Source organism: Paraburkholderia sp. (assembly GCF_035656215.1).
Taxonomy (GTDB): Bacteria; Pseudomonadota; Gammaproteobacteria; order Burkholderiales; family Burkholderiaceae; genus Paraburkholderia.
In genome coordinates this window covers 1-50206 of sequence record NZ_DASRSY010000390.1, presented here as the reverse complement: position 1 = coordinate 50206, position 50206 = coordinate 1, and the positions used below count along the sequence as shown (strand labels likewise).

At 61.1% G+C, this 50206-nt stretch carries 45 protein-coding genes; 24 read left to right on the top strand and 21 right to left on the bottom strand.

Features of this window, described 5'->3' with window-relative positions:
* Nucleotides 1-85: 85 nt before the first annotated feature.
* Nucleotides 86-406 carry a hypothetical protein gene (locus VFE81_RS22800; protein ID WP_325046758.1) on the bottom strand — a complete coding sequence of 107 codons (321 nt, stop codon included), beginning with the start codon at nucleotides 404-406 and terminating at the stop codon, nucleotides 86-88.
* Nucleotides 407-655: 249 nt separating this feature from the next.
* Here VFE81_RS22800 and VFE81_RS22795 point away from each other — a divergent pair, with 249 nt between their 5' ends.
* The 3 genes from VFE81_RS22795 to ltaE all read left to right on the top strand — a co-directional run bounded on the left by VFE81_RS22795 (nucleotide 656) and on the right by ltaE (nucleotide 2953).
* Nucleotides 656-967: a cupin domain-containing protein gene (locus VFE81_RS22795; protein ID WP_325046757.1), complete on the top strand. Its 312-nt coding sequence runs from the start codon at nucleotides 656-658 to the stop codon at nucleotides 965-967.
* Between the two features lie 144 nt (nucleotides 968-1111).
* A complete protein-coding gene (locus VFE81_RS22790) occupies nucleotides 1112-1885 on the top strand; it encodes a peptidoglycan DD-metalloendopeptidase family protein (RefSeq protein ID WP_325046756.1) in 774 nt (257 codons plus the stop codon).
* A gap of 60 nt (nucleotides 1886-1945) precedes the next feature.
* Nucleotides 1946-2953 carry a low-specificity L-threonine aldolase gene (gene ltaE / locus VFE81_RS22785; RefSeq protein WP_325046755.1) on the top strand — a complete coding sequence of 336 codons (1008 nt, stop codon included), beginning with the start codon at nucleotides 1946-1948 and terminating at the stop codon, nucleotides 2951-2953.
* A gap of 30 nt (nucleotides 2954-2983) precedes the next feature.
* Here the strand turns inward: ltaE and VFE81_RS22780 are convergent, their stop codons facing one another.
* Nucleotides 2984-4351, bottom strand: a complete 1368-nt coding sequence (locus VFE81_RS22780; RefSeq protein ID WP_325046763.1) for an MFS transporter — start codon at nucleotides 4349-4351, stop codon at nucleotides 2984-2986.
* 737 nt (nucleotides 4352-5088) lie between these two features.
* Here VFE81_RS22780 and VFE81_RS22775 point away from each other — a divergent pair.
* Entirely contained in the window at nucleotides 5089-7542 is a 2454-nt protein-coding gene (locus VFE81_RS22775; protein WP_325046754.1) for a glycogen/starch/alpha-glucan phosphorylase, read from the top strand.
* A 108-nt stretch (nucleotides 7543-7650) separates the two neighbouring features.
* On the opposite strand, the gene VFE81_RS22770 is transcribed toward VFE81_RS22775, so the two are convergent.
* From VFE81_RS22770 to VFE81_RS22755, 4 genes are all read right to left on the bottom strand, one after another.
* Nucleotides 7651-8742, bottom strand: a complete 1092-nt coding sequence (locus VFE81_RS22770; protein WP_325046753.1) for a hypothetical protein — start codon at nucleotides 8740-8742, stop codon at nucleotides 7651-7653.
* Between the two features lie 264 nt (nucleotides 8743-9006).
* A complete protein-coding gene (locus VFE81_RS22765; protein ID WP_325046752.1) occupies nucleotides 9007-9351 on the bottom strand; it encodes a hypothetical protein in 345 nt (114 codons plus the stop codon).
* Nucleotides 9352-9497: 146 nt separating this feature from the next.
* Entirely contained in the window at nucleotides 9498-9887 is a 390-nt protein-coding gene (locus VFE81_RS22760) for a DUF6232 family protein (protein WP_325046751.1), read from the bottom strand.
* A 206-nt stretch (nucleotides 9888-10093) separates the two neighbouring features.
* Nucleotides 10094-11257 (bottom strand): porin, encoded by a 1164-nt coding sequence (locus VFE81_RS22755; protein ID WP_325046750.1) that lies wholly within the window; start codon nucleotides 11255-11257, stop codon nucleotides 10094-10096.
* Between the two features lie 298 nt (nucleotides 11258-11555).
* Between VFE81_RS22755 and VFE81_RS22750 the strand changes: the two genes are divergently transcribed.
* Nucleotides 11556-12362: a MetQ/NlpA family lipoprotein gene (locus VFE81_RS22750; RefSeq protein WP_325046749.1), complete on the top strand. Its 807-nt coding sequence runs from the start codon at nucleotides 11556-11558 to the stop codon at nucleotides 12360-12362.
* A 14-nt stretch (nucleotides 12363-12376) separates the two neighbouring features.
* On the opposite strand, the gene VFE81_RS22745 is transcribed toward VFE81_RS22750, so the two are convergent.
* Nucleotides 12377-13492, bottom strand: coding sequence for a succinylglutamate desuccinylase/aspartoacylase family protein (locus VFE81_RS22745; protein ID WP_325046748.1), 1116 nt, complete (start codon nucleotides 13490-13492; stop codon nucleotides 12377-12379).
* A 312-nt stretch (nucleotides 13493-13804) separates the two neighbouring features.
* Nucleotides 13805-14587, bottom strand: coding sequence for an ABC transporter substrate-binding protein (locus tag VFE81_RS22740; protein WP_325046747.1), 783 nt, complete (start codon nucleotides 14585-14587; stop codon nucleotides 13805-13807).
* 702 nt (nucleotides 14588-15289) lie between these two features.
* Here VFE81_RS22740 and VFE81_RS22735 point away from each other — a divergent pair.
* Both VFE81_RS22735 and VFE81_RS22730 read left to right on the top strand, forming a co-directional pair.
* Nucleotides 15290-16438 (top strand): ABC transporter substrate-binding protein, encoded by a 1149-nt coding sequence (locus VFE81_RS22735; RefSeq protein WP_325046746.1) that lies wholly within the window; start codon nucleotides 15290-15292, stop codon nucleotides 16436-16438.
* A complete protein-coding gene (locus VFE81_RS22730) occupies nucleotides 16438-18255 on the top strand; it encodes a GGDEF domain-containing protein (RefSeq protein WP_325046745.1) in 1818 nt (605 codons plus the stop codon). The genes VFE81_RS22735 and VFE81_RS22730 overlap by 1 nt, the downstream gene beginning before the upstream one ends.
* Before the next feature lie 129 nt (nucleotides 18256-18384).
* Here the strand turns inward: VFE81_RS22730 and VFE81_RS22725 are convergent, their stop codons facing one another.
* Nucleotides 18385-18675, bottom strand: coding sequence for a glycosyltransferase (locus VFE81_RS22725; protein ID WP_325046744.1), 291 nt, complete (start codon nucleotides 18673-18675; stop codon nucleotides 18385-18387).
* Nucleotides 18676-18772: 97 nt separating this feature from the next.
* On the opposite strand from VFE81_RS22725, the gene VFE81_RS22720 reads away from it, so the two are divergent.
* Nucleotides 18773-19063 (top strand): hypothetical protein, encoded by a 291-nt coding sequence (locus VFE81_RS22720; protein ID WP_325046743.1) that lies wholly within the window; start codon nucleotides 18773-18775, stop codon nucleotides 19061-19063.
* 9 nt (nucleotides 19064-19072) lie between these two features.
* Here the strand turns inward: VFE81_RS22720 and VFE81_RS22715 are convergent, their stop codons facing one another.
* From VFE81_RS22715 to phnG, 7 genes are all read right to left on the bottom strand, one after another.
* Complete coding sequence (locus tag VFE81_RS22715; RefSeq protein WP_325046742.1) at nucleotides 19073-20206, bottom strand: alpha-D-ribose 1-methylphosphonate 5-triphosphate diphosphatase; 1134 nt, start codon at nucleotides 20204-20206, stop codon at nucleotides 19073-19075.
* A 94-nt stretch (nucleotides 20207-20300) separates the two neighbouring features.
* A complete protein-coding gene (phnL, locus tag VFE81_RS22710; protein WP_325046741.1) occupies nucleotides 20301-21068 on the bottom strand; it encodes a phosphonate C-P lyase system protein PhnL in 768 nt (255 codons plus the stop codon).
* Between the two features lie 8 nt (nucleotides 21069-21076).
* Nucleotides 21077-21847 carry a phosphonate C-P lyase system protein PhnK gene (gene phnK / locus VFE81_RS22705; protein ID WP_325046740.1) on the bottom strand — a complete coding sequence of 257 codons (771 nt, stop codon included), beginning with the start codon at nucleotides 21845-21847 and terminating at the stop codon, nucleotides 21077-21079.
* Nucleotides 21844-22767 (bottom strand): alpha-D-ribose 1-methylphosphonate 5-phosphate C-P-lyase PhnJ, encoded by a 924-nt coding sequence (locus VFE81_RS22700; protein WP_325046739.1) that lies wholly within the window; start codon nucleotides 22765-22767, stop codon nucleotides 21844-21846. Before VFE81_RS22700 ends, phnK begins: the two co-directional genes overlap by 4 nt.
* Nucleotides 22764-23921: a carbon-phosphorus lyase complex subunit PhnI gene (locus VFE81_RS22695; protein WP_325046738.1), complete on the bottom strand. Its 1158-nt coding sequence runs from the start codon at nucleotides 23919-23921 to the stop codon at nucleotides 22764-22766. Before VFE81_RS22695 ends, VFE81_RS22700 begins: the two co-directional genes overlap by 4 nt.
* Nucleotides 23921-24532, bottom strand: coding sequence for a phosphonate C-P lyase system protein PhnH (phnH, locus tag VFE81_RS22690; RefSeq protein WP_325046737.1), 612 nt, complete (start codon nucleotides 24530-24532; stop codon nucleotides 23921-23923). Before phnH ends, VFE81_RS22695 begins: the two co-directional genes overlap by 1 nt.
* Entirely contained in the window at nucleotides 24532-25017 is a 486-nt protein-coding gene (gene phnG / locus VFE81_RS22685; protein ID WP_325046736.1) for a phosphonate C-P lyase system protein PhnG, read from the bottom strand. The genes phnH and phnG overlap by 1 nt, the downstream gene beginning before the upstream one ends.
* 181 nt (nucleotides 25018-25198) lie before the next feature.
* Between phnG and phnF the strand changes: the two genes are divergently transcribed.
* From phnF to VFE81_RS22665, 4 genes are all read left to right on the top strand, one after another.
* The gene (gene phnF / locus VFE81_RS22680) at nucleotides 25199-25957 is read left to right on the top strand and encodes a phosphonate metabolism transcriptional regulator PhnF (protein WP_325046735.1); all 759 of its coding nucleotides are present in this window, start codon (nucleotides 25199-25201) and stop codon (nucleotides 25955-25957) included.
* Entirely contained in the window at nucleotides 25954-26670 is a 717-nt protein-coding gene (locus VFE81_RS22675; protein WP_325046734.1) for a DUF1045 domain-containing protein, read from the top strand. Before phnF ends, VFE81_RS22675 begins: the two co-directional genes overlap by 4 nt.
* A gap of 7 nt (nucleotides 26671-26677) precedes the next feature.
* Complete coding sequence (gene phnN, locus VFE81_RS22670; RefSeq protein ID WP_325046733.1) at nucleotides 26678-27232, top strand: phosphonate metabolism protein/1,5-bisphosphokinase (PRPP-forming) PhnN; 555 nt, start codon at nucleotides 26678-26680, stop codon at nucleotides 27230-27232.
* A 124-nt stretch (nucleotides 27233-27356) separates the two neighbouring features.
* Nucleotides 27357-28547, top strand: coding sequence for a M20 aminoacylase family protein (locus tag VFE81_RS22665; RefSeq protein WP_325046732.1), 1191 nt, complete (start codon nucleotides 27357-27359; stop codon nucleotides 28545-28547).
* 127 nt (nucleotides 28548-28674) lie between these two features.
* On the opposite strand, the gene VFE81_RS22660 is transcribed toward VFE81_RS22665, so the two are convergent.
* Nucleotides 28675-29499: an IclR family transcriptional regulator gene (locus VFE81_RS22660; RefSeq protein ID WP_325046731.1), complete on the bottom strand. Its 825-nt coding sequence runs from the start codon at nucleotides 29497-29499 to the stop codon at nucleotides 28675-28677.
* A gap of 468 nt (nucleotides 29500-29967) precedes the next feature.
* Here VFE81_RS22660 and speB point away from each other — a divergent pair, with 468 nt between their 5' ends.
* Nucleotides 29968-30945 carry an agmatinase gene (gene speB / locus VFE81_RS22655; protein ID WP_325046730.1) on the top strand — a complete coding sequence of 326 codons (978 nt, stop codon included), beginning with the start codon at nucleotides 29968-29970 and terminating at the stop codon, nucleotides 30943-30945.
* 68 nt (nucleotides 30946-31013) lie between these two features.
* Here speB and VFE81_RS22650 read toward each other — a convergent pair whose 3' ends face one another.
* Entirely contained in the window at nucleotides 31014-31937 is a 924-nt protein-coding gene (locus VFE81_RS22650; RefSeq protein ID WP_325046729.1) for a LysR family transcriptional regulator, read from the bottom strand.
* Nucleotides 31938-32162: 225 nt separating this feature from the next.
* On the opposite strand from VFE81_RS22650, the gene VFE81_RS22645 reads away from it, so the two are divergent.
* Entirely contained in the window at nucleotides 32163-33305 is a 1143-nt protein-coding gene (locus VFE81_RS22645) for a branched-chain amino acid ABC transporter substrate-binding protein (protein WP_325046762.1), read from the top strand.
* Here VFE81_RS22645 and VFE81_RS22640 read toward each other — a convergent pair.
* The gene (locus tag VFE81_RS22640; protein WP_325046728.1) at nucleotides 33302-34234 is read right to left on the bottom strand and encodes a LysR family transcriptional regulator; all 933 of its coding nucleotides are present in this window, start codon (nucleotides 34232-34234) and stop codon (nucleotides 33302-33304) included. The genes VFE81_RS22645 and VFE81_RS22640 overlap by 4 nt on opposite strands.
* A 280-nt stretch (nucleotides 34235-34514) precedes the next feature.
* Between VFE81_RS22640 and VFE81_RS22635 the strand changes: the two genes are divergently transcribed.
* The 3 genes from VFE81_RS22635 (at nucleotide 34515) to betA (ending at nucleotide 39414) form a co-directional block, all read left to right on the top strand.
* Nucleotides 34515-36023: an aldehyde dehydrogenase family protein gene (locus VFE81_RS22635; protein ID WP_325046761.1), complete on the top strand. Its 1509-nt coding sequence runs from the start codon at nucleotides 34515-34517 to the stop codon at nucleotides 36021-36023.
* A 129-nt stretch (nucleotides 36024-36152) separates the two neighbouring features.
* Nucleotides 36153-37679, top strand: coding sequence for a purine-cytosine permease family protein (locus VFE81_RS22630; protein WP_325046760.1), 1527 nt, complete (start codon nucleotides 36153-36155; stop codon nucleotides 37677-37679).
* 43 nt (nucleotides 37680-37722) lie between these two features.
* Nucleotides 37723-39414, top strand: a complete 1692-nt coding sequence (gene betA / locus VFE81_RS22625) for a choline dehydrogenase (protein ID WP_325046727.1) — start codon at nucleotides 37723-37725, stop codon at nucleotides 39412-39414.
* Between the two features lie 197 nt (nucleotides 39415-39611).
* On the opposite strand, the gene VFE81_RS22620 is transcribed toward betA, so the two are convergent.
* Both VFE81_RS22620 and VFE81_RS22615 read right to left on the bottom strand, forming a co-directional pair.
* Nucleotides 39612-40394 carry a substrate-binding domain-containing protein gene (locus VFE81_RS22620; RefSeq protein WP_325046726.1) on the bottom strand — a complete coding sequence of 261 codons (783 nt, stop codon included), beginning with the start codon at nucleotides 40392-40394 and terminating at the stop codon, nucleotides 39612-39614.
* 56 nt (nucleotides 40395-40450) lie between these two features.
* Nucleotides 40451-42577 carry a TonB-dependent siderophore receptor gene (locus tag VFE81_RS22615; RefSeq protein ID WP_325046725.1) on the bottom strand — a complete coding sequence of 709 codons (2127 nt, stop codon included), beginning with the start codon at nucleotides 42575-42577 and terminating at the stop codon, nucleotides 40451-40453.
* A gap of 431 nt (nucleotides 42578-43008) precedes the next feature.
* On the opposite strand from VFE81_RS22615, the gene VFE81_RS22610 reads away from it, so the two are divergent.
* The 7 genes from VFE81_RS22610 to pcaF form a co-directional block, all read left to right on the top strand.
* Nucleotides 43009-43713 carry a FadR/GntR family transcriptional regulator gene (locus VFE81_RS22610; protein WP_325046723.1) on the top strand — a complete coding sequence of 235 codons (705 nt, stop codon included), beginning with the start codon at nucleotides 43009-43011 and terminating at the stop codon, nucleotides 43711-43713.
* Between the two features lie 10 nt (nucleotides 43714-43723).
* Complete coding sequence (gene ltnD / locus VFE81_RS22605; protein WP_325046759.1) at nucleotides 43724-44677, top strand: L-threonate dehydrogenase; 954 nt, start codon at nucleotides 43724-43726, stop codon at nucleotides 44675-44677.
* A gap of 14 nt (nucleotides 44678-44691) precedes the next feature.
* The gene (otnK, locus tag VFE81_RS22600) at nucleotides 44692-46002 is read left to right on the top strand and encodes a 3-oxo-tetronate kinase (RefSeq protein WP_325046722.1); all 1311 of its coding nucleotides are present in this window, start codon (nucleotides 44692-44694) and stop codon (nucleotides 46000-46002) included.
* Entirely contained in the window at nucleotides 45999-46661 is a 663-nt protein-coding gene (locus VFE81_RS22595) for an aldolase (RefSeq protein WP_325046721.1), read from the top strand. Before otnK ends, VFE81_RS22595 begins: the two co-directional genes overlap by 4 nt.
* Before the next feature lie 198 nt (nucleotides 46662-46859).
* On the top strand, nucleotides 46860-47648 hold the full coding sequence (gene otnI, locus VFE81_RS22590) for a 2-oxo-tetronate isomerase (RefSeq protein WP_325046720.1): 789 nt from the start codon (nucleotides 46860-46862) through the stop codon (nucleotides 47646-47648).
* Between the two features lie 35 nt (nucleotides 47649-47683).
* Nucleotides 47684-48664, top strand: a complete 981-nt coding sequence (gene denD, locus VFE81_RS22585) for a D-erythronate dehydrogenase (protein ID WP_325046719.1) — start codon at nucleotides 47684-47686, stop codon at nucleotides 48662-48664.
* Between the two features lie 461 nt (nucleotides 48665-49125).
* On the top strand, nucleotides 49126-50206 hold a 1081-nt coding region (pcaF, locus tag VFE81_RS22580; protein WP_325046718.1), incomplete at its 3' end, for a 3-oxoadipyl-CoA thiolase.

The following is a 50206-nucleotide window of genomic DNA, read 5'->3' as shown; positions in this document are numbered from 1 at the left end:
GTGAGCGAAAAGTGGCGGACCGGCGGCGCTTGTCGATGAACGCCGAGGGTGCGCAGCAGTGCGAATGTAATCCGCGAGCGCGGCTTTAATGCAGGGTGCGGTGCCGGCGGCCTATTTCATCGAACAGCGCGCGGCTTGGTTCCAGGGCAAGCAACCAGGATTCGTCGTAGCCGCTGAGATTGTCGAGCGCCTCGCGTAGCCGTTCGATCGCCAGAGCTGGAATCTCGACGCTGGCTTCGACGCCACTCGCCAATCCCGCGATGCTGGCCAACTGGACCAGCGCGTCGGCGGCTTCGGCAACGTCTGCCGCGAAAACCAGGTGCGTGTTCAGCAATTCAACCAGACCGGGCGACGCCGCTACATCATCGACGTTGAGTTGCACGGCCAGAAACGTGGCTTTGTTCATCCCCAACTCCTCGCAGGATCCAGGCGTTTTGCGTACGGTGCGTTCCGGCAGCATGACTGAGTATAGGCGAGGGTTGAAAGGATTCAATAGTCACACGAATCTGCTCGAGCGATCTCGTGCCGGCGGTCGTGGTTGCCGCAACACCTATAATGGGGCCAGTCGAAACGCGTGATCCTACCGGGCCGGGTGGCTCGGTATGCGGTACGGATAACGCGGCGGCAGCGTCTGCTTCTCAACCTGTTATTCACCATGAAGATCATTCGCAGCAAGAGTTTCACCGCGACGCGTCCGTGGGGCGCGCTCGATATCGCCAACATGCGCGGCATCACGACACGCCTGCATTGGACCGATCAGCCGTACAAGTGGCATGTCAACGACGGCGAGGAAGTGTTCGCCGTGCTCGACGGCCGCGTGGAGATGCGATATCGCGAAGACGGCGTGGAACAGTCGGCTATTCTGGAAACGGGCGATGTGTTCTACGCGTCGGTGGGCACCGAGCATGTCGCGCATCCGATCGGTGTGGCGCGCATTCTGGTGATCGAGGCTGAGGGCAGTGTCTGACGATTCTCCGTCCGATGCCGTGTCGAACCATTGTCGTTGCACACGGCGGCATAATGGATAGGCGCCGCAGCGAGCGCGCCGAGCGGCACGGCAAATGCTTCGGGCTGGTTGAATCAGATTGAATCAAATGTCGAGGAAAATCACATGACAAGACAATGGCAATTCACGACGAGCCGGTTGCTGATCGCAGCGACATTCGGCGTGATGATCAGCGGCTGTACGTCGATGCCGTGGGACAGCACGCCGTTCTACAGCAGCGCGCCGTCGCACCCGACTACCCTTGGCACGGTCCCTGTGCCGGCCGGCTACTATCGCGCCAATCCGGGTGACACGCTGGCGGGCATCGCGTCGGCGTACGGCCGTAGGCCGCAGGAGATTGCGGGATGGAACGGCCTTGCGTCGAATTCGGCGGTCAATCCGGGGCAGGTGCTGCGGGTGGCGCCGCCGATGGCGTCCGGTAGTGTGGTGACACCCCCGGTCAGTGTTGCCGGTCAGAATGGTTCGGCCACGACGCCTGGCGCGCCCGGTGCCGCTGGTGTTCCGCAACAAGGCGTGCTGCTGTGGCCGTTGCGTGGTCCCGTGCTGAAAACTTTTGCGCCAGGCAAGTCGAACGGCATCGTGATTGGCGGCCACCCGGGCGATCCGGTCAAGGCCGCCGCGACCGGCCGCGTGGTTTACGCGGGCACCGGTATCGAGGCGTACGGTCCGCTCATCATCATCAAGCACGACGACTCGCTGATTACCGCCTACGGGCAGAACAGTACGCTGCTGGTCAAGGAAGGCGACGCCGTCGCGCAAGGGCAAACGATCGGCGAAGTCGGTGTGGATAGCCGGGGCGTGGCGTCGATCCAGTTCGAAGTTCGCCAGAACGGCCAGCCGGTCGATCCGCTTGCGTGGCTGCCGAAGTCAGGTGGGTAAACCGGGCCGCATGAATTCCATACGTAGCGTAGACAAACAGAGACACACAAGGCTTTCATCATGATCGATTTGCGCAGCGACACCGTAACCCGTCCGACCCCGGCCATGCTCGCGGCGATGTCGGCCGCCGAAGTAGGCGACGACGTCTGGGGCGACGACCCAACCGTGCTGCGTCTGCAGGCAACGGTCGCGGAACGTGCCGGCAAGGAAGCGGGTCTGTTCTTCCCGAGCGGCACGCAAAGCAATCTGGCAGCGTTGATGGCGCATTGCGCGCGCGGCGACGAATACATCGTCGGCCAGTTGGCGCACACCTATAAGTACGAAGGTGGCGGTGCGGCGGTACTCGGCAGCATCCAGCCGCAGCCGCTCGAGAATGCCGCCGACGGTTCGATCCCGCTCGAGAAGATCGCCTCCGCGATCAAGCCGATCGACAACCACTTCGCGCGCACGCGGCTGCTGGCGCTGGAAAACACCATCGGCGGCAAGGTGCTGCCGGCGGGTTACGTCGACGAGGCGGTGCAGTTGGCGCGTCAGCGCGGCTTGTCGGTTCACCTTGACGGCGCGCGGGTCTACAACGCGGCGGTTGCATCGGGCAAGCCGGTCGCGGCGCTGTGCGGACCGTTCGACTCGGTCTCGATCTGTTTTTCGAAGGGTTTGGGCGCGCCGGTCGGCTCGGTCCTGGTCGGTAGCCAGGCGCTGATCGAGGTGGCGCATCGCTGGCGCAAGGTGCTGGGCGGCGGCATGCGCCAGGCCGGCGTGCTGGCGGCGGCTTGCCTGTACGCGCTGGATCATAACGTCGAGCGTCTCGCCGACGATCACGCGAACGCCGCGCATCTGGCCGCCGGTCTGGAATCGATCGATCAGGTCAAGGTGCAGTCAATCGCGACCAACATGGTGTTCGCGCAGTTTCCGCAGCAGGATTGCGTGCCGCTCGAAGCGTGGCTCAAGGAGCGCGGCATCCTTACGCAGATGCTGTACGCGTCGCGATTCGTCACGCATAAAGATGTGTCGCGTGCGGATATCGATACGTTTATCGCAGCAGTGAAGGGGTATTTCGCTGCGCGTTGATCGATCGGGACAGCAGTGCGCCTGCTTTGTTTATTCCGCCGACGCTTTCGCGTGCACGCCCGCGCGATGCGACGGCGCGAACAGCCGCAGTCCGCTCGCGAGGCTCGCCGCGCCGGCGAAGAAAGCGCCGGCGCTGAGCGCGAGTGTTGGGCCATGCCGGCCGGCGATACCGAAGCTCAGCGCGACGAGCGCAGCGCCGGTGGTCTGTCCGAGCAGCCGCGCAGTCGCGACGATGCCGCTGGCGCCGCCACTGCGCTCGGGCGGCGCGCTCGCCATCAATGCCTTCAGGTTGGGCGACTGGAAGAAGCCAAAGCCCGCGCCGCAAATCGCCATGCGGATGCCGATGTCGAGCACATCCGGATGCGCCGGCAGCAACGCCAGCGACGCCATGCCCGCCGACATCACCGCAAGGCCGATCGCGCCGAGCAGGCCCGGCGGATAGCGGTCGGACAGACTGCCCGCCAGCGGCGCGGCCAACGCGACCACCACCGGCCACGGCGTCATCAGAAAGCCGGTCTCGACCTGGCTGCGATGCAGCACATCTTCGAAGTAGAACGGTAGCGACACGAACGCCAGCCCTTGCGCGGCGAACGAGCACACCGCGGTTACCGCCGACAACGCAAACACCGGCCGCTTGAACAGATCGACGGGCAGCATCGGCGCGGGATGACCGGCTTCACGGCGAATCAGCAATACGCCGAACACAACGGCGATCGCGGCGGCGCTCAGCACCAGTTGCGTCGAGGCGCGCTGGGCCGCCTCGCCGAGCGCGAAGATCAGTGCGGCGAACGTGATTACGTTGAGGAGCGCCGCAATCGGGTCGAAGTTGTGTTTGCCGCGCTCGGTGTACGGCAGCGCGGGCCACGCGAAGCCTAGCGCCAGCAGACCAAGCGGCACGTTGACCGCGAACAGCCACGGCCATGCGGCAACGGACAGAATCAGCGATGCCACCGTCGGCCCGACGGCGAACGACACGCCGACGATCAGCGCATTAGTGCCGAGGCCCCGTCCGAGCCGATGCGGCGGATACAGATAGCGGATCAGCGCCGTATTGACGCTCATGATCGCGCTCGCGCCGAGGCCTTGCAGCACGCGTGCGGCGGCCAGCATCGGCAGCGTCGAAGCGAGTGAGCACGCCAGCGACGCCAGCGTGAAGAGCGCAATGCCGCCAATATAAATCCTGCGATGCCCGACGATGTCGCCGAGCGCGGCAAGTGGCAGCAGTGTTGCGACCATCGCAAGCTGATACGCGTTGATGATCCACACCGACGCGGCAGGCGCCGCGTGCAGATCCGCGGCGATGGCGGGCAGGGCGGTATTAGCGATCGCGGTATCGAGCGTGGCGAGCGCGACCGCGAGCATGATCGCGGCCATCGCGCGGCGGTTGGCGGCGGACATCGGGCCGTCCACTGGGAAGGTCTGGTCGAGCGTGGCACCACGGGTGGCGCTGGGTTTGTCGGACAAGGCGTGGCTCGTCGGGTTATGCATGCCGAAGCGCCGGATATGTCGGAGGGACAGCACGGCGCGCCAGCGGCAGGGTTGCGTGGGGTGAAGCGCGCGCGGCCTGAGTCCGGCAGTCAGGGCGGCTCGCGCGGGGATTGGAGCAATTGTTACAGAGTCGTGGAAATCGTGCTGGGAGGTCGGCGGGGCGGGGCGCTTTATCGGGCGCTCACAACGCAACTAACGGTCAAGCCCGTGCTGCGTCTTCGAATCCGTACCGTGCCGGGTTGTCATAAGCCACTTCGGCATAACAGTTCGGCAGACGAGACCCGTCGATTTGACCACGCATCGAACCGGTCAGCGCATTTCATCGGCAAGTCACACGTCGAAAAAATAATCGTGCTGTCTCTCTTATGAAAGCGCCTTTCGTCGCGCGCCATCGTTTGCCTGTTTTGTGGGCCGATGCACGTGCGCAGTGCCGCGCACAGGCCGCCTGCACCGCGTACGTGCGCAAAACCCGTGAAGTACGGCGTCTCGACGGGCATGGCATGTGCGTGAGCCCCGCTCGTGCTCGCCGGTGTCCGTGGGCCGTAAAATGTCGTACTCTGTTCGTTAACCCGCCTGACCGACACGCGCCTCCCGTCCGTCATTTATGCGGTTCGCGTATGTCGCGTCGTTTTTTCCCGGAGGCTTCGATGACAGCCGTCGATCTGGAATTCGACCAGCTCAACAGTACCGTCGATGCGCTACGGCGCTCAATTTCCAATCGCATGATGTACGGCGTCGGCAAGGACGCCGTCACCGCTCACCCGCATGACTGGCTGCACGCCGCGGCGCTCGCCGTGCGCGACCGGCTGGTCGCGCGCTGGATGAAGACCACGCGCCTGCAGTACGAACAGGACGTCAAACGCGTCTACTACCTGTCGATGGAATTCCTGATCGGCCGCACGTTTACGAACGCATTGCTCGCGCTCGGCATCCACGATCAGATGAAGGAAGCGCTCGCGAGTCTCGGCGTCGATATGGACATGCTGGTCAATATCGAGCCGGACGCGGCGCTCGGCAACGGTGGTCTCGGGCGGCTCGCCGCCTGTTTTCTCGATTCGATGGCGACGCTCGGCATTCCGGGCTTCGGCTACGGTATTCGTTACGAATACGGCATGTTCCGCCAGGAGATCGTCGACGGCGAGCAGGTCGAAGCGCCGGACTACTGGCTGCGCGCGGGCAATCCGTGGGAGTTTCCGCGGCCCGAGATCAAGTACATGGTGCATTTCGGCGGGCGTACCGTGCAGCGTGGCGAGCATGTCGAGTGGATCGACACCGAGCATGTGAACGCCATGGCCTACGACACGGTGATTCCGGGTTACGCGACCAGTGCGACGAACACGCTGCGCCTGTGGTCCGCGCGCGCGAGCGAAGAACTCGACCTGGGCGCGTTCAACCGCGGCGACTACCGCAACGCGGTCGACACCAAGAACATGTCTGAGAACGTGTCGCGGCTGCTCTATCCGGATGATTCGACGCCGGCCGGCCGCGAATTGCGGCTGCGTCAGGAGTACTTCTTTGTTTCAGCGACGATGCAGGATCTGATTCGCCGCTATCAGCGCACGCACAGCACGTTCGGGCGTTTCTCCGAAAAAGTAGCGGTGCATCTGAACGATACGCACCCCGTGCTGGCGATTCCGGAGCTGATGCGTTTGCTGGTGGATGTTCATCATCAGCCGTGGGACAAGGCATGGCAGCACGTCACGAAGATCTTCTCGTACACGAACCATACCTTGATGCCCGAAGCGCTCGAAACGTGGGATGTCGAGATGCTCGCGCGCCTTTTGCCGCGGCATCTGGAGATCATCTTCGAGATCAATGCGGGTTTTCTCAAGCATGTCAGCGAACAATCCGGACATGACGGCGAGATGATCCGCCGCATTTCGCTGGTCGACGAATATGGCCAGCGGCGTGTGAGGATGGCGTATCTGGCGATCGTCGCAAGTCACAAGGTGAATGGGGTATCGAAGCTGCATTCGCAACTGATGACGCGCGATATCTTCGCCGACTTCGCGCGGATTTATCCCGACCGTTTCACCAACGTGACCAACGGCATCACGCCGCGGCGCTGGCTGGCGCAGGCGAGTCCGTCGCTGTCGTCGCTGATCGATCAGCAGATCGGCAAGCATTGGCGCAGCGATCTGTTCGAGCTGGAACAACTGCGCAATCTGCGCAACGACAGCGCCTTCATCGACGCTTTCCGTGAAGCGAAGCGGCAGAACAAACTGCGCCTCGTGCAGCGGCTCGCGCATCACACCAAACTGCACTTCGATCCCGATGCGTTGTTCGACCTGCAGGTCAAGCGGATTCACGAATACAAGCGGCAGTTGCTGAACGTGCTGCATGTGATCGTGCGCTACAACCAGATTCGCGCGAATCCGGAGCGCGATTGGGTGCCGCGCGTGGTGATGTTCGCCGGCAAGGCTGCGTCCGCGTATCGCATGGCGAAGACGATCATCAAACTGATCGGCGACGTCAGCGAGAAGGTCAATCACGATCCATTGATCGGCGATCGGCTCAAGGTGGTGTTCGTACCGAACTACGGCGTAAGCGTGGCCGAGTTGATCATTCCCGCAGCCGATCTGTCCGAGCAGATTTCAATGGCCGGCACCGAGGCGTCAGGCACCGGCAACATGAAGCTCGCGTTGAACGGTGCGTTGACGATCGGCACGATGGACGGCGCCAACATCGAGATCTGCGACGCAGTAGGGCGCGAGAATATCTTCATTTTCGGCCACACCGCTGACGAAGTGGACAGCGTGCGCGCTACCGGCTACCGGCCGCGGCAAGTCTACGAGGAGAATCCGGATTTGCGCATGGCCCTCGACCAGATTCGCTCAGGCTACTTCTCGCAGGACGATCCGCGACGCTTCTCGGATATTTTCCACACGCTGGTGGATTGGGGTGATCACTACATGGTGCTCGCCGATTTTGCCGCGTTTTCGAAAGCGCAAGACGAAGTGGATGCGCGTTTCGTCGATAAGCGCGGATGGGCCGAGAGTGCGATCGAAAATGTCGCGGGCATGGGGCAGTTTTCGTCGGACCGCACGATAGGCGAATATGCGCGCAATATCTGGCACGTGAATCCACTCAGTATGGAGTGACGCGGGCGGGTTTGTGTTTGTGTTTTTTAAGGCGCTCACTCAAATGAAAAAAGGCCGTGCGAAAAATTCCGCACGGCCTTTTTTATCGATCTTATCGATCGATGAATATCACGGAGCGAATCGTTCGCTCTCGTTCGCTGCATGCAAACCGAACTGTGCACGCTGGAAATCGAATAGCACGTCGATGTTCTGCATGGCCATCAACCCGACCACGATGCGGTTAGCGTCCGGCTTCGCCTTGACGATCGTGACTTGCGCCTTCTCGTAACGGTGCACCCATGGACCGGTGCCGATTGCCGTTTCATAGTTGCCCTGCTCGAGCACATTACCGACGTCGCCGTCACCGGTCCAGTTGGGCGCTGTGTCCGTTTCGATGCGGATCATGCCGGTGCTGCCGGTTGCGAACACTAGCGGCGCGCAGAAGGTCATCTTGTTACCCACATTCACGCAGCCCCGCGGCCATTGTGCGTTGCCGTCTTTCGACACTGTCATCGGCACCATCGTGTAGTCCTTCGTAATGGCGCTCGAAGGGCTCAACACCATGTACGGCTTTGCGAAGTTCGAGTGCACCAGATAACGTTGACCGATGTTGCCGGGCAGCGCGCGCAGCGGTTGCGTGTAGCTGTTGTCGTCCGGCTGGGCGGCGCCGACGCCGACGATGCCGGAAAACGCCCAGCCGAATTCACCGGTGTAGCCGTCCATCCCGACACAGTGCCGCGCGTTCGGCAGGCAGCGCACGACGTCCACCGCTTGCGCGGCGATCGGCGTTGGCGTGGTGCCGGCGAGGCTGAACGGCACCTTGACGCCCGAGCCGAGAATCTCCACGCCGTTCGCGAATGACAGCGACGTCACGCTGCCGGAGCTTGAATAGTTCGAACCCGGCAGCACCGACTTCAACACCCGCGCGCCTTGCGTCCCCGTGTCGAGCGCCATGTACACCGACTTGCCGTCAAGCTGGACCGGCAGGCCGAGGCGTGCATGATCTTCGTCGGCCCGTTCCACGTGCAGCTGAATCAGCAGGCCGTCGTTGCCGCCGTTGATCAGCGCGGCACTTGCTGCTGGCGGCGTGGGCGTAGGGAAGGTGGTGGAGCAGCCGGTCAACGCGGCGAGCGCGCCGGTTGCGACCAGGGCCGCTACCGCTGAACGAAAAAGATGATGACCAACATGCCGGCGCGCGGCATCGAGAGACGACAGGAACATAGGATCACGCTTTGCAAAAAGGCGGATCCCTGGCGAAGGCGATGCATCGTGAGCTGCGAGTTGGACAGCCTGGACAGCACTGGCGGCAATCTCATTGGATTGCCGCGGCGTGGACGGGGAAACCGGGACGCTTGCGGGGGCCTGCGGGAGGGAACACGCGATAACAGGAGCGGCGACTCTACATGGCCACCCGCGGGCATTTGCAAAAATGTGTAAAGGTTTGGGGTGCGGCTAGCCAGTTGCCCGTGCAAGCATTGATCTATGTCAATAGTCACGCGGACGGCGAATCACGGTGGCTTGCGCGCGACCGAGCGTGGCGCGGTCGAGGGCGGTTGTCAGCAGACCGATCACGTCCTCGAGCGAGCGCGAGGTCACTTCGACGCGAAAGGTCACGCGCTCGAGTTTTTTGTCGATGGTAACGACGTAGAGACGCAGATCGCCGCCGAGAGCGGTATGCAGCGCGCGCCGTCCATGTGCCGGCGAAGTGCCGGGCACGGTGACGTCGATGATGACAAGCGGAACGACGATATGCGTGCGGCGGGGAATGCGTGATTCGCGCGGTGCGCGCTGGACGGAGACTTCAGACGTTGCTACGGACGTGAGCATCATGATTGCGCCGACCCGGCATGGCGGCGCGCGTTGTTGACACCCAACCACTCTAGCGGCGCGCGTCTCAACGACGCGCAAAAGCTGCCGCGTCGCGAATCAATTTTGTGTTAACGCGCAATGCCCGGCGTTTTACGGATGGCGAACACTCAAGCCTTCGGCGCCGGAGCGGCTGCCTTCGCCTCGTGCACGGCCGCGGCAACGCGCTCGACGAACTCGCGGTCGGTGCTCATGAGCGCCTCACGCAGACCATTCGCGGTCTGCACCATCAGACGATGCGTGACGTCCTGTGTCGCCCACGTAAGCCAGCCGACCACCACCAGCATCGTGCCGCACACCATGCCGAGTGGGGAGCCGAATATCCCGCCGACAATAGCGCCGACGAGTCCAAGTAGCGAGATTGCGCGCGGCAGGACCTTATTCTTCTGCACGGTGACGACCTGCACGTCCACGATGTCGCGCAGCGGAAAGACCTGACCGGCCGACGAGAGTGCGTTGCGCGTGACCGACACGCCGCGATCGTTGAAAGGGGTTTCCATCGAGTCCAATGCAAGCGGTAGCAAAGGGCGCAGCGTACCAGATGCGGCGCCCCCGCCGGAAGTGGCCGGCCGCCGCAAGACATCTTTACATCAGCGCAGGCACCTGAAAAACCGATCGCCTAAAAGAAAAACGCCCCGCAGGGCGTTTTCCGTCACCTCGGGACGGCAAGGAACTGACGCTCCTCGCCGGCAAAGGCAAGACTCGCTTAGAACTTGTGACGGATACCGACGCGGAATGCCAGTTGGTTGTCCGCGCCCGTGCCCGACGTGCTGAAGTAGCTCGTGCTCGAACCGATCTGCGCTTGCAGATCCTGCGTGCCGTTGCGACCCGCTGCGATCTGGTAGATACCCAGTGCATACACGTCCGTACGCTTGCTCAGCGCGTAGTCGAGGCTCAGATCGGCCTGGTTCCAGTGGCCGCGATTCGCATTGCTCAGGTGCATGTACGTGTAGCCTGCGCCTGCCGTCAGTGCCGGCGTGAACGCGTACTTTGCGCCCGCTTCGTATGCAGCGAACGTGGTCGAACCGCCCGTGATCGGCTCGAAGCGCGTGTTCGTGTACAACGCCCACAGCGTCGCTGCGCCGATCGAGTAACGGCCGCCGACACCGAACGTGCGCAGATCGCGGACGTTGCCCGTCGAAACGTTGGCGATGCTGGTCGAGAACGCCGGGGTCGCCTGGCTCGGGTAACGGATGTCCGTGTACGCTGCGCCGACGCCGAACGGGCCGTTCGCGTAGTTCACGCCGAAGCTGTACGCACGCGAAGAACCCGCCACCGGTGCTGCGGTCGTGCCGCTAGCCGGCGAGCCGGCAAATGCGCCAGCCTGGTTCGAGAAACCGTACATCGCGCCGAACGTCAGACCCGCGAAATTCGCGCTGCTGAACTTGACCGCGTTGTTGATGCGGCTCGACGTCAACTGGTCGACGTCATTGATGTGGTAAGCGTAGTTACCCGCGACGGTTTGGCCACCCGTCGAGTAGTTGCCGCCCAGATAATCCGTCGAAAACGAATACTGACGACCGAACGTCAGCGAACCGACGCCGTTCTGCGACAGACCGACATACGCTTGACGGCCGAACATTGCGCCACCCTGGCCGAGCGTGCCGTTGCCGCTGTTAAAACCGTTTTCCAACACGAATAGCGCCTTCAGGCCGCCACCGAGGTCTTCGGTACCGCGCAGGCCCCAACGGCTGCCTTGAGCAACGCCGTCGTCGTACTTGAAGAGGTTGCCGTGGCCGGTGGCGGTCTTCGAGTTGTTCACATAGCTGATACCGGCATCAATCAAGCCATACAGCGTGACGCTGCTTTGCGCGTGGGCGGCACTGGCGAAGACGGCGAGAGTAGCGGCGGTCAATACTTTCTTGTTCAAGACTTTCTCCGATTAAAAATTAAGCGATCGCGACGCCGTGCTCTTTGGTAAGGTCGTGCGATGGCCCGAAATTTAAGGGAACGCAGAGTAAGGTATGTGACAGCTTTGCTTATTTTTGAAATCTGTCGCGCCGGCGCGACACTCACATAGCTTCGCTAGTTGAAATCAAGCAAGGCACGCGGCTCATAAGCTTCTTCTGGATCGTGCATATAAGCGTGTGAAAAACGATTGGTTTTCGGGTGTATCGGCAGCATGCGACGATCCGCGCCTATCAATCAAAACCGTTCGAGGGGCACGCATGCAACGCCGCAAAATCATTCAGAATCTGCTCGCTATCGCCGCCGTTTCGCTCACGGCAACGTTTGCGCATGCTGACGACAAACAACTCAAGATCGGCACGATGAGCGGCCCGGATGCGCAGATCTGGTCGGTTGTGACCAAGGTCGCGGCGCGCGAGGGGCTGAATGTGAAGGTCATCGAATTCAACGACTACGTGCAGCCGAACGCGGCGCTCGACTCTGGCGACCTCGACGCCAACGGTTTCCAGCATCAGCCGTTTCTCGATAGCCAGATCAAGCAACGCGGCTACAAGATCGTCAACGTCGGCCTGACCTACGTTTCGCCAATGGGCTTCTATTCGAAGAAGCTCAAGTCGCTGAAGGACTTGCCGGAAGGCGCGAAGGTCGGTATCCAGAACGATCCGTCGAATGGCAACCGGGCGCTGCTGCTGTTGCAGAAATATGGCGTGATCAAGCTGAAGCCGGGCGTCGGCACGAACGGTGTCAATGCAACGCCGCTCGACGTTGCCGACAATCCGAAGAAGATCAAGCTGATCGAACTCGACGCCGCGCAATTGCCGCGGTCGCTCGGCGACCTCGACGCGGCGTCGATCAACACGGACTACGCGGTGAAGGCCGGTTTGCAGCCGACGAAAGACGCGATTGCGATCGAAGACCTCAAAGGTCCGTACGCGAATCTGATCGCCGTACGTGCGCAGGATCGCGACAAGCCGTGGGTCAAGAAGCTTGTCGCGGCTTATGAGTCGGACGAAGTGCGCACGTACATCGACACGCAGTTCAAAGGCGCGATCATTCCGGCTTTCTGAGCGGCTTATAAGCCTTAATTGCTCAACAACGATCCGCTTCGGAACGCCTTCGCGCCGGCAATGCGCGCGAATTCCAGCCCGGCCGTTGCAAAGCGCGTCAAATGCCGCGCGTACAGCACGCCGGCCACGCTGCTTTTCAGCGTCACGACGCGATCGGTCAACGGATCGACGATATCGGCGATCTCATGGCCGACATCGACCCAGGTACCGACTTCGCAGCGGTAAACCAGCACGCCGCTCATCGGCGCGACGATCGGCTCGGCGCCGGCCAAAGGCGTCGCGGCGAATTCGAGCGCCGGCAGCGGCGCCGGCGTACCGTCGATTACGCCACGTGAGGTCAGGTACTCGATGATCGCCTGGGCGTCGCGATCGGCGTACTCGTACGACACTTCGCGTTGACCGCGTAATTCGATCGTGACCGAGATCGAGCCATTGGGAATCGGAAAACGGTCGCCGTAACGGCCGCGCAGATCCGACCAGCAGAAGCTGTGAATTTCGTCGAACGGATTGCCCACCGAATTCAGCGCCAGCAGTGAGGCCTTGGCGTCCAGATAGCAGGCGAGCGGCTCGACTTCCGGCCACAGGTCCGGATTCGTGTACAGGTGCATCGCGGCTTCCCAGTCGCAGTGCAGATCCAGTACGACATCGGCGTCGTACGAGAGCTTTTGCAGCGCCAGACGTTGCGATTCGAGTTCGGTTGCCGGGTTTTGCGCGTCGAGCGCTTCATGCATCGCCGCGCGGATTGCCGTGCGATTGGCGTCGATGTTGTCGGTCAGACGCGCTTCGATACCGGGCTGGATCAGCGCCGACAGTTCGTAGAAATTGCGGTTGAAGTTCTGCGCGCTGTTGGTCTCGAAGCGGCCCGTCAGATGGCCGAGAAAATGCTGATTCAGGCCGATCGGATTGGCCACCGGCACGATCACGACCTCGCCGCGCATCTTGCCGGCGGATTCCAGCGCGGCGAGCTTGCGGCGCAATGCCCACGAGACCAGCATGCCAGGCAACTCGTCGGCATGCAGCGACGACTGGATGTAAATCTTCTGCCCGCCGCCAGGACCGTAGTGAAAACTCGTCAGATTACGGGCGGTGCCGAGCGTTGGGGCAATCAGCGGATGGGTTTGGGTTTGCATGGTTTTCAAATCCGCGGGCAAGTGAAGCATGCCGCGCTATGTCGTTGATTACAGGGGAAATGGGTGCTTCATCGTCGGTCATTGGCGAGCTGGCTCGCGGCGCCTCTATCGCACGATCTTAGCCGATATGACGCGACGCGTGGTTTTATGCGGCGTCATCCGGAAGGCGCGCGGCACGCGGGCGGGCCTCGCCGGTTCCATCACAGTCCGGGCGGCGCGGCAAAGCGGTTCCGCAAACGAAACGGGCTCCGCGTGATGCGGAGCCCGTTCCCTGCAAGCCGGCAAGCGCGTCGTCAGACGCGCGTGGCTGGCTTAGCTGCCGTACACGTCGAAGTCGAAGTACTTCTTCTCGAGCTTCTTGTACGTACCGTCCTTGATGATGTCGGCGATCGCCTTGTCGACCTTCGCCTTCAGATCGGTGTCTTCCTTGCGCATGCCGATGCCCGCGCCGTTGCCGAGGATCTTCGGATCGTCCAGATTCTTGCCCACGAAGTCGAAGCCCGCACCGCGCGGGGTCTTCAGGAAGCCGATTTCAGCCTGCACGGCGTCTTGCAGCGCTGCGTCCAGACGGCCCGACAGCAAGTCGGCGTAGACCTGGTCCTGGTTCTGATATGGCACGACCTTCGTGCCCTTCGCTTCCCAGTAGGTCTTAGCGTACGTTTCCTGGATCGTGCCTTGCTCGACGCCAACCGTCTTGCCCTTGAGCGAATCGGTCGTCGGCAGGATGCCCGAACCCTTCTTCGCGACGAGGCGCGTCGGCGTGTTGAACAGCTTGGACGAGAAGGCGATCTGTTCAGCGCGTTGCGGCGTCATGGACATCGACGACAGCACGCCGTCGAACTTCTTCGCCTTCAGGGCAGGGATCATGCCGTCAAAGTCGTTTTCGACCCACACGCACTTGGCCTTCAGGCGCGCGCAGATTTCATTGCCGAGGTCGATGTCGAAGCCCGCGAGCTTGCCGTCCGAGCCCTTGGACTCAAACGGAGGATAGCTGGCGTCAACGCCGAAACGGATAGTCGACCAGTCTTTAGCGTGTGCGCCAATCGAGACGGTAGCAAGCAGAGCAACCGTCAAAGCCGCTAGCAGTTTTTTCACTGTTTTACTCCTCGGTGTAGTTCAAATACTCCCGTATGCGGTTGTGCCGCTGCGGGACGCCCGGCGCGACTCACGACCGGGCTTGGGTTGAAGCTGCCGGCCGGGGCGGCTAGCAGCGCGCGCCAAGCTTATCAGTTCAAAAAGATTGAGTAGCTAGTGAAACACCGGATGGCGAAAGGGAATAGCTTCTAAAGCCTGAATCTGATCGAGATTCGACGGCGCCTCCATGCGTATTGCATTGATTGCGTGCGCTGCGGGTTGGCCTGTAAAGACCTCGTAATGAAGTTGGCTAATGGCGGGACCGCGGGGCCGTTTGACCTTGCCCGGATACTTCGCATAATGCGTTGTTCCGCAAACCGGTATTTAAAGTAACACTATTTACTACGGCATATTTCAGACTATTAAGGCGTTCCTGTTTCAATTGCCTGACGGTAAGTTAAAGGTTTCGCAAGAATTACCGTTAAATGCAGATGAGCCCATTTGTTAAATCACGCCGGATAGTTCGTTTTTCTCTACTGAGGCGAGGCCGAAACCAAAAATGGTCTGCTTGGCGCTATTATCAACGCTCCGCACGCTCGCCATCGCAGCATGCGCGCGTATTGATATCTGTCTGAACAAAGTCATCGAGCACTACGCCCGCGGTTAAACGCCGCGCGCCTGTCCGCGCTCGTCGTAAAGGCCTTCTGCTAAGCGGTGTTGTATATGCACACGATTTCCATGGCCGACGAAATGCGCTGTTTCAACCCATCGTTACGGCGCCGGATTGCAGTTGTAGCGGCACGCGCGAGTTCACTGCGCTGCGGCGGGCTTTCCGGATTTTTGACGCTACTGATAAACGCCGCTTTCTGCTGTAGCCTTTTGTCGTCAGCACCGGTCATGGCCGCCGACCAGGTTTTGCGCGTACTGGCATGGCCCGGTTATGCGGACGCCGACGTCGTCAAGACTTTCGAAGCACGCTTTCACGCGAAGGTCGAAGTGACGTTGGTCGATTCGGACGAGGCGCTATGGGCGCGGATGCATGTCCAGGGTGCGCCGCCGTTCGATGTGCTCGCTGCCAATACGGCCGAAATCGAACGCTATACCCGCGCGAATCTGCTGGCGCCGCTCGATCTGGCCAGTTTGCCGAATACGAAAAAACAGTTGCCGCGGTTTCAGGCGCTGTCGTCGATCGAAGGGCTGACCTCGGCAGGCAATGTGTACGCCATTCCATTCACGTATTCGTCGATGGGGCTGATCTATGACCGCAAGCAGATCGCCGTTGCGCCGCGCTCGATGCGCGAATTGTGGAACCCGCGTTACCGCGGCAAGGTTCTCGACTTCAATAGTGCCCAGCATAATTTCTCGTTCACCGCGCTGGCGCTGGGATATCCCCATCCCTTCCAGCTCGACGCCGTGCAGATGCGCGTGATCGCTCACAAACTGGTCGATCTGCGCCGCAACCTGCTGACCTATTACAAGTTGCCGGAAGAAGCGACCGCGTTCTTCATCCAGCACAAAGTTGCCTTGATGTTCGGTAACTATGGCACCCAGCAGATTGAATCGTTGCGCCGCGCCGGCGCGGACGTGGGCTATGTGATTCCCGACGAAGGGGCGCTTGCGTGGCTGGACTGCTGGTCGATGACACGTGCCGCAAAGGATCGTCCGCTCGCGCTTGCGTGGATCAATTACATGCTCGAACCGGACGTCAGTGCATTGTTGACGCAACGTCAGGGGCTCGCCAATACATTGACGGCGCCGGCGGAAAACAGCGACAACGCGCACATCGTCTGGATCGGTCCGGTGGAAGATATTCAGCGGCGCGAAGATCTGTGGAAGAGGATCGTGTCCGGTGACAGGTCGGAGCGCTTCTGATGATACGTCCCGGTCTGACATTCAAGTTATCGATCCTGCTTGCGTGCATCGGCGTGCTCGCGTCCGGCGCGACCGGTTATTACGCGTATCGTGCCAACCGTACGATGCTGGTGAACGAAGCCGAGCGCAGCCTGCTGACTTCCACGGAACTGCTGGGCCAGCGCTTTTCCGTTGCGATCAACGATGTCGCTGCCGACGCGCTGGTGCTCGCGAGCCTGCCGTCTTCGGCGGGTGTCGCGCAGACCGACAGCGGTGTTGGCGCGAATCTGCCGCGCGAACGGCTCGCGCAGGTGTATGCCAGCTTCATGATTCACCACCCCGAGTACCTGCAAATCCGCCTGATTACCCGCAAGCACTACGGACTCGAATTGATCCGTTTCGACCGTGAAGGGGACGGCCTGGTGCGGGTCGCGGGAAACAGCTTGCAGGAAAAAGGCCAGTTCGCGTATGTGTTCGACACACTCGCGTTTCCGGCCGGACGTATTTACACCTCGCCGATCTCGGTGAACCACGAGTACGGTACGCATGCCGCCGAGGGCAAGCCAACGCTGCGGCTCGGCACACCCGTGGCGGATGCGAGTGGGGCCGTGGTGGGTGTCGTAATTATTGACATCGATCTTGCCGGTCTGCTCAAACGTTTGCAAAGCGATTTGCCGAGCGACTATCAGGTCTATCTCGCCAACGAATGGGGCGATTTCCTGGTCCATCCGGATGCCTCGAAAACGTTCGGCTTCGACAGGGGGCGTCGCGTTCTGATGCAGGACAGCTTTTCCGTCACCAAGCCGCTCTTCGATCAGTCAACAAGTGAAGTTCTGCTGAACGGTCTTGTGCGGCCGAGGCAGGCGGCCGGTCAGGTGCTCGCTTTCGTGCGCAGGCCGTTCGGCGCGTCTGAGGGCAACCGCTTTGTCGTGCTCGGCCTCGCCAAGCCGCTTGAGGATGTATTGTCCGGCGCCACCCAGCTCGGTAACAGAATCATTCGCATGGTATTGATCTTCAGCGTGCTGGCGCTGTGCCTCGCGATTCTGTTTGCCCGCGCGCTGACCAAGCCTTTGCACATCCTCGCGTACGCCGCGACGCATCTGTTCGCCGAGCACGCGATGGAAACGATGCCGCTCAAACGTACCGACGAGATCGGCGTACTGGCGCGCTGCTTCGATCGTTTGCGCCGCGAAATCAGGTCGCAAATGGATGTGCTGCATAACAAGCAACGCGAGCTGGTGCATCTCGCCACGCACGACGGGCTGACCGGCCTGCCGAACCGTATGTTGTTCATGCAGAAGCTCGCGACAGCGATCGAGGAAGCGAAGCGGCGTGAGGAAGGGCTCGCCGTGCTGTTCGTCGATCTCGACCGTTTCAAGCAGATCAACGACCAGTTCGGCCATTCGATTGGTGACAAGGTGCTTACAGCGGTGGCACAGCGGCTGAAACAGGTGCTCTGCACGGCAGATGTCGCCGCGCGCCTCGGCGGTGACGAGTTCATCGTGTTGATCGAGGGGCCGCGTTCCCTGGAGGCAACACCGGGCATTGCCTCGCGGATCATGGGCGCGTTGAACGAAGAACTGCTGATCGACGGACAAAGTATGACGGTGGGCGCGAGCATCGGCATCAGCCAGTTTCCGGACGACAGCGCCACGGTGGAGGAGCTTCTGCTCAACGCCGACGCGGCGATGTATGCGGCTAAATCCGGGGGGCGGTGTGGGTATATGCGCTACCAGGATGTGCTCGAGGCGCGGAAGCTGCAACAGGAGCAGGAGCAGGAGCAGGAGCAGGCGAGCGAAGGCGCAACGGAAGGTCGTGAGGCGGAGCCGACTGCCTGAAGCGCTTCCTTTAAAAGAAGCGCCTATAAAGAGCAGCTATGAAAAACGCCGACGTGTCGTTTCGACGCTTCAAGCGCCGCTATGTCGGCCGCACTCGCCCGGCCGCACTCGCATCCCAAATGCGTGGATTCATTGCGACGCGGCAATGGCGCCCCGCGCTCCGTTTTTATGAAGCAACTGCAATGCATGCCGAAGCGTTTTTCTGAATTCGGGAAGGTCGGCCAGATTCGCAGGAAACACTTCGCCTTCAACTACTTCAGCGGTGCCGTGGGTCGAACCGTCGTCCACCACGATGATTTCGTCAAGCAACGGGTGGGCGCATGCCACAGCCAGCACCGCGCAGATGCGAGGCGCCTCGTTATAGGCGCAAATGACACAGGAAATTCGTGGAGGACGTCTGAGCAGGGCGCGAGCTGTCATGGAAAGAGGGCGTAGTGAGCAGGCATTGGTGCGGTGCAGCACGAAGCTTACTTTTCAGCTATAGTCGGGATACGGCTTATGTCCAGAGAGGTGCAGAATGTACGACGCCGAAATCGCCGCCACTCTCCTGAATCGTTGGGCTACACGTTCATCAACTACTGATTTCGACGCCTACTTCGATTTGTTGCGCGAAGGCAATCTTAGTTTCACCTTTCAATCCGGGCACGTGCGCGAAGCGGGCATTGAAGAGGGGAGCGCATTCACTATCGAATCCCTCGTATTCGGTGACGGCTCGCGCACCCTTCGCGTCGAAGCGCCTGACCGCACACCTCGCTGGACGCGCTGGGCCGCGGTGGAACCGCCGCTGCCCGCACCCAGCGAGGCCTGAGCACGATCGTCAGACGATCCGCACCCCGGCGCGATACGTTGCGCGCGGCACCGGCAACGTGTCGAGCATCGTGACGCGTACGAAGTCCGCGCGCAAACCCGCTTCAATCGCGCCGCGGTCATGCAAGCCCGCCGTGCGGGCCGGCTCGGCGGAGACCGTCGCCATGGCGCGCGGCAGCGTCCAGCCGGCCTTACCGACCAGTTCGAACACGGCAGTCAACAAACTGGAAGGCACGTAATCCGACGACAGGATATCGAGCAAGCCAGCCTTAGCCAGTTCGAGCGCCGACACATTGCCGGAATGCGAGCCACCGCGCACGATATTCGGCGCCCCCATGATGGTCGAAATACCGTGCTCGCGTGCCGTTTCTGCGGCGATGCGGGTGGTCGGGAATTCCGCTAGCACGATGCCTTCGGCCTTGGCCTGTTCGACATGCTCGATCAGCGTGTCGTCATGGCTCGCTACCGGAATACCGAGCCGGTTGCAGCGTGCAACGATCTCGCGGCGGTGCGCGTCGGCGTAACGTTCCTGTTCGACGGACAGTTCGGCCAGCGCGGTCGCCACGTGTTCGTCAGTCAGCTTGCCGTTGCGCTCCTGGAAGCGGCGCCATTGTTCGCGGTCGTGCCATTGACGCTGGCCGGGCGTGTGATCCATCACGGAGGCAAGCCGCAGCAACGGATGCCCGCACAACGAATCGAACACCTCCACCACGTCGGCGGTGGCGATCTCGCAGCGCAGATGCAGAAAGTGTTCGGCGCGCAGCAGCTTGCGCTCGGAGAAGCGCGTGAGGGATTCGGCGCATTGCGTTTGCAGATCGCGGCCGCGCAGCCCTACGTTCGAGCGCGAGCCGATCGCGAGAGCGTCGAATACCGTGGTGATGCCGGCCGCCGCTACTTGCGCGTCGTGGATCACGAAGGCGGCGTCGGTATTCCATTGCACGCCCGGACGCGGTGCCAGATGCTTCTCGAGGTTGTCCGTGTGCAGTTCGATCAGACCCGGCAACAGATAGTCGCCGTCCCAATCTTCCGCTTCGCGCGCCGAGGTCGTGCCACGCTCGACGTCGCGAATCACGCCGTCTTCGACGCGCAGCATGCCGGTAAATACTTCGTCTCGCGTCACGATGCGAGCGTTCCTGATCAACATCGACTTGCTCCGTAGTCTGTCTTGAGTACGACACCGCTGTGCTTCGACACAGTGTTTCAGCTCAGCAGTTCAGTTTAGTGCGGTTTCGTGTCAATTAGTGACGTAGCGGCGGCTGGAGTTCAAGGCGGCGCGTGGCGACCTTGTTGCGGGTATCTTCGTCATGAAAGATACCGACAATCGCCGCGCCACGCTCGCGTGCTTCGACAATCAGATCGGCGACCACGTCGCGGTTCTCCGCGTCGAGCGAGGCCGTGGGCTCGTCGAGCAGCAGCACCGGATGCCCCGCGATCAAACCACGGGCGATGTTCACACGCTGCTGCTCGCCGCCGGAGAAGGTGGCGGGCGCGAGCGACCACAGCCGCTCGGGTACATTCAATCTCGCCAGCAGGGCCGCAGCACGTGCACGGGCTTCGTCTTCCGCCACGCCACGAGACAGCAGCGGTTCGGCGACGAGTGTAAGCGTCGGCACGCGTGGAATCACGCGCAGAAACTGGCTGACGTAGCCGACCACGCCGCGGCGCAGGCGCAGCACGTCGTGCGGCTCGGCGCCGGTGATCGACACCGGCTGCCCGTCATCCGCCGCCGCGTCGCGAATCGCAATCGAGCCTGTGCTGGCCAGGTAGTTGCCATACAAGCAGCGCAGCAGCGTACTCTTGCCGGCGCCTGACGGCCCGACCAGCACGACACATTCGCCGCGTTCGACGTCGAGCGACACGCCCGCGAGCGCTTCGATCTGGACGCCACCCTGGCCGTGCAGCGTGAAGGTCTTGCCGATATCGACCGCGCTTAGCATCAGTGCGTGGTTCTCAACGAACGCGCGTTCAGCGGTGTGTGATTCCTTGCTTGTTTCAATGGATCGCATTGTGAGCCTCAAACCGGCAGAACCGAGGAAACCAGCGTTTGCGTGTACGGATGCTGTGGATCGTCGAGCACCTGGTCCGTCAGACCGGCCTCGACCACTTCGCCGCCTTGCATGACCATCAGGCGATGCGCAAGCAGCCGCGCCACGCCGATATCATGCGTGACGATCAGCACCGACAGATGCAGCGTGGACGTCAACGTGCGCAGCAAATCGAGCAGGCGTGCCTGCACGGAGACGTCGAGACCGGCGGTCGGCTCGTCCATGAAGACGAGGCGCGGACCGGTGACGAGATTACGCGCGATCTGCAAACGCTGCTGCATGCCACCGGAAAACGCCGCTGGAAATTCGTCGATGCGGGTGGCGTCGAGTTCGACGCGTTCCATCCACTGCGTTGCGGTGTGGCGGATATCGCCGTAGTGGCGCGCACCGACGGCCATCAAAGGCTCGCCGATATTCGCGCCGGCAGAGACGCCGCTGCGCAGGCCGTCGCGCGGATTCTGCTGCACAAAACCCCACTCGGTGCGCATCAATAGACGTCGGCGTGGTTCGGATAAGGCGAGCAGATCGAGCTTTTCGCCATGCGTGGCCGTGTAGTGGAGCGAGCCGCTATCGGTTTCTGTTTTCAGCGCGAGTGCATTCAACAACGTGGTCTTGCCCGAGCCGGATTCGCCGACGATGCACAGCACTTCACCCGGATACAGATCGAAGCTGACGTTCCTGCAGCCGTTGCGGCCGCCATATTGTTTGGTGAGCGAACGGGCGCTCAACAGCGGCGTCATGCGGTTTCTCCTTTGCGTGCTTCGTATGACGGCAGTTCGAGGTCCTGATCGCCGCGGCGTTCATGGCAATAGTCGCTATCCGAGCACACGAACATGCGCTTGCCGCCGTCGTCGACAATCATTTCGTCGAGGAAGCTTTCCGTCGATCCGCACAGCGCACACGCGTGCTGCCACTTTTGCACTTCGAACGGATGATCGTCGAAGTCGAGGCTGCGCACGGTGGTGTACGGCGGTATCGCGTGAATGCGCCGTTCGCGGCCGGCGCCGAACAATTGCAGCGCGGGATTCATGTGCATCTTCGGGTTGTCGAACTTCGGAATCGGCGACGGCGAACTCAGATAGCGGTTGTTGACGATCACCGGGTAGTCGTACGTCGTGGCGATGCTGCCGTGATGGACGATGTCCTCGTACAGCTTCACACTGATCAACCCGTAGTCGGCCAGTGCGTGCAACTTCTTGCATTCGGCGACGCGCGGCTCCAGGCGGAATAACGGTTCGGGCATCGGCACCTGATAGACCAGAATCTGCTTATCGATGAGCGGTGCTTCGGGAATCCGGTGACGTGTCTGGATGATCGTCGCTTCCGTCGTGCGGCGCGTGGTCGCCACGCCCGTGGTGCGCGCGAAGAAGCGGCGGATGTTGACCGCGTTGGTGGTTTCGTCGGAACCCTGATCGATGACCTTCAGCGTATCGTTCTTGCCGATGATCGCCGCGGTCACCTGAATGCCGCCGGTGCCCCAACCATACGGCAACGGCATTTCCCGCGAGCCGAACGGCACCTGATAGCCCGGCACGGCGACTGCCTTGAGCAACGCGCGGCGCAGCATGCGCTTGGTCTGTTCGTCGAGGTAGGCGAAGTTGTAGCCGTCCGCGGCGCTGTCATACGAAGGCGTGGTGAGAGAGGTGTCCGGCGCGTTCATGCGGCTTGCTCCTGCTGATCGTGATCCTGATCCTTGCCTTGATCGTTGCCCTGATTTTTACCTGCTGCGCCGTGTTGCGCCCGCAGGCGTCGCACGAGTTCGAGTTCGGACTGGAAGTCGACGTAGTGAGGCAATTTCAGATGCTGAACGAAGCCGGAGGCTTCGACGTTGTCGCTATGCGAAAGCATGAATTCGATATCCTGCGTCGGCGAGGCGAGCGTTTCACCGAGTTCCTCAGCGCGCAACGCGCGATCCACCAGCGCCATTGCCATCGCTTTGCGTTCGGAGTGTCCAAACGCGAGGCCATAGCCTTGCGTGAAAGTAGGCGGCACGTCCCCGCTGCCGGCGAACTGGTTGATCATCTGGCATTCGGTGATATCGATGTCGCCGATTTCAACGGCTTCGCCCAGTTCGTCGAGTTCCATTTCAACGGAGATCGTGCCGAAGCGGATTTCGCCGGCGAACGGGTGCGTGTGCGCATAGCCGCGTTGGGTGGCGTAGCCCATGGCGAGCAGAAAGCCTTCATCGCCGCGCGCGAGGTTCTGCAAACGCGTGGCGCGGCTCGCGGGAAATGCGAGCGGTTCACGCGAGAGGTCGCCAGGTTCCGGCGCTTCCGGCGTGGGGCGTTCCTGCTCGATCAGACCTTCCTTGTTGAGCAGCGTAACCACGCGCGGCATAGCCTCTGCTGTGGACTGAGCGGCTTGAATGGAAGCTGGCGTTGAGGCCGCATCGGTCCCGGCATCGCCTTCGGCGAGCAACGCGAAATCCAGCAGACGCTGCGTGTAATCGTAAGTCGCGCCGAGCAACTGCCCGCCGGGCACGTCCTTGAAGGTCGCGGAAATGCGGCGCTCCACTTGCATGGTTTCGGTATCGATCGCCTGCGTATAGCCAAAACGCGGCAACGTAGTGCGATACGCACGCAGCAGAAAGATCGCTTCGACCAGATCGCCTGCGGCCTGTTTGATCGCGAGCGCGGCGAGTTCTTCGTCGTACACCGAGCCTTCGGTCATCACGCGGGCGACGGCAAGGCGCAATTGCTCACGAATCTGCGCGACGCTGAGTTCGGCCAGCCGCGTATCGCCGCGGCGCCTCTTGTCGAGCAGACGCCACGACGCCTCGATTGCGCGTTCTCCACCCTTGACGGCAACGTACATCAGTTCACCTTCGCTTGAGTTGTGCGCGGCAGGCCGATCAACGTGCTGCCGCAGACGAGATAACAATCGATGCCGCACGGAAAGAGCGGTGCGAGGGCGGCGCGTTCGCGCCAGAAGTGCTCGGGCAGGCCGATCGGCGCGATCGTCGTGGTGTGCTGAATGCCGGGGCCGCTTAATACGACCGGCGTGCCGCCCGTCAGTGCGTCGACGCGGATCAGCAACGTCACCGAGTGCTCCGGCGATTCCGCTTCGCCGAGGGCAAAGCTTTCCAGCGCCGGCATGGCGCTTGCCTCGTGGATATAGGCGAACGCGGCCTGGCCAGGTTCGTCGACGAGCGGCGCGCCGGTATGAAAGCGCAGTGCCGAGCCCAGTGCCGCGTCCGCTTGTGCGAGCCACACGGGCGTGGCGTAGTCGCACAGCGTCAGCAGTGCGGCGAATGCGGCGAACTCGGCGCGCGTGGCCCGCATTTCCGGCAAACCGTTTTCGACGACACCCACGGTACCCGGGCGCGACAGCGCATCGAGCAACGTGCGGAACACCGCCTGGGTGTCGTGGACCGGGTCCGCGAAACCGGGTGTCAAGGTAGACAATGCAATCTGCGAGTTTTCCATCAGTCGCCTCTGACCATCGTAAAGAATTCGACGCGTGTCGCCGCAGCATCCTGCCGGCGCTCCGCGCGTTCAGCGACTTGCTGTGCATCAAACGGCTCGATCAATTGCTGATGCAAGGCAGTGTGATGTTCGGGCATTTGCAGCAGCGCATCTGCCAGAGCAGCCAGTTCGGCGCGCCGGCGGTCGCGGCCCAGATGGCAGGCAACGCCGACGGTTGCGGTTGCGTCACCCGTGACGCGCAAACGCAACGTGGCGCGCGTGACGGTGGCCTCGCCGAGATTGAACGGGTCGCCGCTGCCGCCGACGCGGCCGCGCACCATCGCGAGGCCGATTTCAGGTGGTCGCAGCCAGTCGTAAGCAGGGGGCGGGACGCCTTGCAGCGCGCGTTCCAGCGCGGCTTCGAGATCGGCGCGCGATGTGCGGGCCAGCACGGCCATCCATGCGCGCCGCGTGGCGGAGGAAGGCGAGGCAGAAGTGGCACTCATCGAAATTCCTGTTGATCCAGCGAGCGGTCATTTGACCATCTATTCATCTAAACGTCTAGACGTTTAGGGGTATGCTTGCCCGGCGGTGATGTGCCTGGCCGCCGTTTCACATTTCCATCACGGCTTGCACACTACAATGCATGGCATAGCGAATATTTGAACCCAGAGGAATGACAGCACCATGACATTGAACGACAACGCGACGCCGGGCACGCTGCTCGAACGCGGCGCGGGCGTTGCCGTCTGGCGGCAGATCGAGCAGATTCTGGCGGCGGAAATCGCCGCGAGCGGCTTCGGCGAGGAAGGCCGTTTGCCGAGCGAGGGCGAACTGGCCAAACGCTTCGACGTCAACCGCCATACCGTGCGCCGCGCCATGCTCGGTCTGGCCGCATTGGGCCTCGTGAGCGTCGAGCAGGGACGTGGCACGTTCGTGCAGCCCGGCGCGATCGACTATACGATTGGCCGGCGCACCCGGTTTACAGAAAACTTGCGGCAGCAGCATCATGCGGCGGCGGGCACGATGCTGTCGGCCGCGCGCGTGAAGGCCGAGCCGAATGTCGCGAAGGCGCTCAGCCTGCGGGCGGGCGCGTCGGTCTACCGGATCGAGTCGCTGCACGAATCGGATGGCGTGCCGCTCACGTTCGCGCGCAACTGGTATCCGGCTGCGCGTTTTACGGACTTGCCGGCGGTGTTGGAGCGCACGGGCAGCATCACCAGGTCGATGGCTGAACTGGGCGTGAGCGACTATTTGCGCAAGTGGAGCCGTATCGGCAGTGTGTTGCCTGAGCCGGAAATAGCGCGGCGTTTGAATATCAACCGGCAGCAGCCGGTGTTGTGGGTCGAAAACGTCGACGTCGATCTGGAAGGTACGCCGATCAAATACGGCTTTACGCATTTCGCGGCGGACCGTGTGCAGTTGCTGGTGGAGCACGACGTATGAGCGGCGCGGCATGGGGGGCCGAGGCACGTTTCGCGGTGTATTACGCGCCGTCGCGGGAATCGGCCTGGTGGCAGGCGGGTTCGGCGTGGTTGGGGCGCGACGCGGAAAGCGGCGAGCGATGCGTGTCGCCGCAACCGGAAGACTTGACGCGTCCGCTGGCCGATCTAACCGAAGCACCGCGTCGCTATGGTTGGCACGGCACGCTGGTTGCACCGTTCCGCCTTGCTGAAAACGTTACGCAACAAGATCTGCTGGAAGCGACGCGCGAATGGGCCGCCACGCAAAACCCATTCTCGCTATCTGTCGAAGCCGCGACGCTCGGCGATTTTGTCGCACTGCGTCCTGCGGATCCGGATGGCGAGGCGAACATTCGTCACGTTGCATCAAGTGCGTTGCAGACGCTCCACGGATTGCGCGCCAAGCCGCCCGCCGCTGACCTCGCGCGCCGTCTCGCGGCGCCGTTGAGCGAACGGCAACGTGCATTGCTGATCGAATGGGGTTATCCGTACGTTTTCGACGAATTCCGCTTTCACATGACGCTATCCAGCTCGCTCGCCAATGCTGATGAGCGTGCGACGCTGGTTGCATGGTGGCAGTCGAAAACACCCGCGCTCGCGCCGCTTGCTATCGATCACGCGGCGCTCTTTGTCGAGCCCGCGCCCGGCGAGCCGTTCGTCCTGTGGCAGCGCGTGCCGTTTCATACCCCGAGGTGAAATAACAATGGCAGGTCGTTTGATTTATGTAATGGGGCCGTCCGGCGCGGGCAAAGATTCATTGCTGGGTTTTGCGCGCCACCGCCTGATGGGCGAGCCGATTCTGTTTGCGCATCGCTACATCACACGGCCGAGCGGCCAGGGTGAAGAGCATATTGCACTGAGCGTCGAAGAATTCGCGGCGCGTTCCGTGCTCGGTCTGTTCGCGCTGGAATGGTCGAGCCACTCACTGCGCTATGGCATCGGTATCGAACTCGATGTGTGGCTTGCACGCGGTTGCACGGTTGTGATCAACGGCTCGCGTCAGCATTTGCAGCATACGTTGGCGCGTTATCCTCGCACGGAAGTCGTGCATGTGGACGCCGCGCCGCATATTCTCGAAGCACGGCTCGGTGCGCGGGCGCGTGAGTCGGCGGAACAGGTCGCGGCCCGGCTCGCACGACGGGCGCCGTTTTCGCTGCCGGAAGGGCTTCGGTGCATGACGATCGATAACTCTGGCGCGCTGGAAGATGCAGGGCACGAACTGATTGCTTTTTTGCAGGCGGAAGCCAACGTTCGATAAGCTTGGCTAGCCAGCCACCGCCATCCGCTCCCTGGTCGCTTCCTGCAAGCACGACACAAATGGCGTGGCTATAGTGCTTGCCTGTTTGCCGCGTGACGCGGCGTGAATTCCCATGGAGCGATAGATGAGCGAAGCCGTGCGTTTTACCGAAGTGTCCGATCTGGTGCCTGCTGCCGAGAGCCTGCGCGAGATCCGTCATCACATCCATCACCATCCGGAACTCGCTTACGAGGAAGTGCAAACCGGCGCCCTGGTGGCTGAGAAGCTCGAGCAATGGGGCTGGCAGGTCACGCGTGGGGTCGGTCAAACCGGCGTGGTGGGCACGCTGAAGGTGGGCGACGGCACGCGCAGCATCGGCATTCGCGCCGACATGGACGCGCTGCCGATCATCGAACAAACCGGGTTGCCGTATGCGAGCGGCGCGCACGGCAAGATGCACGCATGCGGTCACGACGGCCATACGACGATGCTGCTCGGCGCCGCGCAACACCTCGCCGCCACGCGCAATTTCTCGGGCACGGTGCATCTGTATTTCCAGCCGGCCGAAGAAAGCGGCATCGACAGCGGTGCGATGAAGATGATCAACGACGGCCTGTTCGAGCGCTTCCCGTGCGACGCCGTGTTCGGTCTGCACAACCATCCGGGCGAAGAACCGGGCGTGATGCTGTTCCGCAAGGGGCCGTTCATGTCGGCGGGCGACAAGGCGATCATCACGATCGAAGGCGTCGGCGGTCATGCGGCACGGCCGCATCTGACGGTCGATCCGGTGGTAGTCGCGGCGAGCATTGTGATGGCATTGCAGACGATCGTGGCGCGTAACGTCGATCCGTCGCAGCCGGCGGTGGTGACGGTCGGCTCGATGCATGCGGGCACCGCGAACAACGTGATTTCGAGCAGCGCGAAGCTTGAGTTGAGCGTGCGTTCGTTCAGCCCTGAAGTGCGCACGTTGCTGAAAAAACGCATTACGGAACTGGCCGAAAGCCAGGCCGCGAGCTATGGCGGCAAGGCGGTGGTGGAGTACATCGAAGGCTATCCGGTGGTGATCAATTCGGATGTCGAAACGGATTTCGCGGTGCAGGTGGCACGCGAGCTGGTTGGCGACGACAAAGTGGTCGAGCAGACCGGCATCCTCATGGGGAGCGAAGATTTCGCCTTCATGCTGCAGAAACGGCCCGGCACTTTCCTGCGGATCGGTAACGGTGCGGGCGAAGACGGCTGCATGGTGCACAACCCGCATTACGACTTCAACGACCGTAATCTGCCGGTCGGCGCGGCATTCTGGACGCGGCTGGTGGAGCGGTATCTGGGGCAATGAGGAGGCAGAGATGAGCCAACGAGGTGACTCAGGCAGCTAATGAGCTGCCGATGTCGCTGTCGTTGATCGCGGTGTCGATGCTGAAAGAGACAGCGGATAAGCCGATCGATTGATTGATCGGGTCTCCTCAACCGCGCCGCGCCACCATCTCCGAGACCGTCTGCGCGGCCTGCTGCAGCGGCTCCAGAAACGCCTTCACCATCTGCCTGGCCGAATTGCGCTGAGCGTTGCCGCTGATATTCATTGCCGCGATCACGCGCCCCTGGCGATTACGAATCGGCGCGGACAGCGAAATCAGACCACCTTCCAGCTCCTGATCGACGATCGCCCATCCCTGGCGGCGCACCTGCGCGATCAGCTTTTTCAGCTCTTCCTTGTCGGTCACCGTTCGTGGCGTGTGCGCGTAGAGCGGCGCCGAGCTCAGGGTCGCTTCGAGCGCTTCGTCGTCGAGCGCGGACAGCAGGACACGGCCCATCGACGTGCAATACGCCGGCAAGCGGCTGCCGATCGACAGGTTGATGGTCATGATCTTATGAGTCGGCACACGCAGCACGTAGACGATCTCGGTGCGGTCGAGCACGGCCGCCGAGCAACTCTCGTGAACCTGCGCCGACAGCGTTTCCATCACCGGTTCGGCGAGGTTCCAGAACGGCATCGAGGTCAGATACGCGAAACCGAGGTCGAGGATCTTCGGCGTGAGGCGGAACAGGCGGCCTTCGGCCTCCACGTAACCGAGCGTCTGCAGGGTCAGCAGGATGCGGCGTGCGCCGGCGCGCGTCAGGCCGGTGGCGGCGGCGACGTCGGTGAGCGTCTGTTCGGGGCGAGCGGCATTGAACGCGCGGATCACCGAGAGGCCTCGCGCGAACGACTGCACATACGAGTCGCCCGGTTTGTCCGGGGCCGGCTCGGCGCTGACAGGAACGGCGGAAGACGGCGGCAGGGCTTTGCTCATAGGCCTAGGACGGTGCGTTCGAAGGAGTGCGCGCAACGATCGCGCGATTCGGCCGGCGCGATGCTGCGCAAAGGCGTGACGATAGCTCAAGCCTTCTGTTTCGCCAACTTTGACCGCTTTTGCTCCAGGTCCGTATAAATGGAATCTGCTCTGAGGTGGCAGGCTAAGTTATTGATTCAACGGGACTTGTGCGCGATACGCGTTTGCCCATGTTGCATATAAAGTTGCGGCTGGATAGCTGCGCATCGTGCCCTAGATGAACTCGACGGTTTCGTTACGTGTCAACATCGCTTCGGACTATTCCGAAGTGTATTTCTTATTTTTGGCATTCTTCCGTTGAATTTGTTTGCCTAGACTCCGTTGCAGATGCACCACTCGCTCCTGACAAAGGGCGCTGCTGCAGCAATGGAGAGGGCGGCGCCTATGTGTCGCCCCTATCTGGACGAATAAAACAGGACGGAGGCAATCATGTCTGAAAACAGCTACGAAACGGGGCGGCTCAATTTGCCGTTTGTGGGAATCTGCACGTTCGCGAAATCCCCCTTGTGTCTCGACTGGGACAAGATCGATGCGGATGTCGCAGTGATGGGCGCGCCCTTCGACTGCGGCACCCAGTGGCGTGCCGGGGCGCGCTTTGGCCCACGTTCGATTCGCGATGCGTCGACGCTGTTCTCGTTCGGCCACGGCGGCGCATACGACTTCGAAGACGATGTGGTTTATCTGCCCAGCAACGAAGTGCGTATCGTGGATATCGGCGATGCGGACATGGTGCACACCAACACTGAAAAGAGCCACTCAAACATTGAATACGGCGTGCGCAAGATTCTGGCGGCAGGCGCGTTGCCGGTGGTGATGGGCGGCGATCACTCGATCAACATTCCGTGCATCAACGCGTTCGAAGGTCAGGAGACGTTTCATATCGTTCATATCGACGCGCACCTCGATTTCGTCGACGAGCGTCATGGCGTGCGATACGGCCACGGTAATCCACTGCGGCGCGCGGCAGAGAAAAGCGTTGTGTCGGGCATGACGCAAATCGGCATTCGCAACGTGTCGTCGACTGCGCGCGAGGGTTATGCACAGGCGCGTGAGATGGGCTCGGACATTATCTCGGTGCGCGATCTCCGGCGCCTCGGCATCCAGGGTGTGCTGGATCGCATCCCGAAGGGCGTGCGCTATTACCTGACGATCGATATCGACGGTTTCGATCCCTCGATTGCGCCTGGCACGGGCACGCCGAGCCACGGTGGCCTGCTGTACTACGAAGGACTCGAACTGTTCGCGGGCCTCGCAGAGCAAGGCGACGTGATCGGCATCGATCTTGTGGAAGTTGCGCCTGATTACGACCATTCGGGCTCGACTTCAATTCTTGCGGCGCAATTGCTGCTGAACACCATCGGCCGTGTCATGCATCAACGCAAAGTCAAACGAAACCTTTCTCGCTAATCCGCGCGCTATTCGGCGCGTGGAACGTGATAGCCGGTCACACATGGCCGGGTTATCAACCACGGGTGCTACCTGCCGCTTCGCGAGGCGCGGCTCACTTCTTTGGCCGCGGCCCGCAACTGATTGCAAAAGGCCTGTACGACCCGTGCCGATTCGCCGCCTTTGCGCGTGATTATCTGAAAGTCCAGATGCGTCACGTAGTGCTCGGGGTCGATGCGGGTCAACAAGCCGTTGTCCACCCAGGGCCGCGCGTAGTGAGGCGGCAGAAAGCCGATGTAGTTGCCGGACAGAATCAGCATGGCCCGGCCCTCAACGTTATCGACGGAGGCCGCGGCTTCCGGCATGTGCAGCAACTTCAATTCCTGATTGCCGAGATAAGCGCGGGCCGCCAGTCGCTGCTTACTGAGCACAGAAACAGGAATCCTGCCGCTCGCCCGTTCGTGCAACGGATGAGTCGACGCACAGTAGAGACCCTGTTCCTCACGATAGAGCGGCAAGTAATCGAGGCCAGGAATGTGCACCGGAAACGGCCCCACGGCGAGATGCAGACGACCATCCAGCACATGCTGCTCCATACTTCCCGGCGTTTCGATCTGCACATGCAGGCGCACTTCCGGCGCCATCTGGCCGAACTCGCGAATCGCCATGGGTAGAGGCGAGTACTTGTCGGTCAACGTCGCTTCGATCATGCCGAAGCGCAACACGCCGGAAAGTTGATTGCGCAGTGCGCCGGCTTCCATTTGAAACGTGTCGACCGCGCCAAGCAGACGTTGCGCGGCGGCGTGCAGTTCCGCGCCTTCCTCAGTGAGGCGGAAACCGGCGCGTCCGCGTTCACATAGCCGCAGTCCGAGTCGCGTCTCCAGTTGCGACATATATTCGCTGATGCTCGACGCGCCGATGTTGAGAATGGGCTGCGCAGCCGCGAAGCCACCGCATCGCACGATGGTTTCGAAAATTCGCAATAGCTTGAGATCCGTGTCCTGAACTTGCATCGTGGTGCCTCTCGATTACTTCGGGAGTTTCCGAAATGTATTTCATCAATGGTGCATTTTATTGAGGAATTTGGCTACACAGAATTGCTGTCAACCCAACTGTCCGTACATCGGAAGAGCTGTCGCGGAGGACGGGGCCAAGCGATGTTATCTGTGCCATGCCGGTGAGATTCGCTCCTCGTCGGCGACCCGGTTTGGCACACCACTCGGGGTGAGGAGAGCATGATGAAGAAGTCATACGCAGGTACAAGCTGGTTGACAGCAGTCGTTTTGAGCATGATCTCCCTGAGCGCGACAGCAGGTGAGCAGGTTGTCAAGATCGGTTTGACGGGGCCATTGACCGGCCCGCAAGCCGCCATCGGCAAGGACGACGAAAACGGCGTGAGAATGGCGATCGAGCGTCTGAATTCCGAGGGTCTCGTGATCGGAGGTCAGAAAACCCGCTTCGAGTTGGTCTCGCAAGACGACGCCGCCGATCCGCGTACCGGTATGACGGTCGCGCAGGGTCTGGTGGACGCCAACGTGAAGGTTATTTTCGGGCCTTTCAATTCTGGCGTCGCGATTCCGATCTCGAACCTCGTGAACGGATCAGGCATCGTGATGGCGACGGTCGCATCGAATCCGTCGATCACACAGCACGACTATCCGTTCGTGTTTCGCATCTCCGCCAGCGACACCCAACTAGGCAGCCGGATGGGAGAATTTGCGGCAAAGGAACTGAAGATCAAGCGTATCGCCGTGATCGATGATCGCACCGCGTATGGTCAGGGCGTCGCCGATGAATTCGTCAACGCGGCTAAAGCCAACGGCATCGAGATCGTGGATCGGGAATATACAACTGACAAGGCGACTGATTTCGTGTCGATTCTCACGCACGTCAAGGGTGCGAACGCGGAAGGAATCTTCTATGGTGGTTACTACGCGCAGGCCGGTGCGTTGCGCAAGCAGATGAAGCGCCTCGCAATGAATGGCTACCTGCTGGGTGGCGATGCAATGTGTAACGCTGAACTGGCGAAACTTGGCGGCGATTCGGTCGACACGCGCGTGTATTGCCCGCAAGGCGGCCCCGTCCTGGACCAAACACCGGAAGGCCGCCGGTTCAAGGCGGACTACAAGCAACGCTTTCATACCGATCCGCTAACCTACAGCGCTGCCTTGTACGATGGCGTGAACATCGTGGCGCAAGCGATGACGAAGGCGAACTCGATCGAGCCGGCCCAGTACCGCGCTGCGCTGGCGAACATCGATTCCCGTGGTGTTTCGGGCCACTACCGGTTCGACAAGAATCGCGATCTCACGGATTCTCCCATCACCATCTATCACTATCGAAATGGCGAGCCGACGCCTCTTGCGTCCGCACAACCCTAAGCCTGCCCCGTGTGCGCCGTTTGCCCGACCGTACGGTAGCTTTCCATCAAGTCGATCATGAATACCTGCAGGATGGTCGGGGGCACGGCGGCCCGCCGTATGATCGCGCAAAATGGCCACTGGGTGCCGAACTGGTCCGGGCATATCTGATGCATCTCGCCGCGCGCGATCCATCGGGCAGCGTAGTGGATCGGCAAAAATCCGATGTATGCCCCCGATAGAATAAGGATCGCCTGCGCCTCGATATTGTCGACGGTTGCGGCGGCTTTGCTGACCTTGAGCATTTGAAGGTCGTGCTGCTGCAGATAACCCCGTGCAACAACACGGCTTGACGCGATGGCCTGCTCGAGTGCGATGTCGGCCTGCGAGCGGCCGGCAAGCGAGTGACTCTTTCCGCAATATAGGCCGTCCGGTTCGCAATAGAGATCCGTGTAGGTCAGCCCCGGCACATGAAGCGGAAAATGTCCGACGGCAATATGCAGCCGGCCATCCAGCACACGTTCCTCCAGTTCGGCAGGCGTGCCCACGTAGACATCCAGATGCACGTCGTGCCCCCGCGACACGAACGCTTGCAGTGCTTGCGGCAGCGGCGAGGCCGAGTCGGTTACGGTGTTGTCGATGATGCCGAGGTACAGCTTTCCCGAGACGTGCTTTTTTAGCGCATCGGTATCCACACAGAAGCTTTCTACCGCCACCTGCAGCCGCTGCGCCGCCTCGTAAGTCGCCACGCCGTGTTCAGTGAGGCGAAATCCGCTCCGCCCGCGCTCGCAAAGCTTGAGTCCCAAGCGCGTTTCGAGCGTCGTCATCTGCTCGCTGATCGTCGACTGGCTGACGTTCAGGGTCGCCTGGGCAGCGGAAAACCCCCCGCACCGTACCACCGTCATGAAAACCCTCAGTAGTTTGAGGTCCACGTCCTGCAACTGGATCACTGTCGTCGCTCCCATTGCACCGCTTGCTTCGATATTCCCGATATGAACATCTGATTCACGTGATTTTTACCCCCGGGCATGTCGTCCATAGTCTCTCAGAACGCCGCGCTGCCACAAGCCACGTTTATATCGATGGACCTCCGGTCGTTTGTGAGCGGCTGACCCTTCCGGCGATCCCGCGAGGTCCTCGCCAGACGTTGCAAGAACACGCGGACTCACTCGCATGAAACCAGCCCATTAGAGGCTGAATGGCAGTCAATCCGTAAGACAGGAGACAATGATGGATACCGTCGTACAAAATTACCTGGCGAAGTTTGGCGTCCTCGAAGAGACGCAACGCTTTCTCATCAAGCCGCAGAAAATGTTTATTGGCGGCGCGTGGGTGCCGCAAGGCGACCGGGAATCCTTCGCCGTGATCGAGCCGTCCACCACGGGCGTGATCACGCACATTCCCTTAGGCACCACCGCGGATCTGGATCGCGCGGTCGAAGCTGCCCGCAAACAGTTTGATGGCGGACCATGGCGAAGGCTCAAGCCGCTTGAGCGAGAACGGCTGCTCCATCGACTCGCTGATCTGATCGAGGCGAACGCAACTGAATTGGCCGAGATCGAATCGATCGACGTAGGCAAGTCCGTCGCGAATGCGCGTGACGTCGACGTTCAAGGCACGATCGACACGTTCCGCTATTTTGCCGGGTGGGCGTCGAAGCTCCACGGCCGCACGGTTGAACCCTCCCTGCCTGGTGAATACGTTGCCTATACGCGCAAGGAACCCATCGGTGTGATCGGCGTGATCGTGCCGTGGAACTTCCCCCTGCAAACAATGGCGTGGAAGGTGGCCGCAGCGCTTGCCGCTGGTTGTACCACTGTGATCAAGCCCGCAGAACTTACCTCGCTGTCGACCCTTCGCTTCGCGGAGCTGGTGCAGGAGGCCGGGATTCCTGACGGCGTCGTGAACGTCATAACGGGACGTGGGCGCGAAATTGGCGCGGCCATGGCCACTCATCCGGGCATCGACAAGATCACGTTTACCGGTTCCACCGAGGTGGGCCGTACTGTCGGGCACGCGGCCGTGGGAGGCATCAAACGCCTCACGCTCGAACTGGGTGGCAAGTCGCCGGTGCTGGTGCTGGAGGATGCCGACGTCGAGGCGGCGGCGCAGGCCGTCGCAAACGGCATCTTCTTCAATTCCGGACAGGTCTGCGATGCGGGGACACGGGTCTACATCCAGCGCGGCATTCACGACAGGTTCATTGGCTCGCTGATCGAACATACCCGCAAGCTGAAGATTGCTCCCGGTCTGGATCGGGATTGCTTCATCAGCCCGCTCGTTTCGGAGCTTCAGAAGGATCGCGTCGCTTCCTATATCGAAGCGGGGCGGCGCGAAGGCGCGGAAGTGGTGCACGGTGGTCATGTACTGGACCGGCCAGGCTATTTCGTCGAGCCGACCATCTTTGCGCATTGTCGCAGCGACATGAAGATAGTCCGCGAAGAGATCTTCGGCCCGGTGCTGGTAACCGCTCCCTTTGACGACCTGGACGATGCTTTGTCGCTGGCAAATGATTCGCCGTACGGTCTTGCAGCGGCGATCTACTCCAATGACCTGAACCGCGTGCACAGGTTGATCCCGCAATTGCGCGCCGGCACGGTCTATGTTAATGCACATAGCACCATTGATCCGTCAATGCCATTTGGCGGATTCAAAGAGTCCGGCTTCGGCAAGGACCTTGGGCCCGAACAACTTGATCATCTGATGGAGAGCAAGGCGGTCTGGATCACGCTGCACTGAAGCGCGTATGCGCTGACGACGCCCCCAGATAAACGTGAGCCGAGCGCCACGTAACGAGTGGACGTCGTGGCCAGCATGCATGCCGGATTCATCTCTATTCCATCAACCTCTCATTGCAGCCAGGGGTACATGATGCAAGCAACAGACGAAACAGTTAAACGCGCCGTAGTTGGGGTCGAGCACGGGGCCATCGAAGGTCATTCAATCGACTTTATTCCGGGTAACGAAAGAACCGACAGGCTATCCAGGCAGGGACCGTTCTGGTTTCTCGGTAATTTCACGTTCTTCACCATGACTATCGGCTTTGTCGGTCCCAGCATTGGCCTGAGCGCACTGTGGACGACGATAGCCGGCACGCTGGGCATCATGTTCGGCACGTTGTTCATGGCTTTTCACGGATCGCAAGGCCCTCATCTTGGCTTGCCGCAGATGATTCAGTCGAGAGCGCAGTTCGGCTATCGCGGGGTCATCGTTGTCTTGCTGGCAACGCTATTCGTGTTTGCGGGATTCAACATCGTCAATCTGGTGTTGATGATGCAGGGTCTCAAAGCACTGTTCAACTGGGACCCAGTCAAAGTGGCGTTGGCAGTCACGGTGCCGGCTTCGATTTTGGCAATTCTTGGCCACGACTGGATGCACCGCAGTTTCAAATGGGCGTTGTATCTGTCGCTTCCACTCTACGGCCTGGTGACAGTGGCCGTTTTGATGCACTGGGTGCATGACTTGCCTCTCGCCGCCGTCGCACCGGGTGCAGCACCGCTGCCACCGCTGGGCTTCAATTGGATTGCATTCGTTGCGCAATTCGCAGCAGCCGCCAGCTACAACATCGCTTACGCACCGTACGTATCCGACTATTCTCGCTACCTGCCGAAAAACACGCCGAGCGGCAAGCTGATCGCGGCGGTGTTCCTGGGCGCATCGCTGTCGGGCGCCTGGATGATTGCGATTGGGGGTTGGCTCGCGGACCATCTACATGCAACGGATGTGCTGGTCGCGTTGGATCAGGTGGGTAACGACCTGGCACCAGGTATGGGAAGCATTGTGGTTGCCGTCACGATCCTGGCGTTTCTGCCGGTGATCGCGATGAACATCTATAGCGCCAAATTGACGGCTATCACGGCAGTTGATTCGTTCCGGAAAGTCCAGCCGACTCCCAGGACCCGCATTCTGGCAATTCTCTTCGTGGTGATCCTTCAACTCGGCGTGGCCCTGAGCATCTATACCTCGGGTAAGGGCCTCTCTGTTCTGAATATTTACCTCGTCGTCATGCTGTATTTTCTGGTGGCCTGGACTGCAGTCAATCTGACGGACTACTTTTTCGTCCGCAAGGGGCGCTATGCGATTCCGCACTTCTTCATGCCTCACAACAACCTGTACGGAAAATGGGGCGCGCGCGGTTTGCTGGCCTACGCGATTGGCTTTGTTGCGATGATTCCGTTCTTCTGCGTTCTCGACGGCTCAAATGAAGTGTATGTCGGCCCGTTTTCCCGTGCGATGGGCAGCGTCGATCTGGCCTGGCTGGTCGGTCTGTTCGTCTCGGGCATCGCCTATTACGTGTTGTCGCGCTCGCTCGATCTGAAGTACGAAGCGTCGGTCATTGCCCAGATTGAGAAGACATCACCGCAATACACTACCGGCGACACGAGTCGCTACTGATCCACAGACGAACCCGTCAAGATCCTGGAAGTAGGAGAAATTCATGATTACCGAGCAATTTGATTACATCATTGTGGGTGCAGGATCGGCCGGATGTGTATTGGCCAACCGGCTCACGGAGGACCCGGCGGTCCGCGTTCTGGTACTGGAATACGGCGGCAGCGATCGCAGTGTCATCATTCAGATGCCAAGCGCGTTTTCGATGCCGATGAATACGAGCAAGTACAACTGGCGTTATCAGACCGCCCCCGAAGTTCATCTGAATGGCCGCCAACTGCACTGCCCGCGCGGCAAAGTACTGGGAGGATCATCATCGATCAACGGCCTCGTCTATATTCGTGGCCACGCGTGCGACTTCGATGAATGGGAGGAACTCGGCGCGCGAGGTTGGGGTTATCGCAACTGCTTGCCCTATTTCCGGCGCGCGGAGACCTACAAGTTCGGTGGCGACGAGTACCGGGGCGCGGAGGGGCCGCTATCCACCAATAACGGTAATAACATGGCGAATCCACTGTACGGTGCGTGGATCGAGGCGGGGGCAGAGGCTGGCTACATCAAGACGGAGGACTGTAATGGCCATATGCAGGAAGGCTTCGGCGCGATGCATATGACCGTCAAGGATGGTGTGCGCTGGTCCACAGCAAATGCTTATTTGCGCCCCGCGATGAAGCGGCCCAATCTGACCGTGATCACAAATGCGATGACACGTCACGTGATTCTCGAGGGCAAACGCGCTGTCGGGGTCGCGTACGATCAAGGCGGCGTCACGCATACCGCGCGATGCCGGGCGGAAGTATTGATTGCCTCGGGTCCGATCGGCTCGCCTCACTTGCTGCAACGCTCCGGCATCGGTCCTGCCGAGGTACTGCGCAAGGCGGGGATCGCGGTCAAACATGACTTGCCCGGCGTAGGCGAGAACCTGCAGGATCACGCGGAGATTTATATCCAATACGCGTGCAAGGAACCCGTCACGCTGAACTCGAAAATGGATCCATTCAGCAAATTCATGATCGGCCTACGCTGGCTTTTGTTCAAGGATGGCCTCGGCGCTAGCAACCATTTCGAGGCGGGTGGATTCATCCGCTCAGAAGCGGGATTGCGCTGGCCGGACATTCAATTCCATTTCTTGCCGGCAGCCATGCGCTATGACGGCGACAAGCCGTTCAAGGGCCACGGGTTCATGGTGCTGACCGGACCGAACAAGCCGAAGAGCCGAGGCTATGTGCGATCGACGTCAGCCGATCCCTATATGCACCCGGAGATCCGCTTCAACTATCTGGATCGCGAAGAGGATCGCGAAGGATTTAGACGCTGCGTTCGGTTGACCCGGGAAATCATCGGCCAGCCGGCGATGGATCGTTTCCGCGATGCCGAACTCGCTCCTGGTCCGGATGTGCAAACAGATGAGCAGATCGACGCCTTCGTCAGGGCGAACCTGGAAAGCACGATGCATCCGTGCGGTTCGTGTCGCATGGGGGAGGACGACATGGCCGTGGTCGACTCCGAGTTGCGGGTTCACGGTATCGAGGGCTTACGCGTGATCGATTCGTCGGTATTCCCGACCGAGCCCAATGGCAATCTGAATGCGCCGACGATCATGCTCGCCGAACGGGCGTCCGACCTGGTCCGGGCAGTTTCCATGCTGCCCGAGTCCGATGTGGACGTGGGCTTGGCCGAGGGGTGGGAGACGCGGCAACGCACGCATGCGCCGACGCGAAATTTGCATGTGGGGTAGGGTGGACGCCGGGATAACCACGAAGTAGCCGCTGATGAGGTCTTTGCAAGATCCAGTCCGACAGTTGCTATCTCCCGGTCGCGTGCCGCCGATCGCCGACGGGCAGAGGGCGGACCTCATAGCGCAACCTGGACGCTCTGTCGAAGCGTGCCGTCCGGCGAGAAGCGAACGCCTTGGCGCGTTGGACGGCGCAGATGCTATTGGCGCGCGACCGGCGTGAACCCGTAACGTGTGAGGACGTCCTGTGCCGCCGGGCTCATCAGGTACAAGGCAAGCCGGTAAGCGGCGTTTCGCGTGGTAGCGGTCTGCGGCGGCTCCAGGACTGTCATTCCATAGTCTGCGGAGATGCTGAGATTGGCCGGGAGTTCGACCTGCACAAGAGTCGAATCGGGCTTTGTTTCGTGAGAGCTGCAATAGCCGATGAAGACGTCGACACGCCGAGTCGCCATAAAGTATTTCACGGGATTCTGCCCCACTGGAACCTGTGGCGCTGCGGGGCCACCAACCAGTTGCTGTGCTTTCGTCTCCAGAATCTGCTTCGCTCCGGGGCGGACTGAGTCAGCCTTCGCGAACAACTCCCATGCATAGTCACCGCCCGGGTCTGCCTTGAGGGTTGAAGTGCCGATCTTGACATTCGGATCAAGCAGTTTGTCGAGCAGATTGTCCGTTGTCAGGCCGACGTCCGGGCGAGCCTGAACGCAAACCCGATTTCTCGCGAAAACGACAGTAGGTGCAGCCTTTCCTTCTGCCGTGAGGCGCTGCGGATGCGCCATATTTGCGGAAACGAAAATATCCGCCTTGGCGGAATGATCGATTTTGTCCAGTAGAAGACCTGCTGGCCCTGTAACGAGATCAATTTTCTGGCCAGACTCTGCGGTGTATTGCTGCGCAATAGTGGTGAGTGCGCCACCCATGCTTCCGGCAGCATAGATCGTGACAACTGCTGTGCCGGGCGCTTGCTGCGCCCACGCGATGCTCATGGTGCTACCGAGAGCGGCGGCAAGGAGAGTGCGAAGTACCATATGTCGGTCCTTGTTCAGAGATTGATTTGTAGCGAAGCGCGGACGGTACGAGGAGCGCCAAGCGTGCCTGTACCATTGTCGGAGCCGCTGTAGCCACTTTGTCCACTTGGCGTGATGTTGGCCCAGTACTGGCGGTTGGTGATGTTGTCGACGGCAATGCGCAGCGTCACTGATTTGCCGGCAATTTTCGTTCTGTAGCGCGCACCGAGATCAAAGACGGTATAGCCGTCGACATAGTCTGTGTTCGTATAGTTGCCAGGCCGACGACTTGCGTAGTTCATGTTGACGTTGAACCCGAGACCGGCGACGGCCGGCACGGAGTAGTCAAGTAGCGCGTTGAATACGACGCGCGATAGTCCGAGGATTTGTTTATCATTGGTAGACGCCGACCCAGTGTCGAACAGACGGGGATCGAGTAGCGAGATCCCCGTGAAGATGTTGAGATCTCTTGTAACCGCGCCTGTCGCGGTCAGTTCAAGTCCACGATTAACCTGTTGACCTTGTTCAGCAAAAACGTTGTTCGCACCTACATACGCGTACGGTCGCTCGATGCGGTAAAGGGCGGCGCCGAGCGTAACCCGGCTCACGTCGACTTTGTAGCCCAGTTCCCATTCTTTGCTTCGGTACGGAGCGAGGCTATCTCCCGCATTCGCTGATCCGGCCGGGGCATTGTCCCCCTGTTGAAGACTGTCAGCGTACGTCAGATACGCCGTCATATTATCCCGTGGCTTAAACATCAGACTGGCCGTCGGGCTGATGCCGCTCGCGTTGTACTTGCTGGTCGTCGCTCCCTGCTTGCTGTAGTTCTCTGTGTGTATCCAGCTCTGGCTCGCGGCCAGTAGCGTTGACCAGTACTTGTTGAACCCAATCGTGTCACCGACGCTAATCGACTGCTGGACCGTATTGACGGACCGATATCGATTTGAGAAATCGGGCAGCGGAGGTTTCGCAAAAGACAGTGGGTCGTCGATGCTTGCAGTGCCGAGCGTAATCGCGCCTGTCTGATACGGTGTGTATCGATTCCAGAAGAAACCCGTGTTTGACACGAAGACGTCGTGTGATAAGCCTGCAAGCTCGGTGTGGCCATTCAGCGCGACCGTGTTGCTGACAATCGTGTCCAGACTGTACGTAGTTGTAGCCGTGGTCGTCGTATAGGCGCCTGTCTTGCTCGTGATGGTGTTGGTCGGCACGGTCGACGCACGATCGTTCGTCTCTCTCGACACGCCAGCGCTTAAGTGCCAGTTCTTGTTGAAGTCGTGCTTCAAGGTGGCACTGAACATGTTGGTGACGTTGTCATCACCCGCCCACGATTGCCCATAGCCCGGACGTGTAGGGTCGGGCGCACTGGGAAAGGGCACGTTACGCGCTAATGCAAATGTTCCGGGGAATCCAGTCGACAGATAGTGGTACGTGCTGAAATTGGTCTCAAGCTTCGTGTCCGGAGAGAAGCGAACGTCGAACGCGAGGCTTGCCAGTTGTCGGCGCAGACGACTGCCCTCCACATATCCTTCACCGTTCTGGTTGAGCAAATTCAGCCGATAGCCGAAGCGGTCGTCGTTGCCGAAGTGTCCTCCGAGGTCCAGGTGTTCAGTCAAAGACTCGCGTGAGGCGTAGCCGAGCGTGAACTCATGTAACGGCTCGGCGGTTGGCCGTTTGAGCACGTAGTTGAACGTGCCGGCAGGACTGGCGGCCCCGTACAGGGCACCGGCGAGACCATTTAGAACCTCAATCTGCTCGAATTGCTCGATTGGGTAGTCGGTTGTCGCGGCGATACTCAGGCCATCAATCCGCGTGTTCTGGACAACCCCGGCTTGCAGCCCGCGAGTCTGAGGGCGGATATTTTCGCCTTGAACCGTCGGGATGAAGCGAAACGCTTCCCGCACGCTCTGGAGTTGCTGATTCTCCGCGAGCGATGAGGGGACGACGCTAATTGAGTACGGCGTATCAAGAAGCTCCTTCTCGCCTAGCGGTCCAATTTTCGTTCGGTCGATCTGATACGAAGGGTATTGGGAGGGAGATATTCCGGTGATAACCACAGGTGTGAGCTGGATTCCGTCGTCTTGAGCATGGGCTGAGAATGTCGCACCCATCCCCGCTGATACGAGTGTGAGCGCCTGAAAGGCGTTGATTGAGCGAGTCATGGACCTTGATGTATCTATTTTTTGTGTCGTTGTATCTGGCTATATATAACGTGACGTATGCGCTTTCGACAAGTAGTGGCATGCAATAGATGGAATTCGGCCAAAGCTCGGTCCATGAAACTTTGCGACTGATATCTGGCTCTTCGCTGAGCGAAGACGGTCGCCGAGTGGGGCGGCACGCACGGCCTGTCGCGTTGAATTGCTGATAGCGCAAGAATCCAGATGATGCGATCCAGGCCAGCCTTCTTTGCCACCCTTCAAGGCAACGCAACCCGTCCAGACCAGTTTTATTCGCTTGAAAAGTCCAGGACGGGTTTGTTTGGTCCAGAGTTCATTTGCAAAGAACCACTCAGAAAATCAGGGTTTGCATGGATGCACCCAAAGTCTCAAATTTGTATGATGACCCGACAACATGATCCATCGGGGCATCCATGTTCGACAAGATTCCTGCCCGCGCGCTGAGCGATACCGTCGCGCAGCAGTTGCTCAGGCAGATCGACAAAGGCACCTTCACGCGCGGCGGCAAGCTGCCGACCGAGGCGGTGCTGGCGCAGCAGTTCGGCGTGAGCCGCACGGTGATCCGTGAGGCGATTTCCCGGCTGAAGAACGAAGGCGTGGTCGAGCCGCGTCAGGGAAGCGGCGTGTTCATCGCCGCGCACGGCGCGATCCGGCCGCTGCGCATCGACTACGCGGAAGCGGTTGAAGCGGGTTCGGTGCTGCAAATTCTCGCGCTGCGGCGGGCGATCGAGGCGGAAGTCGCCTCGGAAGCCGCCATGAGCCGCAGCGATGCGGACATGATGTCGATCGACGCCGCCCTCGTCAGGATCGACGAAGCAGTGGCCGAAGGCGAGAACGGCGTCGCCGAAGACGTTGTTTTTCACCGCGCAATCGCCGCGGCCACCGGCAATCCGTATTTCCTCAAGACGCTCACCTTCCTGAATCAGTACCTCGAAGCCGGCACCGCGGTGACGCGGGGTAACGAAGCGCTGCGCGATGACTTCTCGCGTCAGGTGCGTGAAGAGCATGCGGCGATTGTCGCGGCGATCCGGGCGGGTGATCCGATGGCGGCGCGCAATGCGGCGAGCACGCATATGTACAACGCGGCACGGCGGCTCGCGGAAGCGGGTATTTGCTGAGCTGAACTGAATTGAGCCGGGTTGGGTTGGGTTCCACCGGGGCGCTCGCGGCTCACCAACGGAGAGGTCAACGATGTCCAGAAATGTCGGTGTCATCGGTCTCGGGGCGATGGGTATGGGCGTCGCGCGCTCGCTGCTGCGCGCGGGCTTTCAGGTCCACGCGTGCGATCTGCGCAGCGAGATCCTCCAAGCATTCGTCGATGCCGGCGGCGTGGGCTGGGCGTCGCCCGCCGAGCTTGGCGCGCAATGCGAAGTGGTCGTCACGCTGGTCGTCAATGCAGCCCAAACCGAAGCCGTGCTGTTCGGCGCGCAAGGCGCAGTCGCCGCGATGAAGCCGGGCAGCGTGGTGATCGCGAGTGCAACCGTGGCGCCGGACTTCGCGATCGAACTCGGCAAGCGCACCGAAGCGGCCGGCTTGCAAATGCTCGACGCGCCGGTGTCCGGTGGCGCGGCGCGCGCCGCGTCCGGCGAAATGACGATGATGACGTCCGGCCCGGACGCCGCCTACGCCGCATGCGAGGACGTGCTCGCCGCGATGGCGGGCAAGGTCTATCGGCTAGGCCCGGCGCATGGTGCGGGTTCGAAAGTGAAGATCATCAATCAGTTGCTGGCCGGCGTGCATATCGCCGTGGCCGCCGAGGCAATGGCGCTCGGTTTGCGCGAATGCGTCGATCCCGATGCGCTATATGAGGTCATCACACATAGCGCGGGCAATTCGTGGATGTTCGAGAACCGCGTGCCACATATTCTGAGCGGCGATTACACGCCGCTCTCGGCGGTCGATATCTTCGTGAAGGATCTCGGCCTGGTACTTGATACTGCGCGCCGCTCGAAATTCCCGTTGCCCTTGTCCGCGGCGGCGCATCAAATGTTCATGATGGCGTCGGCCGCGGGGCATGGTGGCGAAGACGATTCCGCGGTGATCAGGATTTTTCCCGGCATCGACTTGCCGGTGGGGAAGTAAGCGCGGAGCCTGCCATGACCACTCTATCCAGACGTGCGTTGCTCGGCTGCATCGCCGACGATTTTACCGGCGCCACCGATCTCGCCAACATGCTGGTGCGCGGCGGCATGCGCACGGTGCAGACCATCGGTGTATCCCCTTCGAACGATGTCGTTGAAGCCGATGCGTTGGTTGTCGCGCTGAAATCGCGCACGATTCCCGCCGCCGACGCGGTCGCGCAATCGCTCGCCGCGCTCGACTGGTTGCGCGCGCAAGGATGCCGCCAGTTCTTTTTCAAATATTGTTCGACATTCGATTCGACCGACGCCGGTAACATCGGCCCGGTCACGGATGCCTTGCTCGATGTGTTGCCCGCTGACGCGGGAGCAAGGGCTTTCACGATTGCCTGCCCGGCGTTTCCTGAGAACGGCCGCACGATTTATCGCGGTTATCTCTTCGTGGGTGATACGTTGCTGAATGAATCGGGCATGGAAAACCATCCGCTGACGCCGATGCGCGATGCGAACCTCGTGCGCGTACTTCAGCGGCAGACCGGATCGAAAGTCGGCCTCGTGCGTTACGACACAGTGGCAAAAGGCGTGTCGACTGTACGCGAATCCTTCGATGCACTACGCTGCGACGGTATGCGAATAGCGATTGCCGATGCGGTATCGGACGCGGATCTTTATGTGCTCGGCGAGGCATGTGCCGACCTCACGCTGATCACGGGTGGCTCCGGTATTGCGCTAGGCCTGCCCGGCAATTTCCGTCGCGCCGGTTTGCTCGCGGAAGGCAACCATGCCGCGCGGTTGCCGCGTGCCGAAGGATTGTCGGCGGTGCTGGCCGGTAGCGCCTCGACAGCGACCAACGCGCAAGTGGCGGCCTGGCGCGAAACACGGCCGGCGTTTCGCATCGATCCGCTAGCGGCAGCGCGCGGCGACCCGGTGGTCGAGCGTGCGCTGGCTTTTGCACAGCAGTACCTGGACAAAGGCGAGCCCGTGCTGATCTACGCCACCGCGACGCCCGACGAAGTCAAAGCGGTGCAACGCGAGCTCGGCGTCAACGAAGCGGGACACCTGGTCGAATCCACGCTGGCTTCGATCGCACGCGGTTTGCGCGAGCGCGGTGTGCGCAAGTTCGTGGTGGCGGGCGGTGAAACTTCGGGCGCCGTGGTGCAGGCACTCGACGTGCGCACGTTGCGGATCGGCGCGCAGATCGATCCCGGCGTGCCAGCTACCGCAACGACGGACTCTGAGCCGCTCGCGCTCGCATTGAAGTCCGGCAACTTCGGCGCGATCGACTTTTTCGAAAAGGCGCTGCGCCACCTCGATGGAGCCGCGCAATGACCGGCACGCCCGCACTTCACACGACGAACGAAGCACGAGTCCGCGAGGAAATCTGCGTGACCGGTGCGAGTCTCTATCAACGCGGCTACACGGTGGGCAGCGCGGGCAACATCAGCGCGCGCCTCGACGACGGCTGGCTGATCACGCCGACCGATGCTTGCCTTGGCCGGCTCGATCCGGTCGATATCGCCAAGGTCGATCTCGACGGCAATGCGGTGTCCGGCGGCAAGCCGTCGAAAACGCTCGCGCTGCATCGGGGCATCTATGCACGCAACGGCGAGGCGCGCGGCATCGTCCATACGCATTCGACGCATCTTGTTGCATTGACGCTCGCCGGGGTATGGCGCGACACCGATGTTCTGCCGCCGATCACCCCGTACTACGTGATGAAAGTGGGTCATGTCCCCCTGATTCGTTACAAACGTCCCGGCGACCCACAAGTGGCCGAGCAGATCGCCGCACTCGCGGACACCGTTCGCGCGGTTTTGCTCGAGCGCCTCGGCCCGGTGGTGTGGGAACGCTCAGTGGCGCATGCGTCGTATGCGCTTGAAGAACTCGAAGAGACCGCGCGCCTGTGGCTGATGACAAGCCCGCGACCTGCGCCGCTCGACGATGCGGCACTCGAAGAACTTCGGACGATGTTCGGCGCGCGCTGGTAGACACAGACAAAGGAAAGCAAAGCCACGTGGCGCTGCCACGCTGGCAGACAGGGACTGACATGCAGGCGATCGACGCGATGGCGGCTCGGCCCAAAGAGGCGGAATCCATCAATTGCAAGATCGAAATCTTGCCCGCGGAGCATGCATTCATTGCTGCTTGCGCGCGCTGAACCAAACCGTTTTCAAGGAGTTGTTGCCATGCCTCACTTCGCCGCCAACCTGACCATGATGTACAACGAGCACGCGTTTCTCGACCGTTTCGCCGCTGCGGCAAAAGACGGCTTCAAAGCTGTGGAGTTTCTGTTCCCCTACGATTTCCGTGCTGGCGAAATCAAGGCGCGGCTCGAAGCGAACGGCCTGACTCAGGCGCTCTTCAATGCGCCACCCGGCGACTGGGCTGCAGGCGAACGCGGTATCGCTTCACTGCCGGGTCGCGAAGACGAATTTCGCCGCAGCATTGAAACCGCGCTCGATTACACGCGCGTGCTCGGCAATCGCAAACTGCATGTGATGGCCGGCTTGATCGGCGCGGATCAGTCGCGGGCCCGGCATCGCGAGGTGTATCTGAAGAATCTCGCCTATGCCGCAAAGGCCGCGCAAGCGGAAGGCATCACTGTCGTGATCGAGCCCATCAATACACGCGATATACCCGGCTTCTTTCTGAACCGTCAGGACGATGCGCAGGCGATTTGCGCGGAAGTGGGCGCGCCAAATCTCAAGGTGCAGTTCGATTGCTATCACTGTCAGATCGTTGAAGGCGACCTTGCGGTGAAGCTCAAACGCGATATGGCAGGCATTGGCCACATTCAGATTGCCGGCGTGCCGGAACGCCATGAGCCCGATATCGGCGAACTGAATTATCCGTATCTGCTCGATCTGATCGACACGCTGGGCTATGACGGCTACATCGGCTGCGAATACCGGCCGCGAGCCGGCACATCGGCGGGGCTCGATTGGCTCAAGCCGTATCTGAACGCCGCTCGCTAATACGGACAAAGCAGGGACAAGGCACAAGGCACATCATGAAAGTACTGATTACCGGCGGTGCGGGTTTTCTCGGGCAGCGTCTCGCGCGCGAATTATTGGCGCGCGGGTCATTGAAGGATGAGCACGGCAAGCCGCAAGCGATTACCGAACTGGTGCTGCTCGACGTGGTGGCCGGAAGCGATTTCGGCGACAGCCGCATGCGTACGGAAGTGGGCGACATCGCCGAGCGCAGCGTGCTCGACAGCGTGATCGACGACAGGACCGCGGCAATCTTCCATCTTGCCGCGATCGTGAGCGGGCAGGCCGAGGCGGATTTCGATTTGGGCATGCGCATCAATCTGGATGCGTCGCGTTTGCTATTGGAAACGTGCCGCCAGCGCGGGCACACGCCGCGTGTGGTGTTCACAAGTTCAGTGGCCGTGTACGGCGGCGACCTGCCCGAGGTCGTGCAGAACGACACCGCTTTGAATCCGCAATCGTCGTACGGTGCGCAGAAGGCGATTGCGGAATTGTTGCTCAACGATTACACGCGGCGGGGTTTCGTCGACGGCCGGGTGTTGCGGTTGCCCACCATTAGCGTGCGGCCGGGCAAGCCGAATGCGGCGGCGTCGTCGTTTGCGAGCGGCATCATTCGCGAACCGTTGAACGGCGAAGCGGCAGTATGCCCGGTAGCGGGCACGACGCGTTTGTGGCTGCTGTCGCCGCGCAAGGCGATCGAAAGTCTGATCGCCGGACTCGAGCTCGATGCCGCTGCGCTCGGCAACCAGCGTGTGCTGAATCTGCCGGGGATTTCGGTGAGCGTCGACGAGATGGTGGCGGCGCTGCGCGAGGTGGCGGGTGAAGAGACAGCGAAGCGGATCGTGTGGCAGCCGGATGCGCGGATAGAGAAGATTGTCGGCAGCTGGCCGGGGCAGTGGGATCCCTCGCGTGCCGAACGGCTCGGCTTGACCGGCGACCGCAGCTTCGCCGATGTGATTCGTGCCTATATCGCGGACGAGCGGATTCAGACCCGCTGATAGCACGCGTGTCGGGATTGATATTTCGGAAGCACCCTGGACCGCAGAACGGTCCAGAACCTCGTGCGGACACGCGTAAAAGCCCGTTTGCCGGCACGAGCGCGTCAATCTTCAGATCCTTTGCGTAGCTATTGCAATCAGGCCGGCGGCCTGCGCGTTTTCCCTGATTCCGAGTCGGCTTCGCTTGACATGGTTTCGCGCACACGCCTATTATCGGGGCTAGTTGTTCGATATATGACCGTGAGTTCGTATAAAGAACAAATGGCCGCAATCCCGAGCCTACCATTCACCATCCTGCGCTAAGCTGAATTGACGTGACGGCTGCCATGCGGCCGTTCCCCATTGCGCTCACCGGGTCGGTGCTGCGAAGCATCCGGCTCGTGCCATGCGCAGGCGGCCGGCGCCGCCAAGGGATACCGGAAGCGGCGCAGCGCACGCAGCACACCAACTGGAGACATCCTATGACCGAAGCATTCCTGTGCGACGCGATTCGCACCCCCATCGGCCGCTATGCAGGTTCGCTGTCGTCGGTTCGCGCCGACGATCTGGGCGCGGTGCCGCTCAAAGCGCTGATGGAGCGCAACAAGGACGTCGACTGGAACGCGATCGACGACGTGATCTACGGCTGCGCCAACCAGGCCGGTGAAGACAACCGCAACGTCGCGCGCATGTCGCTGTTGCTGGCCGGTTTGCCGCAAGGGGTGCCGGGCTCCACGGTGAACCGCCTGTGTGGCTCGGGCATGGACGCCGTCGGCATCGCCGCGCGCGCGATCAAGTCGGGCGAGGCCGCATTGATGGTGGCCGGCGGTGTCGAAAGCATGAGCCGCGCACCGTTCGTGATGGGCAAGGCAAGCAGCGCGTTTTCGCGCCAGGCCGACATCTTCGACACGACAATCGGCTGGCGTTTCGTGAACCCGTTGATGAAACAGATGTACGGCGTCGATTCGATGCCGGAGACCGGCGAAAACGTCGCAACCGACTACAAGATCAGCCGTGCCGATCAGGACGCGTTTGCGCTGCGCAGTCAGCAGAAAGCCGCACGCGCGCAGCGCGACGGCACGCTCGCGCAGGAGATCGTCGGCGTGACGATCGCGCAGAAGAAGGGCGATCCGATCACCGTGTCGCAAGACGAACACCCGCGCGAAACCAGCCTTGAAGCGCTGGCCAAACTGAAGGGCGTGGTGCGTCCGGACGGCACCGTCACGGCCGGCAACGCATCGGGCGTGAACGACGGCGCAGCGGCCTTGCTGCTTGCCAACGAAGAAACCGCGAAGCGCTTCGGTCTCACGCCGCGTGCGCGCGTGCTGGGAATTGCAACGGCAGGTGTCGCGCCGCGCGTGATGGGCATCGGCCCGGCGCCCGCCACGCAGAAATTGCTGGCTCGCCTGAACATGACCATCGACCAGTTCGACGTGATCGAACTGAACGAAGCATTCGCCTCGCAAGGTATTGCCGTGCTGCGCACGCTCGGCGTCGCGGATGACGACGCGCGCGTGAATCCGAACGGCGGGGCGATTGCGCTCGGCCACCCGCTCGGCATGA

What these genes read in the sequence shown, in the direction of transcription:
- VFE81_RS22800 (WP_325046758.1), bottom strand. Translation starts at nt 406, where the DNA reads ATGAACAAAGCCACGTTTCTGGCCGTGCAACTCAACGTCGATGATGTA.
- VFE81_RS22795 (WP_325046757.1), top strand. Translation starts at nt 656, where the DNA reads ATGAAGATCATTCGCAGCAAGAGTTTCACCGCGACGCGTCCGTGGGGC.
- VFE81_RS22790 (WP_325046756.1), top strand. Translation starts at nt 1,112, where the DNA reads ATGACAAGACAATGGCAATTCACGACGAGCCGGTTGCTGATCGCAGCG.
- ltaE (WP_325046755.1), top strand. Translation starts at nt 1,946, where the DNA reads ATGATCGATTTGCGCAGCGACACCGTAACCCGTCCGACCCCGGCCATG.
- VFE81_RS22780 (WP_325046763.1), bottom strand. Translation starts at nt 4,351, where the DNA reads ATGTCCGCCGCCAACCGCCGCGCGATGGCCGCGATCATGCTCGCGGTC.
- VFE81_RS22775 (WP_325046754.1), top strand. Translation starts at nt 5,089, where the DNA reads ATGACAGCCGTCGATCTGGAATTCGACCAGCTCAACAGTACCGTCGAT.
- VFE81_RS22770 (WP_325046753.1), bottom strand. Translation starts at nt 8,742, where the DNA reads ATGTTCCTGTCGTCTCTCGATGCCGCGCGCCGGCATGTTGGTCATCAT.
- VFE81_RS22765 (WP_325046752.1), bottom strand. Translation starts at nt 9,351, where the DNA reads ATGATGCTCACGTCCGTAGCAACGTCTGAAGTCTCCGTCCAGCGCGCA.
- VFE81_RS22760 (WP_325046751.1), bottom strand. Translation starts at nt 9,887, where the DNA reads ATGGAAACCCCTTTCAACGATCGCGGCGTGTCGGTCACGCGCAACGCA.
- VFE81_RS22750 (WP_325046749.1), top strand. Translation starts at nt 11,556, where the DNA reads ATGCAACGCCGCAAAATCATTCAGAATCTGCTCGCTATCGCCGCCGTT.
- VFE81_RS22745 (WP_325046748.1), bottom strand. Translation starts at nt 13,492, where the DNA reads ATGCAAACCCAAACCCATCCGCTGATTGCCCCAACGCTCGGCACCGCC.
- VFE81_RS22735 (WP_325046746.1), top strand. Translation starts at nt 15,290, where the DNA reads ATGCACACGATTTCCATGGCCGACGAAATGCGCTGTTTCAACCCATCG.
- VFE81_RS22730 (WP_325046745.1), top strand. Translation starts at nt 16,438, where the DNA reads ATGATACGTCCCGGTCTGACATTCAAGTTATCGATCCTGCTTGCGTGC.
- VFE81_RS22725 (WP_325046744.1), bottom strand. Translation starts at nt 18,675, where the DNA reads ATGACAGCTCGCGCCCTGCTCAGACGTCCTCCACGAATTTCCTGTGTC.
- VFE81_RS22720 (WP_325046743.1), top strand. Translation starts at nt 18,773, where the DNA reads ATGTACGACGCCGAAATCGCCGCCACTCTCCTGAATCGTTGGGCTACA.
- VFE81_RS22715 (WP_325046742.1), bottom strand. Translation starts at nt 20,206, where the DNA reads ATGTTGATCAGGAACGCTCGCATCGTGACGCGAGACGAAGTATTTACC.
- phnL (WP_325046741.1), bottom strand. Translation starts at nt 21,068, where the DNA reads ATGCGATCCATTGAAACAAGCAAGGAATCACACACCGCTGAACGCGCG.
- phnK (WP_325046740.1), bottom strand. Translation starts at nt 21,847, where the DNA reads ATGACGCCGCTGTTGAGCGCCCGTTCGCTCACCAAACAATATGGCGGC.
- VFE81_RS22700 (WP_325046739.1), bottom strand. Translation starts at nt 22,767, where the DNA reads ATGAACGCGCCGGACACCTCTCTCACCACGCCTTCGTATGACAGCGCC.
- VFE81_RS22695 (WP_325046738.1), bottom strand. Translation starts at nt 23,921, where the DNA reads ATGTACGTTGCCGTCAAGGGTGGAGAACGCGCAATCGAGGCGTCGTGG.
- phnH (WP_325046737.1), bottom strand. Translation starts at nt 24,532, where the DNA reads ATGGAAAACTCGCAGATTGCATTGTCTACCTTGACACCCGGTTTCGCG.
- phnG (WP_325046736.1), bottom strand. Translation starts at nt 25,017, where the DNA reads ATGAGTGCCACTTCTGCCTCGCCTTCCTCCGCCACGCGGCGCGCATGG.
- phnF (WP_325046735.1), top strand. Translation starts at nt 25,199, where the DNA reads ATGACATTGAACGACAACGCGACGCCGGGCACGCTGCTCGAACGCGGC.
- VFE81_RS22675 (WP_325046734.1), top strand. Translation starts at nt 25,954, where the DNA reads ATGAGCGGCGCGGCATGGGGGGCCGAGGCACGTTTCGCGGTGTATTAC.
- phnN (WP_325046733.1), top strand. Translation starts at nt 26,678, where the DNA reads ATGGCAGGTCGTTTGATTTATGTAATGGGGCCGTCCGGCGCGGGCAAA.
- VFE81_RS22665 (WP_325046732.1), top strand. Translation starts at nt 27,357, where the DNA reads ATGAGCGAAGCCGTGCGTTTTACCGAAGTGTCCGATCTGGTGCCTGCT.
- VFE81_RS22660 (WP_325046731.1), bottom strand. Translation starts at nt 29,499, where the DNA reads ATGAGCAAAGCCCTGCCGCCGTCTTCCGCCGTTCCTGTCAGCGCCGAG.
- speB (WP_325046730.1), top strand. Translation starts at nt 29,968, where the DNA reads ATGTCTGAAAACAGCTACGAAACGGGGCGGCTCAATTTGCCGTTTGTG.
- VFE81_RS22650 (WP_325046729.1), bottom strand. Translation starts at nt 31,937, where the DNA reads ATGCAAGTTCAGGACACGGATCTCAAGCTATTGCGAATTTTCGAAACC.
- VFE81_RS22645 (WP_325046762.1), top strand. Translation starts at nt 32,163, where the DNA reads ATGAAGAAGTCATACGCAGGTACAAGCTGGTTGACAGCAGTCGTTTTG.
- VFE81_RS22635 (WP_325046761.1), top strand. Translation starts at nt 34,515, where the DNA reads ATGGATACCGTCGTACAAAATTACCTGGCGAAGTTTGGCGTCCTCGAA.
- VFE81_RS22630 (WP_325046760.1), top strand. Translation starts at nt 36,153, where the DNA reads ATGATGCAAGCAACAGACGAAACAGTTAAACGCGCCGTAGTTGGGGTC.
- betA (WP_325046727.1), top strand. Translation starts at nt 37,723, where the DNA reads ATGATTACCGAGCAATTTGATTACATCATTGTGGGTGCAGGATCGGCC.
- VFE81_RS22620 (WP_325046726.1), bottom strand. Translation starts at nt 40,394, where the DNA reads ATGAGCATCGCGTGGGCGCAGCAAGCGCCCGGCACAGCAGTTGTCACG.
- VFE81_RS22615 (WP_325046725.1), bottom strand. Translation starts at nt 42,577, where the DNA reads ATGACTCGCTCAATCAACGCCTTTCAGGCGCTCACACTCGTATCAGCG.
- VFE81_RS22610 (WP_325046723.1), top strand. Translation starts at nt 43,009, where the DNA reads ATGTTCGACAAGATTCCTGCCCGCGCGCTGAGCGATACCGTCGCGCAG.
- otnK (WP_325046722.1), top strand. Translation starts at nt 44,692, where the DNA reads ATGACCACTCTATCCAGACGTGCGTTGCTCGGCTGCATCGCCGACGAT.
- VFE81_RS22595 (WP_325046721.1), top strand. Translation starts at nt 45,999, where the DNA reads ATGACCGGCACGCCCGCACTTCACACGACGAACGAAGCACGAGTCCGC.
- otnI (WP_325046720.1), top strand. Translation starts at nt 46,860, where the DNA reads ATGCCTCACTTCGCCGCCAACCTGACCATGATGTACAACGAGCACGCG.
- denD (WP_325046719.1), top strand. Translation starts at nt 47,684, where the DNA reads ATGAAAGTACTGATTACCGGCGGTGCGGGTTTTCTCGGGCAGCGTCTC.